At 65.2% G+C, this 57,671-nt stretch carries 38 protein-coding genes (1 of these 38 only partly in view); 11 read left to right on the forward strand and 27 right to left on the reverse strand.

Annotated elements, in window-relative coordinates; all coding sequences use genetic code 11:
- Positions 1-837 precede the first annotated feature (837 nt).
- On the forward strand, positions 838-1,545 hold the full coding sequence (locus Thiosp_RS24255) for a hypothetical protein (protein WP_201067378.1): 708 nt from the start codon (positions 838-840) through the stop codon (positions 1,543-1,545).
- Between the two features lie 110 nt (positions 1,546-1,655).
- On the opposite strand, the gene Thiosp_RS24260 is transcribed toward Thiosp_RS24255, so the two are convergent.
- From Thiosp_RS24260 to Thiosp_RS24350, 19 genes are all read right to left on the reverse strand, one after another.
- On the reverse strand, positions 1,656-2,495 hold the full coding sequence (locus tag Thiosp_RS24260; RefSeq protein ID WP_323696757.1) for a DUF4351 domain-containing protein: 840 nt from the start codon (positions 2,493-2,495) through the stop codon (positions 1,656-1,658).
- Entirely contained in the window at positions 2,477-4,252 is a 1,776-nt protein-coding gene (locus Thiosp_RS24265; protein ID WP_323696758.1) for a tetratricopeptide repeat-containing sulfotransferase family protein, read from the reverse strand. Before Thiosp_RS24265 ends, Thiosp_RS24260 begins: the two co-directional genes overlap by 19 nt.
- Before the next feature lie 5 nt (positions 4,253-4,257).
- A complete protein-coding gene (locus Thiosp_RS24270; RefSeq protein ID WP_201066640.1) occupies positions 4,258-5,193 on the reverse strand; it encodes a UDP-glucuronic acid decarboxylase family protein in 936 nt (311 codons plus the stop codon).
- Between the two features lie 97 nt (positions 5,194-5,290).
- On the reverse strand, positions 5,291-5,494 hold the full coding sequence (locus Thiosp_RS24275; RefSeq protein WP_201066638.1) for a hypothetical protein: 204 nt from the start codon (positions 5,492-5,494) through the stop codon (positions 5,291-5,293).
- A gap of 45 nt (positions 5,495-5,539) precedes the next feature.
- Positions 5,540-6,754, reverse strand: coding sequence for a class I SAM-dependent methyltransferase (locus Thiosp_RS24280; RefSeq protein ID WP_201066636.1), 1,215 nt, complete (start codon positions 6,752-6,754; stop codon positions 5,540-5,542).
- Positions 6,754-10,779, reverse strand: coding sequence for a tetratricopeptide repeat protein (locus Thiosp_RS24285; RefSeq protein ID WP_201066634.1), 4,026 nt, complete (start codon positions 10,777-10,779; stop codon positions 6,754-6,756). Before Thiosp_RS24285 ends, Thiosp_RS24280 begins: the two co-directional genes overlap by 1 nt.
- Positions 10,776-14,972, reverse strand: a complete 4,197-nt coding sequence (locus Thiosp_RS24290; RefSeq protein ID WP_201066632.1) for an FkbM family methyltransferase — start codon at positions 14,970-14,972, stop codon at positions 10,776-10,778. Before Thiosp_RS24290 ends, Thiosp_RS24285 begins: the two co-directional genes overlap by 4 nt.
- Before the next feature lie 19 nt (positions 14,973-14,991).
- Complete coding sequence (locus Thiosp_RS24295) at positions 14,992-16,530, reverse strand: class I SAM-dependent methyltransferase (protein ID WP_201066630.1); 1,539 nt, start codon at positions 16,528-16,530, stop codon at positions 14,992-14,994.
- On the reverse strand, positions 16,527-17,324 hold the full coding sequence (locus tag Thiosp_RS24300; protein WP_201066628.1) for a SapC family protein: 798 nt from the start codon (positions 17,322-17,324) through the stop codon (positions 16,527-16,529). The genes Thiosp_RS24295 and Thiosp_RS24300 overlap by 4 nt, the downstream gene beginning before the upstream one ends.
- Positions 17,325-19,172, reverse strand: a complete 1,848-nt coding sequence (locus Thiosp_RS24305; protein WP_201066626.1) for a tetratricopeptide repeat-containing sulfotransferase family protein — start codon at positions 19,170-19,172, stop codon at positions 17,325-17,327.
- Positions 19,173-19,182: 10 nt separating this feature from the next.
- On the reverse strand, positions 19,183-20,718 hold the full coding sequence (locus Thiosp_RS24310; protein WP_201066624.1) for a class I SAM-dependent methyltransferase: 1,536 nt from the start codon (positions 20,716-20,718) through the stop codon (positions 19,183-19,185).
- A 63-nt stretch (positions 20,719-20,781) separates the two neighbouring features.
- Positions 20,782-20,997: a hypothetical protein gene (locus Thiosp_RS24315; RefSeq protein ID WP_201066622.1), complete on the reverse strand. Its 216-nt coding sequence runs from the start codon at positions 20,995-20,997 to the stop codon at positions 20,782-20,784.
- Between the two features lie 86 nt (positions 20,998-21,083).
- A complete protein-coding gene (locus Thiosp_RS24320) occupies positions 21,084-21,611 on the reverse strand; it encodes a hypothetical protein (RefSeq protein ID WP_201066620.1) in 528 nt (175 codons plus the stop codon).
- A gap of 31 nt (positions 21,612-21,642) precedes the next feature.
- Positions 21,643-27,717: an FkbM family methyltransferase gene (locus Thiosp_RS24325; RefSeq protein WP_201066618.1), complete on the reverse strand. Its 6,075-nt coding sequence runs from the start codon at positions 27,715-27,717 to the stop codon at positions 21,643-21,645.
- A gap of 30 nt (positions 27,718-27,747) precedes the next feature.
- Complete coding sequence (locus Thiosp_RS24330; RefSeq protein ID WP_201066616.1) at positions 27,748-28,494, reverse strand: SapC family protein; 747 nt, start codon at positions 28,492-28,494, stop codon at positions 27,748-27,750.
- On the reverse strand, positions 28,491-30,719 hold the full coding sequence (locus Thiosp_RS24335; RefSeq protein ID WP_201066614.1) for a tetratricopeptide repeat-containing sulfotransferase family protein: 2,229 nt from the start codon (positions 30,717-30,719) through the stop codon (positions 28,491-28,493). The genes Thiosp_RS24330 and Thiosp_RS24335 overlap by 4 nt, the downstream gene beginning before the upstream one ends.
- Positions 30,716-31,966: a hypothetical protein gene (locus Thiosp_RS24340; protein WP_201066611.1), complete on the reverse strand. Its 1,251-nt coding sequence runs from the start codon at positions 31,964-31,966 to the stop codon at positions 30,716-30,718. The genes Thiosp_RS24335 and Thiosp_RS24340 overlap by 4 nt, the downstream gene beginning before the upstream one ends.
- Before the next feature lie 101 nt (positions 31,967-32,067).
- Positions 32,068-34,290 carry a beta strand repeat-containing protein gene (locus Thiosp_RS24345; protein WP_201066609.1) on the reverse strand — a complete coding sequence of 741 codons (2,223 nt, stop codon included), beginning with the start codon at positions 34,288-34,290 and terminating at the stop codon, positions 32,068-32,070.
- Between the two features lie 248 nt (positions 34,291-34,538).
- Entirely contained in the window at positions 34,539-35,543 is a 1,005-nt protein-coding gene (locus Thiosp_RS24350; protein ID WP_201066607.1) for a helix-turn-helix transcriptional regulator, read from the reverse strand.
- 380 nt (positions 35,544-35,923) lie between these two features.
- Between Thiosp_RS24350 and Thiosp_RS24355 the strand changes: the two genes are divergently transcribed.
- From Thiosp_RS24355 to Thiosp_RS24380, 6 genes are all read left to right on the forward strand, one after another.
- Positions 35,924-37,318, forward strand: coding sequence for a tyrosine-type recombinase/integrase (locus tag Thiosp_RS24355; protein WP_201066605.1), 1,395 nt, complete (start codon positions 35,924-35,926; stop codon positions 37,316-37,318).
- Positions 37,319-37,346: 28 nt separating this feature from the next.
- Positions 37,347-37,574 (forward strand): helix-turn-helix transcriptional regulator, encoded by a 228-nt coding sequence (locus Thiosp_RS24360; protein ID WP_201066603.1) that lies wholly within the window; start codon positions 37,347-37,349, stop codon positions 37,572-37,574.
- Positions 37,575-37,889: 315 nt separating this feature from the next.
- On the forward strand, positions 37,890-38,111 hold the full coding sequence (locus Thiosp_RS24365) for a hypothetical protein (RefSeq protein WP_201066601.1): 222 nt from the start codon (positions 37,890-37,892) through the stop codon (positions 38,109-38,111).
- The gene (locus tag Thiosp_RS24370) at positions 38,108-39,001 is read left to right on the forward strand and encodes a toprim domain-containing protein (RefSeq protein WP_207188051.1); all 894 of its coding nucleotides are present in this window, start codon (positions 38,108-38,110) and stop codon (positions 38,999-39,001) included. The genes Thiosp_RS24365 and Thiosp_RS24370 overlap by 4 nt, the downstream gene beginning before the upstream one ends.
- Positions 38,998-41,064: a DNA primase family protein gene (locus tag Thiosp_RS24375; protein ID WP_201066600.1), complete on the forward strand. Its 2,067-nt coding sequence runs from the start codon at positions 38,998-39,000 to the stop codon at positions 41,062-41,064. Before Thiosp_RS24370 ends, Thiosp_RS24375 begins: the two co-directional genes overlap by 4 nt.
- Before the next feature lie 44 nt (positions 41,065-41,108).
- Positions 41,109-41,522 (forward strand): hypothetical protein, encoded by a 414-nt coding sequence (locus tag Thiosp_RS24380; protein WP_201066598.1) that lies wholly within the window; start codon positions 41,109-41,111, stop codon positions 41,520-41,522.
- 202 nt (positions 41,523-41,724) lie between these two features.
- On the opposite strand, the gene Thiosp_RS24385 is transcribed toward Thiosp_RS24380, so the two are convergent.
- A complete protein-coding gene (locus Thiosp_RS24385; RefSeq protein WP_201066596.1) occupies positions 41,725-41,901 on the reverse strand; it encodes a hypothetical protein in 177 nt (58 codons plus the stop codon).
- Positions 41,902-42,223: 322 nt separating this feature from the next.
- On the opposite strand from Thiosp_RS24385, the gene Thiosp_RS24390 reads away from it, so the two are divergent.
- The 4 genes from Thiosp_RS24390 to Thiosp_RS24405 all read left to right on the forward strand — a co-directional run bounded on the left by Thiosp_RS24390 (position 42,224) and on the right by Thiosp_RS24405 (position 45,315).
- A complete protein-coding gene (locus Thiosp_RS24390) occupies positions 42,224-42,958 on the forward strand; it encodes a hypothetical protein (RefSeq protein WP_201066594.1) in 735 nt (244 codons plus the stop codon).
- On the forward strand, positions 42,958-43,152 hold the full coding sequence (locus tag Thiosp_RS24395; RefSeq protein WP_201066592.1) for a hypothetical protein: 195 nt from the start codon (positions 42,958-42,960) through the stop codon (positions 43,150-43,152). The genes Thiosp_RS24390 and Thiosp_RS24395 overlap by 1 nt, the downstream gene beginning before the upstream one ends.
- Positions 43,153-43,632: 480 nt before the next feature.
- Positions 43,633-44,898, forward strand: a complete 1,266-nt coding sequence (locus Thiosp_RS24400) for a tyrosine-type recombinase/integrase (protein ID WP_201066590.1) — start codon at positions 43,633-43,635, stop codon at positions 44,896-44,898.
- A 93-nt stretch (positions 44,899-44,991) separates the two neighbouring features.
- On the forward strand, positions 44,992-45,315 hold the full coding sequence (locus Thiosp_RS24405) for a hypothetical protein (protein WP_201066588.1): 324 nt from the start codon (positions 44,992-44,994) through the stop codon (positions 45,313-45,315).
- Between the two features lies 1 nt (position 45,316).
- Here Thiosp_RS24405 and Thiosp_RS24410 read toward each other — a convergent pair whose 3' ends face one another.
- From Thiosp_RS24410 to Thiosp_RS24440, 7 genes are all read right to left on the reverse strand, one after another.
- On the reverse strand, positions 45,317-46,210 hold the full coding sequence (locus tag Thiosp_RS24410; RefSeq protein ID WP_201066586.1) for a DUF4351 domain-containing protein: 894 nt from the start codon (positions 46,208-46,210) through the stop codon (positions 45,317-45,319).
- A 94-nt stretch (positions 46,211-46,304) separates the two neighbouring features.
- A complete protein-coding gene (locus Thiosp_RS24415) occupies positions 46,305-48,098 on the reverse strand; it encodes a tetratricopeptide repeat-containing sulfotransferase family protein (RefSeq protein ID WP_201066585.1) in 1,794 nt (597 codons plus the stop codon).
- A gap of 10 nt (positions 48,099-48,108) precedes the next feature.
- Complete coding sequence (locus tag Thiosp_RS24420; RefSeq protein WP_201066583.1) at positions 48,109-49,644, reverse strand: class I SAM-dependent methyltransferase; 1,536 nt, start codon at positions 49,642-49,644, stop codon at positions 48,109-48,111.
- Between the two features lie 273 nt (positions 49,645-49,917).
- Positions 49,918-54,552, reverse strand: coding sequence for an FkbM family methyltransferase (locus tag Thiosp_RS24425; protein WP_201066581.1), 4,635 nt, complete (start codon positions 54,550-54,552; stop codon positions 49,918-49,920).
- A gap of 24 nt (positions 54,553-54,576) precedes the next feature.
- Positions 54,577-55,326, reverse strand: coding sequence for a SapC family protein (locus Thiosp_RS24430; RefSeq protein WP_201066579.1), 750 nt, complete (start codon positions 55,324-55,326; stop codon positions 54,577-54,579).
- Positions 55,323-57,554 carry a tetratricopeptide repeat-containing sulfotransferase family protein gene (locus Thiosp_RS24435; protein WP_201066577.1) on the reverse strand — a complete coding sequence of 744 codons (2,232 nt, stop codon included), beginning with the start codon at positions 57,552-57,554 and terminating at the stop codon, positions 55,323-55,325. The genes Thiosp_RS24430 and Thiosp_RS24435 overlap by 4 nt, the downstream gene beginning before the upstream one ends.
- Positions 57,551-57,671 carry the 3' end of a hypothetical protein gene (locus Thiosp_RS24440; RefSeq protein WP_201066575.1) on the reverse strand. The gene runs 1,127 nt beyond the window's last position, so only the last 121 of its 1,248 coding nucleotides appear in the window; its start codon lies off the right edge, out of view; the stop codon is at positions 57,551-57,553. The genes Thiosp_RS24435 and Thiosp_RS24440 overlap by 4 nt, the downstream gene beginning before the upstream one ends.

The following is a 57,671-nucleotide window of genomic DNA, read 5'->3' on the forward strand; positions in this document are numbered from 1 at the left end:
AGGCGTGAAAGCGCCTCACCCGTGCCACAGACGAGGGCCGTCCAGGCTGGCAGTGATGTCAGCGTCGGTGTCACGCGGCAAGTGCCGTGGAGGCGTCGGTGTACCGTGCGGTGAGCCAGGGAGGCGAAGCCGGGCGGGCAGGCGGGAGCGTAAGCGTCTAAAAGCACCGTTTAGGTGCAATGTGGAGCCAATTCGAGCCGACTAGGGTAGTGACCTGCAATGATCCAAAGGACCCAAGACGTAAGCAAGCCGTTCGGGACATTGGGCTGCTGAAAACCCCGGGACCTGGGGTGATGGAAGCTTGGGAACGACGAGGATCTAGGCGCGATTGGAGAGATGACAGGATGAGATAACTGGGCAACTGGCTGCGGGGGCCGGGATGGTGGTGCCATCTCGGTGCGGGTTTAACGAACCCGAAAAATCCCCAACGCTGGGAGAGCGTGCCCCAAGTAGGCAAAAAACCGCCCGCCGAAAGCGGGTTGGGAGCGGGTTTGATACCCGCGCACGGTGTGGCAGCCGTGGCCGAAAGGGGGAGAGCGCGCGTAGGCTGTGGCGACGGAAGTCGCCGGCGTTCAGGCCAGGGGGTCTGGACGTTGTGGTGTAGGGGGCGTTATTGCGGGTGGCACCGCAATGGCGTCAGTGCGCGCGGGGTGGCTCCCGCGCTGGTCTAACATTTTAATTCCGCGCTCGCCTGGCGAGCGTGACCGTGATTGGCGTCGCATTTTTGCGATGCAACTCCAACCTCGGCATGCCTTGCATGTCGAGGTTTTTTTTGTCCTGGAATGCCTCTCGGAGCTTGGGCCTTCGTCCCAGGCCATCACGCAGAGGAGAATTCTTATGACTTGTACATTTGTTTCTGGTTTGACCACTCCCATCGCCGATGTGGCGGTGCAGACGCGCGCGGGCTATGCGCTGCCCTACCCCACAGCACTGATGCTGGCCGGGCGCCCGAGCTTGGAGGCGGTGTCTTTCGGCGCGGCTGAGGACCCGTATCTGGCGCTCTTTGGTGGGGCTGTGGTGGCGATGCAACCGCCATCGGGCGGCACCTGCGCCTGGTGGCCGGTGGCGGATGCCGCCGGGGCGGCATTATCCTTGGAGCGGATGAATCCGCAGGATATTGTCTGGGCCCTCGACCGAGCACGAGCCCTCGCGGTGGCGCTGAACTGCGGCGTTGGCCTGTGCGGTCTGGCCGGCGATCAAGACCCGCGCGCGTTTCTCGAGCGGCTGCAGGCCCGCGATGGTTCTGCATCGACCATGCATTGGGCCGCCGCCTATGCCGCGGCCAAGCGCAGGCTGCCGGACTTGGTCGCGCGGGTGGAGTGGTTCGAGGAGGTCGATCCGCACACCGGTGCGGTGGTGCAGCTGCCCGCTCGGCGCCTTAACGGGCGTTGGGAGGTGACGGTTTGCGTGCAGGCCGGAAGGCTCTTGCAGCGGTCTTCGGTGGCGCTTGCGGGCGCGACAGCGACGGCGGTCGGGTGGTACCACGCCTGGTTGGATGCCCTCGGACGTGGCTGTGCGGAGCTTGCCGCACACGATCAAGGCTGATGCCTTAAACCCCAGCCCCGAGACCTTTGGTCTTGGGGCTTTTTTCTGCCCGGGTTGGTGCGCTACCGCCGCCTGGGCATCTCACTGCGCTGATTGGCGAGGATCGCGCCTCAGTGAAAAATCGTCTCGGGGGTCTCGGCGCTGAGGATGCGCTCGGACCAGGCCTCGAGCTGCTCGGGCTCGGCGGATTCGATACGCGGGCGGTAGGTCTCGGCCGAATCAGTGCCGAATTTCCGCGCGAACTGGCGCATCAAGATGGTGGCCTCGCCCTGCTGCAAACCCTGCTGCACTCCCTGCTGCAAACCCTGTTCAATAAAACGATCAGCAAACGCGCTCATGGTCTCGATCTCCTCGGCATAGTGTTGCTGGTAGCGCTGGCGTTCATTCTCATCAAGAGCGGCATAGATGTCGACGAAGTCGAGGTATTTGATCTGCCGCTCGCGGTCGGGTTCCAGCGTGCGCAGGCCGCGCACGGCTTGGGCGTAGACTTCAACCTTCTCCTCGGGCGCATACTGCATGTTGGGCAGGTTCAGGCGCGCGACCAGGTTGGGGCTGTCGAAGTAATCGCGCGCCTTGAGCCCGAACAGCGCACAGGCCAGATAGCTGAACTGCAGATAGGCGCGCGTGTCGCTGCCGAGGCTGAGCGTTTCGCGGAAGCCACCGGGGTGCAGGAAGATGACCACCGGCACCACGCGCTCGGTCTGGTAGAGCTCGGACAGGTCCAGGCAGTAATGGGCCAGGCGATGGATGGAGAAGCGCCCAGGCTCGGTTTCCTCCTCGAAGACAAACAGCAGTGCCTGGCGGCGGCCATCGGGCCATTCGAGCAACAGCGGCACGTCCAACTCCCGAAAGCGCTCGCCGAGGCGCTCTTTGAGCTGCTCCTCGCGCAGCGGCAGAGTGTAGCCGATTCGCTGGATAAGATGGGAGCGCCTTACCCGGTGCTTGCGCAAGCCAACACCCCCACCAACCCCTGCAACAGCCCCTCATACCGCCGCCAGCGCTCAATCGCCTGGGTGTGAATCGGCTGGTTGACCTGCGCGGCGCTGGCGGTCTTGACCGCGCGGGTGCTGTGCTCGGGGTGCAGGCAATCGGGGTGGAATGCAAGTCCGCAGTGATCGAGCAGGGCGCGGATCTGCGGCTCGGGATCGCTGACCAAGGCTTCGTAGCGGACGCTATGGATCGGGATGGGCAGGACTTGCTGCCAGTGGGCCATCAGGGTCTGGTAGTCGCGGTAGTGCGCGCCCAAGGTGATCAGGTCATCGGCGTAGGCATGGCCGGTGGCGAAGTTGTGGCTGTAGATCGACCAGCAGGTGGCCATGGGGTCGCGCTGGCAATGCAGGACGGTGGCCTGGGGAAAGAGCAGCGCGATCAGCCACAGGTGTTCGAAATTATGCGGCATCTTGTCGGTGGCGCGCTGCTCGGGCTGGGTGGCGGGCAGGGCTTGCCGGTAGCGCGCGGCCAGGCGCTGGGCTTCGCCACTGGTGAGGGCCTTGGGATGGTGGCGATGACCGGGCGGCCTAGGCTGGCCGCTCCAGCGCTGGGCGAGGCGACCGAGGGTGGGACGTTCGCCGCCGGGCTGGATCTGGGGGTGACTGGCCAGGATCTGCTCGGTCAGGGTGGTGCCGGAACGGGGCATGCCGAGGATGAAGATCGGTCGGGCGTCGGGCTGGCCCCAGTCGCGGCGGGTGGTGAAGAACTCGGCGGTGAAGGTCTGGCACAGCCATTGGACGCGGGCGCGGGCTTGCTCGACATCATAGCGATGGCGCAGGTGTTCGGCGCGGGCGGCGTGGCCGGCTTGGTAGTGGGCGAAGGCGCGCTCGGGTTGCTGCTGGCGGTCGTGCAGATGGCCGAGGGCGAAGTGCAGATCTTTGCGCCGCACCACGTCCAGATGGGGTTGGTTGAGCGCCGCTTGCAGGGTGGCGAGGGCGGCGGGCTCGGGTGGCAGGCGTCCTTCCTGGGCGAGGTTGATCAGGGCCTCGACGCTGTCGGGCTGGCAGGCCAGGGCGCGCTGGTAGCTTGCGCAGGCTGAGTCGATCTGGCCCTGGGCTTTGAGGAGACCGCCGCGGGTGTTGTGCAGGGCGGCGTCCTCGGGGAACCGGGCGAGGGCCTGGTCGCAGGCGCTGAGGGCGTCATCCAGGCGACCGAGGCGTTTGAGCACCAGGATGCGGTTGGTGAGGCTGAGCCGGTCGCGCGGTTGCAGGCTGAGGGCCTGGTCATAGGCAGCCAGGGCGTCGCGCTGGCGGTTCAGCGCGCTGAGCATCGCGCCCCGGCCACGATGGGCTTCCAGCGCATTGGGGTTGAGGCGCAGGGCGTTGTCGAAGGCGGCCAGAGCCACATCGCGGCGACCGAGGTCGCTCAGCACATTGCCGCGATTGGTGTGGGCTTCGGCGTAGTCGGGTTTGAGGGTTAGCGCGTGGTCGTAGGCCGCCAGGGCTTGGTCGAGCTGACCACGGCGTTTGAGGACAATGCCGTGGTGCATCCAGTAGGCGGGGTTGCTCGGGTCAATGGCCAGGGCTTGGCGCAGGCTGGTGTCGGCTTGGTCGAGCGTTCCTTGCTGAAGGTGGATCAGGCTGAGCTGGTGCCAGGCCTCGGCGTGTTGGGGGACGGCGGCGAGGATGGCTTGGTAGAGCTGGGCGGCGGCGGGGAGATTGCCGGCACGGTGGTGTGCGGTGGCGGCAGCGAGGGCGTCAGCAAACATCAGCGTCATGTGCCTCAGGCATCCAGCGCGCGAAAGTAGGCAATCGTCTCCCGCAACCCCTCCTCCAACCCCACCCGTGGCTCCCAGCTCAACACCCGCCGGGCGCGGGTGATATCCGGCTGGCGGCGAATCGGATCATCCGCTGGTAGCGGTCGGAACTCCAATCGGCTGTTTGAGCCAGTCAGGCGCAGAATGGTCTCGGCCAGTTCCCGCACGCTGCATTCGCTGGGATTGCCGAGGTTGATCGGGCCAGTGTCCTCGTCCTGGCGCATTAGCCGCACCAGGCCTTCGATCAGGTCATCGACGTAGCAGAAGGAGCGGGTCTGGCTGCCGTCGCCGTACAGGGTGATGGGCTCGCCTTTGAGCGCCTGGACGATGAAGTTGCTCACCACCCGGCCATCGTTGGGGTGCATGCGCGGGCCATAGGTGTTGAAGATGCGCGCCACCCGCACCTCGACACCGACCTGGCGGGCGTAGTCGAAGCACAGGGTCTCGGCGCAACGCTTGCCTTCGTCATAGCAGGCGCGCGCGCCGATGGGGTTGACGTGGCCCCAGTAGTCTTCAGTTTGCGGATGCTGCCGCGGGTCGCCATAGACCTCGCTGGTGGAGGCTTGCAACAGCCGCGCGCGCTTGCGTTTGGCCAGTCCGAGCATGTTGATCGCGCCCAGCACCGAGGTCTTGGTGGTGGCCACCGGGTCACTCTGGTAATGCACTGGGCTGGCCGGGCAGGCGAGGTTATAGATGCGCTCGACCTCGACATAGAGCGGCAGCCAGACATCGTGGCGCAGCAGCTCAAAGCGCGGATGGCCGAGCAGATGGCGGATGTTGTCCTTGCTGCCGGTGTAGAAGTTATCGACGCAGAGCACGTCGTGCCCGTCGGCCAGCAGTCGCTCGCACAGGTGCGAGCCGAGAAAGCCAGCGCCGCCGGTGACCAGGGTGGTGGGGCGCATTAGCCGCCGGGCGGATGATGGCGCAGGTAGACGATCAGCCCACCGCCGATCAGATTCACCAGCAGCAACAGGAGCAACAGCAAGCCGACGGTCGTGCTCATGATTCCTCCTCCCCGTCGCGCACATAGGACAGTACCCAGACCGCGACGAATTCGATATTGAAAAACCCCAGAATCGACAAGACCAACTGCACCCAGGCGACGGGCTGCGCGATCAAGCCGGTATAGCCGAAGACGGCAAACTGCGCCAGGGCGATGGCATGCAGCGCCGCGGCGATATGTTTGAGTTGCGCTTTGTTCATGTCCCTAATCTTAACAGCGCCATGGGCGCATCGCTGGCGTTTGGGTCAGCCGTAAGGATGCCCCCCATCCGCATAATCCACCAACCGCCCGACATGCTCAATCAGCACCTGTCCAACGCCAATCCCCTCGCGTGCCATCTCCGCCAGCACATCGCGCGCGCGCCACTGCATGGGCACGATCACCACATCGACGGGTTGTTCTTTCAGCGCATCGCGAAAGACGATCCGCTGCCCGCAGCCGGGCACATGGGTGCCGACCTTGCCAAGGTCTGAATCCACCACCAGCGGGAAGCGCTCGGCATCGACGCCATAGAAGTGCATGAAGGCCGCCGCCTTGCCGGTGCCGCCCCAGATGGCGATACGCTGACCGCTGGCCGCTAGCGCGTCGAGCTGCTCGCGGATGGTCGCGATCTGTTCTTGGCTGGCGGCGGCAAAGGCGCTGGCCTCGCGCACTTTGGCGACCAACTCCGGCGCCACCCGTAGCTTGACCAGGGCATAGATCACCTCCCGATCATAGCCATGCGCCAGTTCGACCACCTCTCCCGCCCTTTCCATCAGGGTTCGGAAGGAGCGGGTGGTGAACTGCGACGGGTGCTCGTAGAAAAAGTCCGCCAGCCGCCCGGTCTCGAATACCCGGTCGATGCAGGGCATCTCGGCGAACAGCCATAAGGGTTTGTCCAAGCCGGCCGCGCCCCAGGCCAGTTGCTCGACCAGGCACACCGGATCGGTCATGTGCTCCAGCACATGGCGCAACACCACGGCATCGGGGGCAAAGGCCGGCATGTCCGCGAGCGGCTCGAAAAAGCGCGCATGAAACTCCAGCCCCTGGCCGGTCTCGCCGCTGGCGTTCGGATCGAAGCCCAGAAAGCGCCCCTGCCCGCCCCGCGCCTCGGCCAGGCCGCGCACAAAGTGCCCTTCGCCGCAGCCGATATCCACCACCGTTGGATGCTCCGGCAGGCGTTCCAGCAGCAGATGCCGCACCGCCGTCAGATGGCCCTGCCAGATCAGGCCGGTGTTGAACATGCGGTTAGGATGATCCGCGTAGGGCACGGCCTCGTAGGTGAAGGAGCGGTTCCACACATGGGTGCAGCGCGGGCATTGCACAAAGTCCAGCGGATAGCGCGGCATCGCCTGGGCGTCTTCGGTGCTGCGCGGCCAGCCCAGGGTGGCGAGCGGTTGCGCACCGCCGGCGAAGAAGGGCGCGGCCACCGCGTGGTAGCAGACGGGGCACAGGGATGGCGACAGCAGTTGCGTCCCCATCAGCCGGCGGACCTCGTCATCGTCTCGTCCCACATGCCCCGCAGCGCCGCCTCGAAATGGCGGGCGAAGCGCGGTGCGTCGAACAGCGGCGAGGCGGCCACCTGCTCGCGCAGGCGCGCCCGTAAGGCTGCTAGGGCATCCAGATCCGCGGCGAAGGCCACCGCCTTGGCCACGTAATCGGCATCGTCCGCCGCGATCCACTCGGGCAGGCCGGCGTTGTGCGCGATGCTCTCACCGACATGCGACAGGAACCGATCCCCGCGTTTGGTCAGCACCGGCACCCCCATCCACAGCGCCTCGCAGGAGGTGGTGCCGCCGGGATAGGGGAAGGGATCAAGCGCGATATCCACCTGCGCATAGGCCGCCAGCAGCTCGGCTCTGGGGGCCGGCCCCTCCAGGCGCAAACGCTCGGGGCCGATGCCATGCGCCGCGAAGCGCGCGCGCGCCTGCGCCACCGCGCTCGGATCGGCCAACTGCTTGGTCTTCAGGAACAAGCGCGCATTCGGCAGCGCATGCAGAATCCGCGCCCAGACCGCAACCACCCGCTCGGTCATTTTCGCCAGGTTGTTGAAGTTGCCGAATGTCACCGTCCCGGCGCCCCGCGCCGGGAGCGCCGCGACCGCCGGCGCCTCCTGTGGCGCCGAAAAGCACAAATAGCTCTCCGGCAGGCGCCAGACACGCTCGGAGAAATGATCCTCTTCCCCAGCCGGCGTCACATAGGGATCACCGAGCAGATAATCCATTTCGCTCACCCCGGTGGTCCCGAAATACCCCAGCCAGGTGACTTGTACCGGGGCCGCGCGTTGGGCGAAAACACCCAGGCGATGATGAGCCGTATGCCCCGAGAGGTCGATCAGGATATCGACTTCATCGGCACGGATGGCCTCGGCCGCCTCCGCATCCGCCCAACCGACCAGCGATCGCCAGCCATCGAAGCGCTCCCGCAGCCGCGCGGTCACCGCGTCTTCACGAACGTCGGTGGAGTAGGCCAGCGTCTCAAGGCGCGAGCGATCCTGCCACGCTAACAAGGCCTCGAGAAAAAACGCCACCGGGTGTTGGCATAAATCCCCGGAGACATACCCAACACGCAACCGACGACCCGCGCTCCGCCGGAGTTGCAGCGCGGGCAGCACGCGCGTTAGGCACTGATTGAAACGCCCCGCCTCGGCCAACAGCGTGGCGGGCGTCACCGCTTCGAAATAGTGCCTTAGTAACAGCCGATTGGAGTGCGCATCCGCATAGTCAGGCTTCACGGCCAAGGCTTGATCATAGGCTTCGAGCGCTTCCGTCAAGCGCCCAAGATCCCGCAGTATGTTGGCCTTGTTCATCGGCGCCTCCGGCGCGCCAGGCTGCATCCGCATCACCTGCTCATAAGCGCCAAGCGCCTCCTCCAACCGCCCCATTTCCTGCAGCACCACCCCCCGACCGCCAAGCACTTCCGCGGCATCCGGTTTTAAGGCCAGCGCGCGTTCGCAACCCTGCAGCGCCTCCGCCAACCGCCCCAGCTTACGCAACGCCATGGCACGATTCTGATGGGCCGCCACGTAACCGGGATTGAGCGCCAACACCTGATCATAGGCGCCCAGTGCCTGCTCCAGCAGACCGAGATCCTGCAACGCATTGGCGCGGTTATAGTGCGCCTCGAGATAGCCCGGATTTAGCGCCAGCGCCCGGTCACAGGCTTGCAGCGCATCCCGTGGCCGCCCGAGTTTCCACAACACCGCGCCCCGGTTACTGTGGGCCTCGTCATAGCTCGGCCGCAGCGCTTGCTCATAGGCGCCAAGCGCCTCCTCCATGCGCCCAAGGTCCTGCAACGCATTCCCCCGGTTGCAATGCGCTTCCACATAACCTGGCTCTCGCGCCAGCGCTTGGTTGCAAGCTGCAAGCGCCTCCTCGAACCGCCCGAGTTCCCGCAATGCCGCCGCCCGATTATTGTGCGCGGGGGTCAGATCCGCCCGAACCGCCAACACCTCGTCATAGCCGCGCACAGCCTCCTCCAAGGCCCCGCGCTGCTGCGCTTGCAAGGCGGCATTAAACAGCCCCGCAAGACCCGCTGTAACACCCGCGACGGATTTGTTCGCGGCCCGCGCGCGTTTGTGATGTTTCTTCTTCTGGCGCTGCGCACGCCAGCGCTCGCTGAAGCGCGCCGTCGCCGCCGGCGACGAACCAGGCGACGATGAACCCAGCGGCGGTTCTGGCGGGTTGGTCACGCTCTCCGCCGCCGTCTCGCCGGTGAAGCCCGCCAACCCCTGCAACCCCATCAGCGGCTCCAGGCAATCACCGTAGCGCCGCCAGCGTTCCTTGCTGGTTTTGTAAATCGGCTGGCGCGCCTGCCAGTTGCTCGCCGTGCCCACCCGCCGTTCGGTCTGCTCATGCGCGAGCACCCGCGCATCCCAGGGCAGCTCCAAAAAAGCCAGCAGGCGCCGCGCCCAGCCCTCGGGATCATCCACCAGCCCCTCATAGGGCACCGCCAGCAACCGCCGCGCCGGCAGCACCGCGTGCCAATGCGTCATCAACCGATGATAGAGCCGGTAATGCCAGGCCAAATCCTCCAGATCGCTGGCATACAGATGGGTCTGATCGAAATTCTGACAGTAAATCGACAAACAGGTATCGCGCGGATCACGCGTCACATGCACAAAGCGCGCGTGCGGAAACACCGCCGCGATCAGCCCCAGATGCCAGACATTACCCGGCATCTTATCGATCACATAGCGCGCGTTTGGGCGCGCACGCGCCCGAAAAGCCAATTCCTGCAAGTAGCCCTCGGCCAGTTGGCGCAGCAAGGCATCGCTGTAGGCGCCATCCTGAAAGGCCGCCGGATGCGCATTGGCCGCTTCGCGCCAATACCCCAGCTCCCCGGCCCCCAGCACCTCGGGATGGGAGGCCAGCATCTGCTCGGTCAGCGAGGTGCCCGAGCGCGGCATCCCGATGATGAACACCGCGCGGCGCGAATCACTGGCGCCGGGGCGCACCGCGTTAAGCTGCTCGGGCCGATGCAAACGGATCAGGCGTTCGGCCAGCCGCGCCTCGGCCTCCCGGTTATAGGGCGGCAACTGCGCGCGCTTGCGCGCGTTGGCGCTCTGGTAGTAGGCGAAGGCTTGTTGGTAGTCGCCCACATCATTGCAGAACTTGCCCATCGCAAAGCGCAGCTCAATCTCGCTGACAACGGCCAGCTCCCCGCCTAGCAGCTCCTCGGCCCGGCGCAGCCACTCACCGTCCTCGGGGGTCATGCGCCGCAGCTTCACCAGCCCGGCCCAGGCCTCGACCTTGTTCGGATCGCGGCGCAGCGCTTCGCGATAATGCCGCTCAGCCTCGGCAAAGCGCCCGCGCTCCACCTGCGCCAGCGCCAGTGCGCTCCAGTTCTCAGCATCCTCGGGCGCCAGGCTCAGCGCACGCTGCCACGCCCCCAGCGCCTCGTCCTCGAACCCAAGGTGGTTGTGCGCGAAGGCAAGCCCCCGCCAGGCCGCGGCATACCCGGGCGCGGCCGTCACCAACTCCCGGTACAACCGCTGCGCCTCCCGATGCCCACCCAACTGCAACAGGGCGGCGGCCAGATTCGCCTTGGCCTCGGGCATGTCCGCCTGCAATGCGAGCGCCTGACGGGCAAAATGGGCGGCTTCCCGCGCCTGGCTTTGGCGCAACAGCACCGCGCTCAGATTGGCATGCGCCATCGCCAACCCGGGCGCCAGCGCCACCGCGCGTCGGCCATGGCGTTCGGCCTCCTCCAAGCGCCCGAGCTGGCGCAGCGTATTGCACAGGTTACTGTGCGCCTCGCCGTCCTCGGGCGCGCAGCGCACCGCCTGCTCCTTGGCCTCAAGCGCCGACTCGTGCTCTCCCAGGGCGGCCAGCGCCAGGCCCAGCAGCTTCCACACAAAACACTGCCCCGGCTGGGCCTTGAGCAGCGCGCGCGCCAAGGGGACAACCCGCGCATACTCGCGCCGGCGATAGGCGGCGATCAGCGCGTCCAGCGGACGCGCTTCAGTGTTTTGCCCCCCCGGGAGAGACTTGTCGGCTGCGCTCATGGGTGGGTCTCCGGGGCGGATTCCGCGCGGTGGTTGTCAGGCAGGGATTTTCGGGTCTCGGGATAAGCCACCACATTCAAACTGATCCGTTCCCCATAGGGGGCCAGATCGCTGGTGTCCTTGAACAGCCCAAAGCGTTCCACCCGCTCCACCCGCGCGAAGCCGGCCTGGCGCAGAAAGCTCGCCAGGATGTCGAAGTTCAACCCGATGTAGTGGAAATCATGCTCATCCACCTGCCCGCCAAAGAGCATGCGCATCAGATGAAAGCGCTCTTGCAACGGCCGCTTGGGATCGCTCACCGCGCGGCCGAGCAGATCCATGTCCGGCACGCTGATCAGCAGCCGTCCATCGGCGCGCAGCAGCCGGCGCAGGCCCTGCAGCGTCGGCAAAAACGCTTTCTGCGGCACATGCTCAAGCACATGGCTGGCGTAGATCTCCAGGCAACTCCCATCGCCATAGCGCGACAGGTCGCGAATATCGGCCACCTCGTCCACCGCCGGTCCGGGGGCGATATTCACCACCCGCCAGCCGGGCTTGCGCTCGCGCCCGCCCAGGCACAGGCGCAGGGGCGCCGATGCGCGCAGCAGCCCGGCCCACACCGGCGCATTCCCCCCACCGGCGCCCAGCAGCCGCTGCATCACCGCCGGCGGCACCGGCGCCTGCCCGGCCGCGAGCAGCAGCAGCGCCAGACGCCGGTCCATCGCCAGGTCGCGATCAGGGTTCGCACCCAGCAGGCCGAGCACCGCACCGTTGCGATGCAGGTAGGCCGACAGGGCGCGCTGGTGCTCGAAGCTCTCGCAGATCACCGCTTGCAGCCAGCTCGCCACGGTGCCGCGCGGGGTGCGGTGGTCATCCGCCAGTCGCGGCGGCAACAGCGGGCGATCCGTGCGCGCCTTGAGGTCTTGTTGCAGCGCCTCGACCAGCGCCCGGTTGCGTTGCACCGCCGCGGCGCGCGCGCCGACGGCGAGCAACACCCGGATGTGCAGCAAGCGGGTCGCCAGATGGGTATCGCCGGCGGCGTCCAGGCGCTGCAGGGCCGCCAGGCTCGCCCGCAGCCAGGCCCAGCGCGCCGTCAGGGGCTGCGTCGGGTCCGCCGCGCTCAGATAGGCATCAAGCGCCTGTTCATAGTCCGCCCAATGCGGGTCATCGCCGCGCGCGGCCTGTTGCCAGGCGCTCAGGGCTTGCCCGTCGGGGGCCAGGGCGGCCAAATAGGGCAACCCGGCCAGCGCCTGCGGCCAGTGGTGCGCCGGCGGCGGCGGCGTCTGGGAGGCGTCCTTGGCACTGAGCAGCCAACCGGTCGCGCGCAGTGGCTCGGCCCGAGTGGGGCGGCAGGCGAAGAGGTTCATCTGAAACGCATCGAGCGCCTCATCCGCCGCCACCGGCACTAGGGCGTTCACCCCCGGGATTAGCCGGTAGAGATCCAACCCGAAACCGCGCAGCGCGGCGATCAGCTCGCTGTCGATGGTATCGCCCCGGCGGATGTCGCACAGCACCAGCGGGTCGTGCTCAGCGAAAAAGCGCACGCCGCCCTGCAAAATGCACAGTTCCTCGCCTTCGGCGTCGAGCTTAACCAGGTCTGCCTTAAAGCCCTCGGGCCACTCGGCGGAGTCCAGCAGCGCATCTAGGGTGGTCAGGCGGATGGTCTCGGTCTGGGTGGAGGGCGCGTTGGCGGCAGCACTCAAGCTGTTTTGTTCGCTGTTGTCGCTGATGGTGAGCGTCGCCTCGCCTTCATGATCCGACAGGCCGACGCGCAGCAGGGTCAGCACATCCGCGAAGCCATTCTCGACAATGCTGCGATCTAGCATTTCAGCCGGTGCGCTGGCGGGCTCGCAGGCAATCACCCGGCCCTGCCCGTGCAGCCGTTGAGCCAGGCTCAAGGCATAGACGCCGTGATTGGCGCCGATGTCGAGCACACCCATGCCGGGTTGGACCAACGCGCGCAGAAACGCCAACTCGGCCTCGAACCACTCTTCCTGCTCCAGCAGTACGAAGGTGGTCATGCGCTTGACATCAGGGGGTACGCAGACCTTCACCTCATCAGCGATGGTCAGGGTCCAGTGGGTGTCGCTCAGGGTGCTGGGGCTCGGTTCGGCGGTGGGCATGGGCGGGGTAGGCAACAGACGCGCCAGCGCGCCTTCGGCCAGGGCTTGCTCGGCGGCTTGGATGGGGGACGGTTGGTTCGGATCGCGTTGCGATGGCACCTCAAAAACACGCGGCTCCTCGCCGGCGCAGTGAATGCGCCACATCTCGCGCAGCGCCCACTCCAAGGTGCGCGCAAAGCCAACCTCGTCGCGCAGCGCGCTGGCTTCCAGTCTGGGGCGCAGGGTGGCGCGATAGCGGCGCAGGCGCTCGGGGTCTTGCGCCAGTTCAACGGCGATGCGCACATACTCATCGGCGTCCTGGGCGATCAGCTCGGGCAGCTCCAGCCGCGTCAGAATGCTCGCGCCCACCCGCGCGGCATGGCGGTCGCCGCATTCGCTGACCACCGGCACGCCCATCCACAGCGCTTCCACCGTGGTGGTGGTGCCGTTGTAGGGGAAGGTGTCAAGCGCGATATCCACATGGTGATAGCATGCCAAATGCGCGGCCACCCCTGGCGTGCCGGGCCATATCCGCAGGCGCTGCGGCGCCACACCCTGCGCGGCCAGGGCCTCCAGCAGCCGCGACCACACTTCCGGATCGACCACCTTGCCGCTTTTCAGCACCAACAGCGCCTTTGGTACGGCGCCTAAAATGCGCACCCACAGCCCCAGGGTTGCAGGGGTGATCTTGGCCAGGTTGTTGAATGAGCCGAAGGTCAGTGCCCGCCCGCCGCACAGCGGTGGCTGGCAGACCGCCAGCGCGGCCACCGCCGACGGGGGGCGGTAGCACAAAAAGCCATCTGGCAGCCGGATCAGGCGCTCGCTATGGTAGGCATCGGTCGCCGGCGGATCAGTGATGGCATCCACCAGCCGATAGGTCATGGTTGTTAGGCCAGTCGTATTGGGGTAACCGAGCCAGGTCACTTGCAGGGGTGCCGGACGGCGGGCGAACACCCCCAAGCGATGCCCGGCACTGTGTCCAGCCAGGTCGATCAGCACATCAATGCCATCGTCGCGGATGCGCGCGGCCAGGGCTGCGTCGTCCAAACGCCGTACCTCCACCCAAGTGGTGCAATAGGCGCGCAGCGCGATGTTCAGCGCATCAGCGCGAAAATGGGTGTCATAGACATGGAGTGTCAGGCGCTCCGAGCACAGGTGCGGCAGCACGCCCTGCATAAACCAGCCCACCGCATGCTCGCGCAGATCGGCCGACACCAGCCCCAAGCGCAGTGGGCGCTGCGCCTGTGCCAGCCCCGGCGCCGACCAGGCGGCCGCGGCACGCGCCTCAGGGTCCCCGCGCTCCAAGGTCGCTCGATAGGTCCGGTGTTCGTCAAACAGGGTCGCGCTGTCGATATCGGCGCGGTAGTTCAGTGTTAGCAGCAAATTGCTGTGTGCCTTGACCAGGCCGGCATCCAAGCGCAACGCCTGGCGCATGGCGGCCTCGGCGGCAGCGATCTGGCCCTGGTTTTTGAGCACATTGCCCAGGTTGTTATGCGCCTCGGCCAAGTCCGGTTGCAAGGCAATGGCCCGGTGCAAACTGGCCGCCGCCGCACTCAGTTGACCCGCCCACATGCGGTTCACCCCCAAGCGCATGTGCGCGTTGGCATCCCCGGGCCGCGCGGCAATAATCTTCTCCAGCAGCGCATCGCATTCGGGCAGCCGCCGCTGCTCAAACAGCAGGTTGCACAGCGCCACCTCGGTGTCCAGATCGCTCAGCGGGTCAGCGGGGAGCAGCGCGAGTGCCTCGCGCAACAGCGCCTCGGCCTGTTCCACCGCCCCGCGCGCGCGGTACACTGCCGCCAGGTTGTGCAGCAGGGCCCGATGTCCCGGCGTGCGCACCAGCGCTTCGCCGAGCAGCGCCTCGGCTTGCGCCAAGCGGCCTTGTTTCAACAGCGCCGCGCCCAGGTTACTGGCCGCATCGGCCGCGCTCGGGTCCAGTTGCAGCGCGCGCCGGGCGGCCACCTCGACCGCCGGCCAGTCGCCGCGCCGGCTGGCCGCCACCGCTTGCTGCAAAGCGTCGGCCAGCGCCTTGGGCTGACCTGATAGCCGATCAGCCGCCCGATGGGCCTTGGCCGCGCCGCGTCGCTTGCCGCGACCGATGCGACGGCTCATGCGCCAGCCACCACCCGTGTCAATCCAGCACGCCGAGGCGCTGCAACAGTGGCAGGGTCTCGCCAAGGAAAGGGTCAAGCTGGCGCATCAGCTCCGCCTCGGTCGCAGCGCCGGGTGCGAGCGCCTGCCCGTCGCGCCGCAACTGGCGCCCAAGCGCCTCCAGCCGCGCCGCCACCGCACGGGCCAGCGCCGGCAGTTCACGCGCGCCCTCCGCCCAATAGGCCGCTAGCGCCAGCATCTGCGGCGCCTCCAGCGCCACCCCGGCGCCGCTGCCGGGCAGCGCCAGATGCCGATACGCCGGCGCTCCCGCGCTCGCGGCATCAACCACCGCGCGGTTAAATGCCCGCGCCGGGCTCGCATCGGCCGATGCCGCACCAGCCACCACCACGCCAGCGTCGATGAGCAGCGACAGGGCTTGCGCCAGGCGCGTCTCGGCGATCCCGGGCAGCGCGGCACTCAGCTCGGCCAAGCTGAAGGCCGCGCCGCGCTCCAGCGCCACGAGCAAGGGCTGATAAACCTCGGGCTTGCCCTGCACGGTGACGAAACCGGTCTTGAACGCCAAGCTCACCCGCCCCGGCACGCGCACCAGGCTGAAGCGCTGCGCGCGCAGGCGCGCACGCTGCTCGCCCGACCACAGCGGCACGCGTCCGCGCACAAAGACATCGCGGCGAAACATCTGATTGGTGAGCAGATCCCGATACAGCTCGCGCAGCGGCACATCCTCGGCCGCCCCCAGCATTTCACGCTGCGCCGGCGGGATCAGGCCAATTTCGTTGTCGCCGAGCATGGCGCTGCCGAGAAATTCAAGCTTGGCCGCGCGCGCCTCGGCCATCACCTCGGTGCAGTAAAAGGGCGTCCAGGCGGCATTGAAGTATTCATGGAACAGATAGTCATCCTGCCCTTGCGCGCGCTGCGCCTGAATCTTCTCCAGGCGCGCCGGCAGCCCCGGCTGGGCCGTGAACAACACGGCTTGCGCCGCGCCTAGGCGCTTTGCCGCCTCCAGCGCACCCGCGAAGGCCGCCGCCCCCACCCCCTGGCGAGCAGCGAACTCGCGCATCAGCCGCTGCAACGGATGGCTCGCCAGCCAACCGGGCAAGGTGTTGTAACTGAGCATGGCGAGGCCGCCAGGGCGCAGGCTGCGCTCGATCAGCGCAAACAGCGCGGCGCGCACCGGCGCTTCGATCCAGGCAATAATGCCGTGTGCCAGCACATAGTCCACCGCGCCCCAGGGTAAGACCGGTAGCGCGCTGAGCGCGAGAAAATCCCCCTCGAGAAAGCGCGCATTGGTCAATCCGGCACGCGCCGCCAGGGCCTCGGCATGGGCGATATGGGCCGGGTTGAAGTCCACCCCGATATACTGCCGCGTCGGATCGGCCGCCGCCATCAGGCACAGCCCAAAGCCCTGGCCGCAGCCGAGCTCCAACACCGTGCCCCCGGCCGCGGGCGGGTTCGCGCCCTGGCTCAGCGCCAACCAGTCCAGGCGCGCCGCTACCCCTTCGGGATAAAAGCCGTAGGTGTAGGGCACCTCGGTGACATAGCCATGTGGCCAGTCGCTCATGGATTCACCTCCGCGTCGTCGGAATCGGGGTCGTCGAACTGCAACTGTGCCTCATCGGGGCGCAGGACAAAATCGGTGGTCTCGCTCACGCCACGCTGCGCGGCTTGCTTGCGCCCTTGCGCCTTGCGCTTGGCCAGCCCCTCCAGGCGCACCAGCCGCGCGCGCGAGGCCTCCTGCAGATACAACAGCCCCAGGGCGCCGGCGGCGTGCAGTTGCAGCAACACCTCGGCCTCCAGTGCCGCCAGCCGCGCCGGGCTGGCGCTGAGCAGCGGCCCGGGCAGGGCCTTGGGCGCGCCCTCCCAGGGTGCCAGCACACCGCTGGCCGCCACCGCCGCCAGCACCGGGGCGTCGCGCGCGGGGTTGGGCGCCAGCGTGCGCAGCCGCTCCATGCGCTGGGTCACCACCGCGCTCGGCTGGCCCTGGGCATCGAACAGCGGCTCGCCCTGGTCGCGCGAGAACCAGTCGCTGTCGGGGTCGATTAGCACCGGGGCGGTGGCGCCCTCCCTGGCGGGACCGAGCACCAGCGGATGGGCGCGGATCAGCGCCGGCATGTAACCGCCCATCCAGCGCCCGCGCGGGCCGAGTTGGGCGTTGTCGGTGGCGGTGGGGGAGAGCAGCGCGCACAGGTGCAGTCCTTCCTCGCGCGCGATGAACACCAGCGGCAGGTCGAGTGCCGCGCGCGCGGCCTCGGCCACGCCAAGCTCCACCAGCGGGCGTTCCTCCAGGTGGCGCAGCGGCCCGGGCGCCAGACGCAGGTCGCCGTGTTGGCTAGGCGAGAGGGGTACCAAGGCCATTTATGCGGTCTCCGCAGCGGTGGGCGCCTCGGCGCCGGGGTAGTAGCGCACCCACCGCGGGTCGAAGGCGTCGATCAGGGGTTGGAGCGCTTGTTCGTAGCGGCGCCATTTCTGGGCCGAGGTGCGGTAGATCTTGCGCCGCACCTGGGCCACACTGGCGGTGCGCACCGAGCGCTCGAGCTGGTGGAAGTCCATCACCCCGTCGTCCCAGTCGAGCCCGACATAGTCGAGCAACTGCCGGGTCACGCCGATCTGATCGGCCACCAGGTCTTCGTACCAGAACTCGAAGAAGTTCAAGCCGATGGCGCGCCAGTGCGCCATCACCCGGTGGTAGTCGTTGATCTGGCGCGCGAGCTTTTCCAGATCGAACGCAAAGCCCATGCCGCCGAAGCGGGCGCCGAAGTTTTGCTGATAGTTCGACAGCGCATTGTCACGCGGGTCACGCTGCACATGGATGATAGGGGCGTGCGGAAACAGCAGTCGGATCAGCCCCAGGTGCTGGAAGTTGTGCGGCATCTTGTCCACCACCCAGGCCGCGCCCAGGCAAGGCGCGGGCAGGTTGCGCAGATACCCGCGCGCCATGGCGGCGAGTTGCTCGCGGCTGAGACGTGTCACCGCAGCCGGGTAGCGACCCGCCTCGGGATAGCGCCGCGGCAGCAGGCGGATCATCATCGCCACGGTCGGCTGCTCGCCGCCAGCGCAAACTTGCTGGTGGCTGCCGAGGATCTGCTCGGTCAGGGTGGTGCCGGAGCGCGGCATACCGAGGATGAAAATCGGCCTAGTGCTGGGGTGGCCCCAGGCGCGGCGGGCGGTGAAGAAGTCTGTCGTGCAGGTCTGGCACAGGCGGGTGAGGCGGACGCGGGCTTGGTCGGTGTCGTAGCGGTGGCGCAGGTGCTCGGCGCGGGCGGCATGGCCGGCTTGGTAGTGGTGGAAGGCGGCGTCGGTCTCGTGGCGTTGGTCGTGCAGGGTGGCCAGCGCGAAGTGCAGGTCTTTGCGCCGCACCACATCGAGCCTGGGTTGATGGAGGGCGGCTTGCAGCGGGGCGAGTGCGGGAACCTCAGGTGGCAGGCGGCGTTCCTGGATCAGGTTGATCAGGGCTTCGATGTTGTTGGGCTGAAGGGTCAGCGCGCGCTGGTAGTCGGCGCAGGCGGCGTCGATGCGGCCTTGGGCTTTGAGGATGCCGCCGCGGGTGATGGAGAGAGCGGCCTCCTGGGGGAAGCGGGCTAGGGCGGCGTCGCTGGCGGCGAGTGCTTCGTCGAGGCGGTCGAGGCGTTTGAGCAGGATGATGCGCTGGGCGTGGCTGGCAGAATCCTCGGGGCGCAGGGCGAGGACTTGGTCAATGGCGGCCAGGGCATCCTGAAGCCGGCCGAGCTGGCTCAGGCTGTGCGCGCGGCCGCGGTTGGCTTCCGCGAAGTTGGGCTTAAGCTGTGCGGCCTGGTCGAAGGCGGCAAGCGCCTCGCGCGGGCGGCCAAGGTCGCTCAGCACATTGCCGCGGTTGTTGTGGGCTTCCGGGTAGTCGGATTGGAGCGTCAGGGCTTGGTCGTAGGCGGCCAGCGCTTGATTCAGTTGGCCACGCCGTTTGAGGATGATGCCATGGTGCATCCAGTAGGCGGCAATATCGGGGGTGAAGGACAGGGCTTGGCGTAGGCTGGCGTCGGCCTGATCGAGGTCGCCTTGTTGCAGCCGGATTAGGCCGAGTTGGTGCCAGGATTCTGCGTGTTGGGGAACGACGGCGAGGATGGCTTGGTAGAGTTGGGCAGCGACGGGCAGGTTGCCGGCGCGTTGGTGGGCGGTGGCCAGTGCAAGCGCTTCAGACAGGCTTAGATGTTGTTCATCCGGCCTCGACATTGGCTCACCCTCAAGCGATCTGCAACGCCTCCATCACCGCCAACCCCTTCGCCGCGAAGCTTTCGGCCTCGGCGGTTAGATGCGCGAGGTTGTCTTCTTCGCGCTGCAACGCCTGGCCATCCTTGAGCACCCGCTGGTTCTGGGCTTTTAGGATGTCCCAGACGAACCGCGCCCAATCGGCCGGTGTCTGACGCCCCTGCTGGCGCGCGAGCAAAAAGAGCTGGTGGAAACGTTCGACGTTGATCCCGCCACCCGTGATGGGACTCGCCAGAAACCGGATCGCGTCGCTGCCGCGGGCTTGCTGCATCAGATGGCGATTGAGCGCCTTCGTGCGCGGGCGGCATTCGGCCGCGATGGCCTCCTCTTGAGCCAGGTGCAGATGCCCGCCGCCTGCGAGGATGCGCACGGCTTCCCAGAGTTGGGCGAAGGCGTTTGGGCGGCCCGCGAGACGTTGTTCGACCTCCACGAAGGTACGCGGTTGATAGTCCGCTAACACCTCAAGCAGTAGCGAGTAGAGATGCTCGTCCAAGTTTGCCTTCCCCAAAGCGCCGGTGGTCTTGCGCGGCACGTCGGCGGAGGGAGTTGTCAGTATCAGCCGCAGAGCACGGATCTGTTCGAGCTGTTCGAGGGGATTGAGCCGCCGTGACCCCTTGATCCAGTAGTCACGGCGGAATTGTTGGTTGACCATCAGGTCGCGTACGCCAGCCTGGAACAGGGGATCGGATAGCTCGGCAAGCAGCCCGCGTTGCTCGGCAGTAAGGTGTATCGTCTCAATAGCGTCGAGTGGATGGGCGCTGCCGGCATAGTCGAGCTTGGCCGGTTGCAGCCACTCGGCCATGGTGCCCAAGGACGTCGGCGCCCAGTCGCGGTTGAAGTATTCGTGCGCCAGATAGGCGCGGTTGTGGCCTTTGATTTTCTCAAAGCGTGACAGGATGCCAGGATTCTCACGCGTATAGGCGGGGTTGGTGGCGAGCAGCCGTTCGACGAAGCCGATCGCGGCATCGATGCGTCCGACCCGGCCCTGCCCGGGCGCACCGAGCACATCGGTGTGGGCCTTGAGCAGATCGCGCAGCGGCACGAAAGCGGCCCAGCCGGGAAAGGTGTTGTAGCTGATGTAGAGCACCCCGCCAGGGTTCAGATGGCGGCGCGCGAAATCCGCAATCACCCGGCGGTTCTCGTCGCTGATCCAGCTCCAGATGCCGTGCAGGCCGATGAAGTCGAAGCCAGGAAGCTCGGGGCGCTGCGCGAAGTCGGCGAAGGCGTCGTCGAACACCTGCGCCTCGCTGCCGGCGAGCCGGGTCAGTTCCCGGGCGAAAGCCGCTTGGCTCGGGTTGAAGTCGGTCCCCCACCAGCGCACGGGGCTGGCGGCGGCGTGCAGGTTCAGGCCCAGACCCTGGCCAAAGCCGAGCTCGCAGGCGGTAGTGATGGGGGGAACCGCCAGGCCGGCATTCAGCAGGGCTAGCGCGATCCGAGTAGGGTTCAGCTCGTTGTAGTAGCCGTGGGTGTAGCCGAGGTCGGCGACATAGCCGGCGGTCCAGTCGGTCATGGGGGCTCCTGACGGTAACCAGCTTCACTGCGTGGGCGACATGTAAACACGTATCGTGATGCGCTAGTGCGTGGTGGCAGCCTGCTGCGCCTTGATCTGCTCGTCAAGCCGCTTGAGAGTCTGGTTCAGGCCATTAACGATGGCGCCAGCCTGGTTGGCGGGCAGAATCAGGGTGCCGACCTCCTGGGTGGTGTTGTTGGCGCCGCTCTGCACCAGGGTAATGCGCAGGTTGTTGTTGCTCAAGCTCACTTGAGTGAAGCCGTCGGCGAAAATGTGCATGGAAAATCTCCTGGTGATGAAAAAATCTGTGGTGACGCCCGGCGCCAGACAGCACGGGGCGGAGGTCTGTCAGGATGGCTTAGCTTTTACAGCCCCAAGCGTTCGAGGGTTGCCACCGCTAGCTTCAGCACGCCATGGAACACAGCCGCGACGGCGAAACCGAGCATGCCCAGCACGGGCGCGAACCAGAGCGCCACCCCAACCTTGCCGGGATACTGCGCGCGCAGTACCTCGATCAGCTCCAGCAGGCCCAGCAAGGCGAGCAGTAACGGCAACCCCCACAAAAACCAACCGGAATACAGGAGCGAGCGCGGGCGCCGCCGCGGCAGCGCGAAGGTGTCGCTCTCATCGAACCAAGCCGCCGCCAGCGCGCGGGTGATGGTCTCCCGGGTGTAGCCCTGGCGGTAGAGCTTCGGCAGCACGCTCGCGCCCGCATCAGACTCGCGACTCGGCGGACGCAGCACACAGTCACCGATGGTTCTGGCGGCCCGGTCGATGAAGGCGTCGCGCTCGCCATTGGTCTCGACCAGCAGGGCTTCTCGAACAACGTCGTGCTGATAGCGGTAAGCGGCGAACTCAGGGATGTCGGCGCAAGGAAACGCGTGAATGGCCACGCGGGGCGATTTCGACTGCGCGGCAGACTGCTCAGACAGGACCAGCCCCCCTTACATCGCCATCCGGTCGAGTCGCCCCACTCTGATCGGTAAAGAGCGCGCGCGGCTCGATTAGAATGCGCTGCTCACCGACATCCAGCCGGTACCCCAGCACATCAAGCAAATCCGCAAAGCGATTTTCGAGCGCGCGAAGTTCCTCCTCGGACAACGCATCGAAACAACCGCCGACGCGTCCTTCCCGCATGAAACGAAACCCACTGTCCTGCAAGTGATCCTGGTGGCGGGCGAACAGTCCATCGCGTTGGCTTTGCAGCTCCATTTCTTCAAGTGCTTTCAAACGCTCAAAACTCGATGCCGCCACCGCCTCCGCGACGGTTTGCGCAGAGACATTAAGATTGAAAAATGTGGCCACTCGCTGAGCCTGAACGGCCGGCTGTTCGACCATATCCTCATAGCGCATCAACAGGGTTGGAAAACCATCACGCGCGGCCAGCCAGGATTCCACATTGCTTCGGTACGAACCGAATCGTCGCCAATCGTTCAGCCCCTCGTGAGCAATAAACTCCCGCACCAGTTCCTGCTGGCCCGCCCTCTCGACCTTGCGCATATAGTGTAAGCTCGACACCAAGACATCAAAGGGATTGCGAACAACATAGATCGCCGCTTGGGTCATGTCGATTCCCGGCATCCTTGGTTCACATGCCCAATGGGTTTTCAAATAAGCAACCGGCTGGTCTGGCAAGCGGATGGAAATACCACGATGGACACCAGGAATCAAGGTTTCAATGGTTTCTGAACCTTGGATCGATCCATGCAGCAAATGCGCCAACCAGAAACGCACCCAGGTGTTACCCGACTTCGGATAGGACGCTACCCACCGGCACCGGCGCGCCGGCCGCGCGATAGCCACTGGTGCCCCACTAATGGCACCGTCCAAGCTCGCCTGCGCCTCCTGCCAATAAGCGCTCCAATCCCGAATAGATTCTGCGAGCGCATCCTCCATGCGCGCGATCTGTTCGGCTGTCAGCAAACGCTGCCAGTCGCCATCGCGGTAATCCGACAAGTGCTCGGTCTGAAACCCAGTTTCCACGTCATAGAGGCGTTGCTTTGCGCCCGTATTGACCACAGCCGTGCTGCCGTCACCGCCTTCATGGCGCGCTTCTAGTGTGGCGATACGTTCAGCCACCCGGGAGCGGTCCAGCGCAGCCACCATATCGGCGATATCAAGTGCATGCTCATCCAAGCCGAGAAAACGGGCAATTGACCGCGCAATGGCTTGAGGCTGCTGATCCAACCAAGGGTAGGGATAAAATAAGCAGCGCTCGCGAGGGAAACGCTCATAATGCCGCTCGATTCGCGATTGCAAAACAATGGCGGCGAGCGACTTCTCGAAGCTCTCGTTCATGAAGCGCATCCACGACACCAGACTATCGCGCGGATCGCGCCGCCCGACGATGGCATAAAATCCGGCATGGTTCGGGTTCACGCAACCATGTGACTTCAGCAGCCAGTATCGATTCGGATCGTCGTCGCGCAGACCCTCTGTCGCTGCCCGTAGCACCTCTTCCAGCTCAAATACGTTGACCTGCGGCAGAACCTCCACACCACTCGCCTGCAACAGCTTGCGCGTCAGATTGTAGGCCCACATGGAGCCAACGCGCGGCCGTCCCGTGACCCACACCACTCGTCTCGCCGTTGGCGCCCAGTGCTTGGGAACTGCGAAGGGGCGGACTGGATTGACAAAAACCGGTTTTTTTCCCTCCTCCGGATATGCCACCACATTCAAGCTAATCGGCTCGCCATAGGGCGCGTAATCGCTGGTGTCCTGGAACAACCCAAAGGTCTCGACCCGCTCTATCCTGGCAAAACCGGCCTGCCCCAATAAGCTCGCGAGAATATCGAAGTTGAGCCCGATATAGTGATAGTCATGCTGGTCAACCTGACCACCAAAGAGCATGCGCATCAGGTGAAATCGCTCTTTGAGCGGCCGCTTAGGATCACTTACAGCCCGGCCAAGCAGATCCATGTCCGGGACGCTGATCATCAACCGCCCGTCCGGGCGCAACAGCCGCCGCAGTCCCTTGAGCGTCGGAAGAAACTGCTGCTGCGGCACATGCTCAAGCACATGGCTCGCGTAGATCTCCGTGCAACTCGCGTCGGGGTAGCGCGACAGGTCGCGGATGTCCGCCACGTCGTCGATTCCCGGACCAGGGGCGATATTGACGATGCGCCAGCCCGGCTTGGGCCGTCGCCCGCCCAGACATAGACGCATCCCTTCGCTGGCGGACCTCACCACCTCGGGCTGACCGGACTCCGCTAAGCACCGCCACCAGTGAATATTCCGATGCATCACTGTCGCGGATGACGCACTCAGTGGGCTGCTGGCGGTCAGTTGAACGCGTTGACCGCTAGCCAAGAGCAGCAGCACACGGCGCCGATCCATCGCCAGGCTGCGATTGGCGTTCTTGGCAAAAGCCACCAGGACGCGCATGTCACGATGAAAGTAGGCCGAATGAGCCCGGCGCACTTCCAGGCTCTCGCGCACGGCCGCCGGCAACCAAGCGCCTAAGCCCGCTTGCGGCTGACGCTGATCATACGCTGCCAACGGCGGCAGGAACGGTCGATCCAGGCTGACCTTCAACGTGGTATCAAGCCCCTGAGCCAGCGCGGCATTGACCTTGACCGCCGCCGCGCGCGCACCACAAGCGGCCAGCACTCGGATGCGCAGCATGGCACTCGCCAGATGCTCGTCGCCGGTATCGTGCAGCTGCTCGAGCAGCGCGCGGCTCTGTTGCAACCAGGCCCAACGGGTTGCGAGCGGTTGACCGACCTCGTTCGCGCTCAAGTAGGCATTCAGCGCCTGATCATAGGCTGGCCAGTGCGGGTCACCAGCGCGCTCGCGGCGCTGCCAGATGTTCAGCGTCTGACCATCGGGGCGCAAAGCCGCGACATATGGCAGCGGGGCCAAGCCCTCGGCCCAGGTCTGACATGGTGCGGGCACCGGCGCGTCTGCCGTGGCCGCAACCAGCAGGTGGCCGGCGGCGGCGAGTTCTGCGGCGCGCGCCAGCGAGGCGGCGAACAAATTGAGCTGGTAAGCGTCCAGCGGCTCATCCTGGCTGACCACCACCAGGGCGTTCAGGCCGGGGACCAGCCGATACAGGTCCAAACCCAGGGCGCGCAGGGCCGCGATCAGGTCCGTATCAATCGCCGTGCCGCGACGGATGTCGCACAGCACCAGCGGATCCTGCGCGGCGAAAAAGCGTTGTCCGCCTTGGAGAATGCGGATCTCCTCGCCCTCGGCGTCGAGTTTGAGCAGGTCGGCACGGAAACCCTCGGGCCAGTCGGGGGAGTCCAGCAGCGCATCCAGGGTGGTCAAACGGACGGTTTCGGTCGCCTCGCCTTGCCCGCTCAGGCTACTGAGCTCACTGTTAGCGCCAATGTGCAGCGTCGCCTCGCCTTCATGATCCGACAACCCAACGCGCAGCAGCGTCAGCACATCCTCGAAGCCATTCTCGCCAATGCTGCGCTCCAGCATCCCCGCTGGCGCGCTCGCGGGTTCGCAGGCAATTACCCGGCCTTGGCCTTGGAGGCGTTTCGCCAGGCTCAGCGCATAGACGCCATGATTGGCGCCGATGTCGAGCACGCCCATGCCGGGTTGCACCAACTCGCGCAAAAAAGGCAGCTCCGCCTCAAACCAGTCCTCCTGCTCCAGCAGCACGAAGGTGGTCAGGCGCTTGACATCGGGCGGCACGCAGACCTTCACCCCGTCGGCAATGGTCAAGGTCCAGTGCGTTTCTGGCGTCTGGCTGTCGCTTGGCTCGGACCGTTGTGGAGTCGGTGCCGGCGGTACCGGCCGCAACCGCTCCACCGCTCCCGCGGCCAGCGCCTGCGCGGCGGCTTCGGACGGGGTCGGTTGGTCCGGGTCGCGTTGCGAGGGCACCTCGAATACCCGCGGCTCCTCGCCCGCGCAGTGAATCCGCCACATCTGCCGCAGTGCCCCCTCAAGCGTGCGAACAAAGCCGACCTCATCGCGCAGCGCACTGGCTTCCAGTCTGGGGCGCAAGGTGGCGCGATAACGGCGCAGGCGCTCGGGGTCTTTGGCCAGTTCGACGGCGATGCGCACATAGTCATCCGCGTCCTTTGCAATCAGCTCCGGCAGCTCCAGCCGGGTCAGAAGGCTGGCGCCCACCCGCGCGGCATGGCGGTCACCGCATTCGCTGATCACCGGCACGCCCATCCAGAGTGCCTCTACCGTGGTGGTGGTGCCGTTGTAGGGGAAGGTATCGAGCGCGATGTCCGCTTGGTGATACCAGGGAAAATGCTCCGCTTGCAGGCGCGTTCGCGGCAAACCCTCAATCCGTTCGGCCGCAATGCCGGCGCCTGTCAGCTGCTCAATCACCGCGTCCCAGACCCGCACATCGGCTGCCAATCCGCTCTTGAGCAGCAGCCGCGACGCCGGCACCGCCTGCAAAATGCGCACCCAGCGCTCCAGCACCCCCGGGCCGATCTTGGCCAGGTTGTTAAACGAGACAAAGGTCACCCAAGACCGCTCGGCCATCGGTGGCGCGCACACCGCGAGCTTGCGCACCGCCTCGGGCGGGCGATAGCACAAAAACCCGTCCGGCAAGCGAATCAGTCGCTCGGTATGGAAGGCATCAGCGTCGGGCGGATCGGTCACGGCATCAACCAGGCGGTAATCCATCGCCTTCAGCCCCGTGGTATTGGGGTAGCCGATCCAGGTCACCTGCACGGGCGCGGCGCGCCGTGCGAACACTCCCATGCGATTGCTGCCGCTGTGCCCGGACAAATCCACCAGCACATCGATGCCGTCCTCGCGGATGCGCCGCGCCAGGGCCTGGTCATCCCATGCCGCGCACGCCACCCAGTGATCCACCTGTGCGCGGCACCAATGGGTCATCGTGTCGCTGCGCTCGCCATTGGCGTAGGCGAACAACTCCATGGCCTCGCGCGCGTGATGCACCAGCCAGGCGCTGAAGAAAAACGCCACCGAGTGAACAGCAAAATCCGCAGAGACCAGGCCCACGCGCAGCCGCCGCTGCGGATCACGATCATGCGCCTCACCCCAGGGCGCCACCGTCCCTGGCTGCGCATAGGTGCAATGCGCCTCGAACACCGCTTGCCGCTCGAGCCCTTCACGATAATTCAAGCAAAACAGCCGGTTGGAATCGCTCGAATAAATCCCCGGATCCAATCGTCGGGCTTGCTCGTACTGCGCCGCCGCTTCGGCTGAGCGGCCCATCACCTGCAAGGTGTTGCCCAGATTGTTGTGCGCGATCGCCATATCTGGGCTCAGCGCCAGGGTCCGACGAAAGGCGGCCTCCGCCGCGCGCAGATGACCGGCGCGATGCAAGGCGTTGCCGCGGTTGTAATGCGCCTCCGCCAAATTGGGATCAATCGCCAGCGCGGCATCGTAGGCCCGCAGCGCTTCGCGCGTGCGCCCTTGTTGAAACAGCAAACTGCCGCGGTTGCTGTGCGCGCCGGCCGCCCGTGGATCAATCCGCAAGGCTTCCTCGCTGGCCTGCAGGGCGTGCTCAAAGCGACCGAGTACGCGCAAGGTCACACTGCGGTCGATATGGGCGGCGACATAGTGCGCGCGCAGGCCAATCGCCCGGTCGAACGCCTGCAACGCCGCCTCATACTTTTTCTGTTGGTGCAGCAGGGTTCCCAGATTGCGGTGCGCTTCCGGGTAGCCTGGCGCCAGCGCGATCGCACCGCGATAACAACGTTCGGCCTCGCCCGGCTCACCAAGGTCTGTATGCGCGCGCCCTAGGCTGTTCAATACTGCCGCGTCCTGCGGCGCGAGTGCCTGCGCCCGCCGCAGCGCCTCCAGCCCTGGGCGCACCGCACCGAGGCGCACCTGCGCGCTACCCAGCACTTTCCAGGCAAAGGCGTCGTGCTCATCGCGCGCCACCAGCTGCTGCGCCGCATCGCGCGCAGCCGCGTCCTCCCCGCGCTCAAACAGCGCCGTCAGCCGCTGGTGCGCAGCCGCCTGCGCGGAGGCCGCTGGCGGCTGCCCCCGCGTGTGCTTTCCCGCGCTCGCCGCCTTTGGTCCGCTGCGTCTTCCGTGCTGCTTTTTCTTGCTCACCGGCTCACCATCACCACCGACCAAGTACCCTCAGTCAAACACCAACATGCCTGCGTCAGGATCGTCCAGCACAAAGGACTCGCGTGCGGCTGTCCGCTCTTGGCGCTCGCCGAGGCGACGCTTGAGCTTGGTCAGATTCTCCATGCGCCGCAGACAGGGCGCCGAGAGCAGCTGCGCGTAGGCCAGTGGCAAGCCTCCCGCCCGCCGCAACGCCAGCACACTGGCGTCATCCAGCGCCTCCAACCGCGGCGCGCTCACCCGCAACAGTCCCTCTCCTAACTCGGGCCAGGACTCCAGCACCCCGCTGGCATCGATGGCATCCAGCACGGGTCGATCACGCACCGGCGTGGGCAGCTGCGCTTTCATCAGCGCCACCAGTCGCTCGAGCTCGCCGCCAAAGCCGCCCTCCGGGGTAAACAACGGCTCGCCCTCGGTGGGCGAGAGCCAATCGGAGCTTTCATCCACCACGACTAGGGCTTGCTCGCCGTTCATCCGCAGCGAGAACGGATGGCAGCGCACCACGGTGGGGACATAGCCGCCCAACCAGCCGCCTTGCGGGCCGATATGCACATTCTCGCCAGCGCTTCGGCCGAGAATGGCCACCAGCCGCAGCCCACCCTGCGCGTCGCGGCTAAACGCCAAGGGCAAGTCAATGGCGGCGCGCGCGGCTTCTGCCACAGAGAGCGGCACCAAGGGCTGGTCGGCGAGAAAAAACAACGGCCCCACGCGCCGGCGCAGCTGGCCGTGCCGGTCCGGGGTCAAGGGCACCTGATTCATTCCACCTCCAGTGTCTCAAGCAAGGGGCCAAGATAGGCCTCGTAGCGCCGCCATTTCGCGGTGCTGCTCTGGTACATGGGTTGGCGCACCTGGCTGACGCTGGCCGTGCGCACCGCCCGTTTGGTTTGATGAAATTCCGCCACCTGCGCATCCCAGCCCACGCCGACAAATTCCAGCAACCGCTGGCTCCAGGTCAGCTGATCGGCGACCAGATCCTCGTAGCGGAATTCAAACAGCTCGATCGGCAAGACTGCGCGCCAGTGCCGCATGATGCGTTGGTAGTCATTGATCTGGCGGGCGATCTTGACCAGGTCAAACGCATACCCCATGCCGGCGTGCTTGGCCTTGAAGTTCTGCTGATAGTTCGACAGCGCCGTGTCTCGCGGGTCGCGTTGCACATGAATAATCTTTGCTCCCGGGAAGATCAGCGCAATCAAGCCCAGATGCATGAAGTTGTGCGGCATCTTATCGACCACATAGGCGTGCTCGGTGTCATGCTGCACCAGGCCTTTGAGGTAGAACCGCACCGCCTCTTCACGCAGGTGGGGCGTGAACGCCGCCAGACAGGCCGGATAGGGATGGCCGTTTTTGATCACGGCCGGCATCAACTGCGCCAGGCGCGGGATAAGATTCAGCTCGCCGGCGCCGAAAATCGCCGGATGGGAACTGAGGATTTGCTCCGTCAGGGTGGTGCCCGAGCGCGGCATGCCGACCACGAACACCGGGGTGCGGTCGCTGTGGCGAATCGGTGCCTGGCGGGCAAAAAACGCCGGCGTGAAGGTGCGTATCAGACCATCGACGCGGCGGCTGAAGGCATCGGGGTCGTAGTTCAGCAGTTTGTCGCTGAGGTGATTGCCGAGGTGCAGATAATGGAAAGCACGCGCGTAATCACCGGCTTTGTCGAGCACTTCGTGCAGCGCAAAGGCCATGGTGATCCGGGGCTCATCGGGCAGCAGGGCGTTATCGGCGACCCGCACCATGGCCTCGATCGCTTGCGGGTCCTTTGGCAGTTGCCGGGCATTGACCATTTGCGCGAATGCCAGCGGGTTGTGGCGCGCCGCCTCCTCGAACAGTGCGCCGGCCTCCTGCAGCTGCCCCGTCCACAGCAGCATCTGCCCCAGCTGGGTTTTCAGGCCGCCATCGCCCGGGTAGATTTCCAGCAGCTCGCGCAGCAGCGTCTCGGCCTCCTGATACTGCCCGCGTTCGGCCAGGAGCGTGGCCCGAGCCATGCGCAGGCGCGCGTGCTCGCCATGGGTCGCGGTGGCCTGCTCCAGCACCTCGGCGGCTTCGTCATGGCGGCCAAGCTCGGTGAGGGCATGGACCTTGAAGCCGATCAGCACTTCCGGCTCCGGGGCGTCCAGGCGTTCGAGCTGTGCCAGTACCCGCAACACCATCATGTGCTGATCGCGCTCGCGCAGCAGCTGCAGCAGCTCGCCGCGCAGTAACAGTTGCTCGCGCCATTGTTGTTCCTCGGGGCTGGCGGCTTGGCCCACTGCCGCGAGCGTGGCGGGCTTGGGCGTTTCCTCCGGCGGCAACAAGGCATCGCGCAACACCCCGATCGCCTCGCCGGGGCGTTTGTCCTGCGCCAGCACCCGCGCCAGGCGCAGGCGCAAACCAACATCCCCGGGTTGTTGATCGAGTTCGGCCTGCAGCTCCGCGGCCAGTTCCGCGGTGCGCTCCAGCGCCATCAGCACGCGCGCGCGCCCTTGCTGGGCTTCGGCCAGGTCGGCCTTGAGCACGAGCGCCTCGTTGTAATGCTCCAGCCCTTCTTCCAGCTGCTGCAAGCGCACCAATAGCCCGGCCAGGTTGTTGTGCCATTCCGCGCGTCCCGGTTCGCGACGCACGGCTTCGCGATAATGGGCCGCGGATTCTTCCAATGCCCCGGCCACCAGTTCCACGGCGGCCAGGCGCCCGTATTCCACCGCCGTGGCCTCGGGCAGGGCGACGGCCTCGCGCAGCCATTGTTCGGCCTGCACCCGTTGACCACTGACCAGCGCGGCGAGCGCGGCATCCGCCAGCCACAGCGCATCCCCCGCGGCTGGCGGCGGCAAACCGGCCAGGTCGGCCGCCGTCGCTGGCTGCAGGCGCCAGCGCGCCAGTGCCAGCAAGGTGGCCTCGGCTGGCGTGAGGTCCTCCTGCCCCTCCAGGGCGGCCACCACACGCGCATCTTCGAACTGGCGCTGCCAGGCGCGCAACACCGCGAGGTCAGGCTTTGCGTCCGTCATGGTGACAGCTCCGTGTGGCCAGCCCCCTGGCTCTGTCGCGCCGGCGACTGCTCGCGGTAGCGGGCCAGCTGGGCCAATGCCCATGCACACAGGGCCTCACAGCTGGCGCGCACCGGCGTCGTCGGCAGGGCGGCGGTCTCGCCCTGGCGCGCCTGCCACCAGGCGGTATTCTCTGCCAGCAGCTGCTCCTCGCTGGCCGCCAGCCAGCGCTGGCGGTCCGCCTGGCTGAGATCGGGCATCAGTTGGGCCAGCAGCAGGGTGAGCACCCGCCGCAGCGCCAATGGGGCGGCAGGCGGGGGAATCAGCAGTTTGCTCACGCGCACCTCGTCGTCCCCCACCGCCACTTGCGGCAGATACGGGCGCAGCGCTTGCAGGGCCGGCGGCAATTGCGCCTGGGCACCCGCGCGCCGCCGCTCCACGCGCAGCGCGCGACCATCGGGCAGACGCAGCGCAAGCGGCACCGAGGCCAGCGATGGCCAACTCAGATCGAGCGTGGCGTCGCGCAACCAACCGTCGAGCGCATCCAGCGACCCAAAGCGCACGCGCATCGGTTCGTTATCAACGCCTCGGGCGAACACCCGCAGCGAGGGTGGCACGGCGCGCGCGTTCATGGATAAGGGCTCGCCGGTCGCGTCCGCCATGAAGGTCTCGAGCAGCGGCACCAGGCACCACGCCATCTCCTGGGCATCGCCCTGGTCCGCCGCGGGTGCCACGGGCGCTAAGCGGCGGCTGAGCAGGCTGGCGCAACAAAGCGCCGGTTCTTCCTCGGGCGCCAATAAGCTCGGGTACTGCTGCCACGGCGCCTCCGGGCCAGCCACGGCCGCCAGAGCCTGTCGCAGCGGGGAGTCACTCGCCAGCGCCAGTAACGGGTGCAGGGCCCGCCAGTGGGTCGGCGCCGCCGTTGCATTGAGCAGCGCGAGCTGCGCCTGCAGCACCGTTGCTTGCGCGGGTGCGGCGGCCTCCACATCCGGGGCTATCTTCAGCTGTACGCCGTCCAACACCACCATGCCCGGCTGAACGTGGGGCAATGCCTCCAGGGGCCAGCGCAGGTAGCTGCGTTTGTCCTGATGCTCGGCCCGGCTGTAGGCGATGAGTCCCTGTTGGGTTTCACGCCATTGCAGATCGGCGCTGAACCAGGCCCCCGCTTGTTCCAGCACCGCCAGCAGGGCTTCGAGCGCCGCGCGGACCGGCGCGCTTGCTTGGATTCGAGCCGACTCCGCTGCGGCGGATTGCGCTGTATCAGCCACTATTCCGTCTCACTCGTGTGCAAAAAAAAGCCCCGCTGATGGTCTCAGCGGGGCAGGATTGGATGGGTGCCCACCCGAGCGGGTGGGCTGCCCCAAGGGCTTTAGACCAGCACGACGTCGGTGATGGCCATGCCATCCGCCGTGGCAATAAGGCTGATGTCGTTGTTGGTCAGACCGTTAACGGCAACAGTTTTGCCGGTACCAGCTACCCCCCCAGCCTGGGACAGATTGCCGGTTCCGATGTCCGCAACCCAGAAGGTGCCGGCCGCCCCCAATCCGAAGGCAACAAAGCTATTTGAGGCAATAGCTGACGCATCTGCTGTGGCTGTTGCGGTAATCGTCTCGGCATTCAGCGCTGCCAGAAAGGCGGTTAGGTTGCCGAAGGTGCCAAACAGCCATTTTGCTGAACCAATGGCACCGGAAGTTTGCAGAGCTGTGAGGCTAGCAACCGCCGCCATGCCTGACGTGAAAGCATTGATCGTTGTCGACCCAACCGTCGCATTCCCAAACAGCGCGCTGGCATCCAGCCAAATCAGGTCGGTACCGCTGTCATTAAAGTCGCTGATGGTATCGCCGTACTGCGTGTCCGATGTGTAGCTGAAGACATCGTCCAGATCCGATGCCGTGATGGTGTTTGCACCAACCCCGCTATTGACCTGGAAGCCACCCGTGGTGCCGATGCGCGGCGTCACGATGGTCAGATCAATCGTGGTCTCAGCCGGAACGCCGTTGACAACGATCGTGCCAAGCGCACCAGCGTTATCATCATCATAGGTCACGCCGTCGAAGAAATCGGCGAACTGCTCACTGGTGACCGTCAGGTCGTTATTGTCGGTATCAACCGTCTTGAGGCTGCCAGAGAAGGTAAAGTCAGTGGCATCGACCGCGCCACCAGCGACGGTAAGGGTGTTCTCACCGCCTCCGAAGTTCAGCGAGAGCTCATTTCCAGACGCGGCTGTGTCAACGGTGACATCATCGTCGCCATCGCCCATCACGAACTGCGACTTGTCGGCGGCGGCGTCAATGTTCAGCGTGTTATTGCCTTCACCTAAGGCGACAGCGAATTCATCGCCCGCGCTATTGACTGTGACGGTATCGTCGCCTTCACCTGTCTCGATGATTTGCTCATTGCCGGTGTTACCTTGGGATACGAGCGTCACGTCTCCCGTGGTACTGGAGCGGATAGAGCCGGCATCTGTGACGGTACCTAGATCGACATCTTCCGTACCAGTCACTAACAAATCCGCATCGTCGGTTTGGATGGTCCCCCCAACGGTGATGCTGCCATTTGTTACATCGAAGGTGACAGCGTCAAAGTCTTCGGGGCCGCTTGAGAAATCGACATCGTTCAGGGTGATGTCATTCAGCGCACCGAAGGTTACCGAGAAATTCACATCGTCGGCTTGAATGTCCAACGTGCCGGTCTGGCTGTCACCAGTCAGGAAGGTCTGACCGTCGCCGGTGAGAATGGTCGACGCGGCGCCGAAATCACCGTCCAACTCGATCGAAGTCACTTGATCGACATCGCTGACATCAAGGTTGTTTGCAGTGTTAACCGTGAGCTCAACGTCGCCGGTGACGTCATTGATCAGCTCATTCCCGCTCAGGACTGTCGCAGCGAATTCCAGCGCAAAGTCACCTGTGCCGGTCAGCGTCAAGCTATCATTGATCGCGTTAAGCCCAACTTCGACGCTTGGATCCTCGACACCTTCGGCCCCAGCCAGCTCAATCGTGAGGTCGTCGACACCGTTGGCGATGTCAATCATGCCCCCAGCCGTCTTGACTGTCGCCATCGTCCCTTTCTCGCCAGCCAGCTCCGCCAAGTCGACATCCTGGTCTTCGGCACTCCAGACGGTGACACCGCCCTGCGCGATATCGGTGACTTCAATATCCCCGGTGGCGTTACGACCATCGACGGTTGACATCATGGTCTCGTTGTCTTCGAAATCCACCGTGAAACTCGTCACCTTGGTGCCGGCGACAAAAGTTCCGGCATTGGCGTTTTGGATTTCTACTGAACCCGCGCCACTCAAAGTCGCAGTCGGATCGTAACGATTCACCGTTACGGTCTGATCGCCGGTGGTGTGCACCATATTTTCGGCATCGAGAACGAAACTACCGACACGTGTGACTTCAAAGGTCGAGTTCTCAATGTCGCGCACTTGCGGGGTCGCATTGATACTCGTCGTTGTCGTGACAGTCAGAGTATCTTGATCCGTCGTGGTCTGGTCGATCATGGTATCAGTGCTTTGATAAGTAGCCTGGGTACCGGTGATCGTGTCGTTATCTGGCGTGCCGATGAAGGTATCGACACCTGTAGTCAACGTGAAGATTTACAAACAAAATAATGCCATTAATTACAGAACCTTACATGCCGACCAACGTAAAAAATACCGTTTTCCGAGCATTTCCGACCAAGTTCCGACCAAATGGCGGTTTAACCAGCCGCGGCAACCGAACATTTCACATTCGAATTCAAGGTGTTGGAGATCCCTGCGAAGCCCACTGATCCTGCGGGCTTCCTACCAGTCTCCGACCAGCCCACTGACCAGAAGCACCTAAGCGATTGATTCTAGGATTCTGCCGCGCCTTCGCGTCCGCGACTGCTTGCCTTCTCCAGCCCCCGCTCGCGATGGCAAATTAACTGCCAAAACACCCGCGCCAGATCGTGCGCCGCAGCACCTGCTAATGAACATTGCATCTGCGGTTCGTCGGTGATTTGCTCCAAAGCTGCCAAGCACGCATCAAACACCTCTGCCACCCCATCCACCGCGACGCCGGAGTCTCGGGTGGCTGCGACAGCTTCCATGAGCAATGAACGCGTACGGCGATCGAAGTCTCTCACGGAAGAATCCGGCTGTGGTTGACTGACTCGTTCCAGCGGCGGGTCCCTCTCGGGCGCGACGGGCGTCTCGCGCCCTCCCCCCTCCTCAGCGCCGATGCCTTCCTCGCGCAGCAATTGCGCCACTTGCTCGGCGCGTCCGCGGTCAAACTCTGAATTAGTGGCTCGCCAATACAATGACTCTGCCGGCGGCATCGCGGGGTCTCGTCCGCCGCATTCAACCCCGCCCATCAGCCAGCCCAAGCGCACCCGAGCGCCCCGGGCCAACTGGCACAGCATCGGTCGGGCCGGCTCACTCGGACCGCGTATCCAGCGGCGAAGATTGGACTCCGAGGTGCCGACCGCTTCCGCCAGTCGAGCGATCTCCCCGCGCTCACGCACCAGCCCAGCCAGGCGCGCGCGAAATGCCTCTGCACTCGCAGCTTGTTCCCGAGCCTCGTCACTGGCCCAGCGGTAAGGGAAATGCCAGCCCTCGCCGCTAGCGAGCCAGTCGGCGGCGACCTCGGCGGCATCCGCCAACAACATCATGCGCACCCGGTTCGGTTCGTTCGGCCCCGCAAGCCACTGCCGCAGGGTCGCAGTACTCATGTCGGCCCGGCGGGCAAGGGCGGCAATGCTGCCGACACGTTGCCCGATCCAGCGCAGACGAAGACGAAAGCCGCGTGAATCGACGGCTTCGGACGGGCTGGGTCGCACAAAACACAGCAGCGGATCAGGGGGAGCAGGATTAGACATGGTAAAAAATGCTCTTTTTGCGTTAAAAGTAGTTGTAAAACGATCAAAGTGCGCTACACTTGCTCCATAACGACATCTTCACATCCGCTTTTTCGCTACATGAGGGAATAAACAGGATAAAAAACAAACGACTAGGTTTTTTTTGCATAACTGATTCGTTTCTCATCAACTTCCTGGACGATGAGATGCAAAACCGATTAGCACTCGAGGCTTCTCGTTGAGAGACTATTTATTTGGTCTGCATTCGGCGAATTAGCGATTCTTTCCGGCGTTTCGGCGATTTTTGGCCATTTACAGAGGACATCATTACGATGCCAAGACTATATCTATCAGAGACTAGCGTATCTCAGACCAATTGCCTCCCTGGGCGCTCAAAAATCGTGATCCATGATACAGAGCTCACGGGACTCGGGGCGGAAAAGAGCCGAACGGGCGCTGTTACTTATTTCTTTCGCACGCGGATCGCTGGGCAGCAGCGGCAAATCGCCTTGGGTCACGGACCGGAGTTGAGTGTCGAGCAGGCGCGCACCCAGTGCCGGCGGTTGCTCGCTCGCGTGCAGGCGGGTGAAGACATCGGCCTAGAGCGGGCGCGGCAACGCACGCCGGCGTTCGCCGACTTTGTCCAGCAGCAGTATTTGCCCTTTGCCAAGACAAATAAGCGCTCGTGGCAAACCGATGAGACCCTGCTGCGGGTCCATCTGGTGCCAGCCTTTGGCGATCAGTTGCTGCACCAAATTACTCGCGAGGCGATTGCCGAGCTGATCGCCCAGCGCCTGGATGCCGGGGCGGCCCCGGGCTCAGCGAACCGGTTGATCATTTTGATGCGGTATCTGTTCAACCTGGCAGCGCGCTGGAAGGTGCCGGGCGTGACGGAGAATCCCGCTCGGCTGGTGCCGCTGCTCATCGAGAACAACCAGCGCGAACGCTTCCTCAGCGCCGAGGAGGTCCGGCGTTTGTTCGCGGCGCTGGCGGAAAGTGAGTCCCTGATGCTGGGTTTCATTGTGCGCATGTTGGTGTTTACCGGCGCGCGCAAGAACGAGGTGCTGCAGGCGCGTTGGGAGGAGTTCGATCTTGCCCGGCGTGTCTGGCGCATTCCGTTGCCGAAATCCGGTAAAGCCAGGCATGTGCCGCTGTCTGACGCTGCGCTGCAGGTGCTGAGTGAGGTGCCGCGCTACGCGCATGTGCCTTGGGTGTTTGCGAACCCAAAGACGGAGAGGCCTTATGTGCACATCTATAGCGCATGGAATACCGCTCGGCGGCGCGCTGGGCTGGAAGATGTGCGGATTCACGATCTGCGCCACAGTTTCGCGTCGTTCCTGATCAATAGCGGGCGTTCGATTTATGAGGTGCAGAAGCTGCTCGGGCATACGCAGATCAAGACCACTCAGCGCTATTCGCATCTGAGCCAGGAGACCTTGTTGGATGCGGTCAATTCTACAGCTGCGGCCATTAGCGGGCCCTCGCTGAGCGTGACCAGGATTAATGCTCCAGAGGCATTGTTCATCCACTGGCGTGTCGGTGCATCGGCACGGCACGCCTGGGGTTTAGCTTGCTTTTCATTGGCTTGTACGGATCACTGTCCGCACGCAATGGGAGGGGAATGCCACCGACTCAGCCATGACGGCAATGCTGATGCGCACCGCCCGCGCGGGGGGCTGGGTGAGGGAAAGCGGGGCTGGCGGTTGTTTCAGGCGATACACGACACCGATGGCGTTTCTACGATTATCAATGCTTTAAAAAGGCCGCTACCGCTGAAAACTGTCGTGACACGATGATTTAGGCACCAAACGACCAGGAGGAGCTATGAACCGATGCATCTCGCCACTGATAAGCGAACGCAAGATGGCCGCGCTGCTGGGAATATCCCACCGCACCTTGCAGGCGAAGCGGCTGGGCGGTAGCGGACCGCCCCATTACCGCCTGCCTAACAGCCACACGGTGAGGTATGACCCGACTGTGGTTCAAGCCTGGCTGGAGGCTTGTGCGGTGCCGTCCGATGCGATTGTGGAGGACGGCAACCGCAAAGGCTGAACGAGCGCTTGCCGCGGATCGCGACCAGACACAAAAAAGCCGGCCCAAGAGGCCGGCCAAGCACTTTTTCTCAAACCGCCGCCCGGTGTTGACGCACCGGACGGCAGCGATACAGGAGGCCCGACCGACCGGCTAGAGCGATTTGCCCTTTTAACGATTCAGCCGACCGACGGTTTTCCTGCACCCCATCCAGACAGGACGAAAACGCCTGATCCGAACCGGACTAGGGATGCAAGATTATAGCAGACAGCGCTGCGCTAGCGCACGCCTGCTTCGCGGTCGGTTATTGCCTCGATCAGCAATGGACCAACGACCATGCAACAGCAAAAAATATTCTTCGAGATCGGAGTTACTTTTCACCCGGGGCTCGATGACCTGGCGCGCGCGGAACAGACCCTCGCCAATGCCTTTGCGGCCAACTCGGCGCTCGGTCCCGATGAGCCGATCTTCCCCTTCCTTGATGCGAATAAGCGCGCGCTGGCGAGCGGCATGCTCGACCAGCTGTTCACCGCCCTCCGGGCCGGAGGTTACGCGTGACTGCCACCTCCGATTTCGCTCGCGCTATCGCCGACGAAGGACTGGGCGATCCGATGATCATCCCCGACGGACGTTTGCACCGCTACCGTGGCCCCGGAGATAAGCCAGGCGCCAAAAATTGCTGGTACGTCTTCCACGAAAGCGGGACCACCCCTGCCGGCGCGTTCGGTAGTTGGCGCCTGGGGTTCACCCAGACGTGGTCCAGCAAGGGCAAGGACCGCATGACGCCTGCTGATCGCGCGAACGTCCGCCGCCTCGTCGAGTCTGCCAAACGTCAGCGGGAGCAAGAACAAGCAGCCCGGCACGCCCGAGCTGCGCAGACCGTCCGTATGGTATGGCCGGCATGCTCCCCGGCACCGGCTGACCATCCCTATCTGCTGGCCAAGGGAATCACACCACATTGCGCGCGACTCGACGGTCTTGGGTCGCTGGTCATCCCTGTTGGGGACTGGGCGACCATAACCTCGATGCAGTTTATCCGGCCCGACGGGGGCAAGCGGTTCCTGTCCGGGGGGAGGATATACGGCTGCTTTTGCTTGCTGCCCGGCACGAAACCCGCGCCCATCCTTATTTGCGAAGGATTCGCCACCGGCGCCACCCTGGTGGAGCAAACCGGATCGACCTGCGTCGTGGCCTTCAACGCCGGGAACTTGCTACCCGTCGCCAAGGCCGTCCGCGCCCAGCATCCCAAGGCCGACATCATCGTCTGTGGCGATAACGACGCCTGGACCGAGGGCAATCCTGGCGCAACCAAGGCCCGCGCGGCTGCATTAGAGATTGGCGCTCAACTGCTGCTGCCCGACTTCACCGGCCTGGACCTGAGCGAGAAACCTACAGACTTTAACGATCTGGCCAGGCTGCGAAATGCCAGCGCACGGAGAGCCGCATGATGACATCTATCGGCAACAAGCCAGAAGCCCAGCACGAGCCAGAGCACCTGCCTGAACTCGACCCGTCAGAGAGCAAGCCGAAAAATGGCGCGCACCATCCAATCGCCGCAGCGGCTTCCGGCGCCGATAGCCTGATCGACCTGGAGATAGCCACCGACCCGAAGGCGGAGCAGATCGCTGCAGACAGGCGGGCCATCCTTGAAGCCATAGAGCGGCTCGGCGACGACCCCGGAGCAGTGCTGGAGGAAGATGTGATACCCCCGTGGAACCGCCTGTACAGCGCCAACCAGGCTGAATTCGAGCGACTCAGGCACGCGGCCAAAAAAGGCGGAGCGCGCGTTGTGGAGATCGACAAAATCGTCCAAGCCCGGAACAAGAGGGTTCTTTCTCGACAGAAAAAAGGTTCAGCAAAAAAGTCCCAAAGTCCATCCGGTTCATCCGCTACGCGGGTTCAAGCCATCCGCGAACCATCCGCGAGCCATCCGAAACCATCCGGGGATCATCCGGCAACTGGCTTAATCGAGCCTGGAGCTATGGTCGAGGATACAGAGCAAGGTCCGCGCAGGATCATCGAGTCGGAAGCCGCTGGCATCCTCGCGCATTACCTGCGGGACCGGCTAACGTGGGACGCGGAAGCTCAATCCTGGTGGCTATGGGACGAGACCCATTGGGCGCCGCAACCAACGCCAGCCAAGGCCGACAGACTCACGGCTGAGGCTATCCACATCGGGACAGACACAGTCGGCTATCGCCCGGCTTACCTCAATGGCGTGGTGCAGATAGCCCAACGTCGAGGGCTACTTGATCCTCGCCCGGTCCCTGCTGGACTCATCCCATTCAAGAATGGGTTACTAGACCCAGCGACCGGCGCCCTGACGCCACCGACACCAGACTGCGCGATGACATGGATCATCCCGCACGAGTACACCCTCAACGCGGACTGCCCAACAATCCGCGCCTGGCTGCTGCGCTCAGTCGAAGGTGACGCAGAAACCGTCGAGCTGCTGCGCGCATGGATGGCTGCTTTATTGCGCGGCATACCAATACAGAAATTCCTCCTACTGATCGGGCGCGGTGGATCGGGGAAAGGCACCTTCCAACGCTTGATTGCCGCACTTGTGGGGATAGCCAATGTCGCCATCAGCACCTTGCGCGACCTAGAGGAAAACCGCTTCGAGACAGCCAAGCTCTACGGCAAGCGCCTGTGCATGGTGAATGAAGCAGGCAAGCATGGTGGCGCACTGAACATGCTCAAGGCCATCACTGGCGGCGACCATATTCCGCTTGAGCGCAAGCACCAGCAGCAAACCGGCTCATTCGTTTTTGACGGCCTTGTCCTCATGGCCACCAACGAAGACCTACGCTCCACCGACACCACAAGCGGACTGGAGCGCCGCCGGGTCACCGTTCGCTTTCCCGTCACCGCCACACCCGAGGAAAAAGCCGACTGGGACTCGCGTGGCGGCGAGTCGGCGGTTCTGCATCCTGAGATTCCGGGCTTGGTTAATTGGTTATTGGCGATGCCGGAAAGTGAGATTCGAGCGCGCTTTGAACGACCGCCTCAGCGCGTTATTGCGGACAACCTTCTCGGCCTGCAGGCCGGCAACAGCGTTGCGGACTGGCTATTGTCCGAAACCGTGCCGGACGCGTCCGCCATCGCCCAAACTGGAACCAAGCATGAGCGCCGCGACCCCAGCGACGGACGGGTTTACTACGAGCACGCGGATGAGTGGCTATTCGCATCGTATCTGTCTTGGTGCATCGAACAATCCCGACGTCCTGTGGCGCTACAAGGCTTCAAGTCGACCGTGGTCGATATCGGCGAAACATTGGGTCACAAGCTGAGTGCCATTCGCCACCCCCAAACGCGTGCGCAATCGATCAGAGGGCTGAGATTACGGGAATCGCCCGCCGAAACCGGATGGATACCGGAAGAACCATCCGAAACCGGATGGTCATCGGATGGCCAAAGGACAGATAACCCTTTGTTTTGTATCAACCGGACGGACTTTTCCCAAAACTTAGCCATAGATTCCCAGGAAAAAAAGAAGGTGTCCGTATGAGTGCCGCAGCCATCCTAGATCGAGCCCGTTCGGCCGGTGTGTTCTTGACCGCCGAACACGACGGGAGGCTGACCGCCGATGGTCCTGCCGCTGCGGTGGACTCCCTTCTGTCAGCCATCCGCGCCCACAAGGCCGAGCTGCTGACGCTGCTGGCCGCCAACGATCCCGCCCCCCCCTGGCAGCACGATGCTGACCTCACCGAAGCCGTCGAAGAGCGCGCAGGCATCGTTGAATTCGACGGCGGTCTGAGCCCGGGGGATGCCGAGGCCATCGCCAAGGGCGCCGCCGCTGACTACTACAACCACTTGATGCGCCAGGATGAAAGCGTCTGCGGCTGCCGAACCAACTTGGGCGCCCTGGTCGCCCGGTTTTGCCCCGAAGGCCAGCGCCTGCGTGATGCCTATTCCAGCGCTGCCTCACAAGCCGAAGCCCACCGGACAAGGAGGATGGCGCCATGACCCTCGCCGCCGCCTTCCGCGCCGCCAGCGCGCGGTCGGCGCCGCCTGTCGTCAGCGGCGGGGCTTGGACTCTCGACGCAACCCTGAGAGCCACCAGCACCAGGAGGCAGCCGCCCATCCGTGACCTAAGCGATGAATCCTCTACTGCCCACGGAATTCGCTGGCCTACCTGGGCATCCATCGACAGAACCCGCTCCGCCCGCTAGTTCTTGAAACCACCAGGCGCGCCCTGGCAAGAACCGCTCGGATGCCGGCGGGCGGCTATAATGGCCGCGGCAATCAGTGCTAAGGTGCCGGCGAAGCCCGCGATCCAGGCGCCTTGCCAGCGCTCAACACCCACGGGATGGCTGGCACCGCCGCCAGCCGATTTTTTGGACAACCTCCAATGTCACCAAGGCGCAGTTCTACGCCGCTCTGAAGCCTTAGCCCGCGCGTCACCATAACGTCTGCGTCAATGCAGCCTGCTCGACCCTGCAGTCAACCGCGCCGGCGTCAATGTTCCCCCTTGCCCGCCGCGCCAAGATGCCAAACCGGCCTGCAACCCGCTGTTAGCCGCCAACTTCTCCCGCTGGAGCCGAAAAAAGGCGTTCATTTTGTCAATAACGTGCTTTTCTCGGCCGTCAACCCGGCAAAAGTCCGCTGTCGTGACAACAAACTGCCGCGTTATCCCTTCACAACCACGGATAACCGGAAATATCACGATGCCTCACCCTCACCCCCCCCTCAGCAGTGCCGAAAGGCAGTGCGCCGCCGCCCAAGCCCAGCTCGACACCACCCTGCGCGATGGTCAGGACACCACCGCCGCCCGAGCGGCCTTGGCTGCCGCCGAGGCGCATCTGGCGCGCGTGCGGGGCGATACCCGCTCCCCGGCGGCACCCTCCGCCCACGGCCCTGCGGTTGCCGAACGGCTTCACCAGCTGCAGGCGGAGCTGACAAGCCGGTTGGCCGATCTGGCAGTGCCCGCCCCCGCGGTCCCCACACTGCCCGTCGCGTTGTCCGAGATGCTCCTGCATGCCGAGCACAACCACCAGCGCCAGCAGGCCGCGCGCGCCGACTGGCAGCGCGAGCAGGATCAACTGCTGGCGCGCCAGGCACACTTGGCCGAGCAAGAGCAGGTACTGGCCGGCAGCACCGACAGCGATGCCGTTCGCGCGACACTCGCACTGGATCGCGGGGATCTGCAGCGGCTGCTGGCGGCCCATACCAGCGCCCGACCGGCTGACCCGGAGCGCCCGCTGGCGGAGGCCGAGCGCGCCTGGACGGCGGCTGTCTGCGCCCTGGAGGTCGACATCCTCCAGGCCCAGGGCGAGCGCCTGCAGGCCGCCCTGCTCGCCGTTGGTCAGCGCCTGCGCGCCTTGGCGGGCCTGTGCATGGATCGCCGCTTGAAGCTCGATCCCAAGCTCTGCGCCGCCGCCCGGCTCGGCGGGAGGCTGTGATGCGCGACCAGCCTGATCGCGGCGGACGCTCGGTGAATCTGGCCAAGCGCGCCCAACGGCTGTGGCGCCGTCACGGGGAGGCGTGGCTTGCCGAGCTGGAACGCCAGGCCCATCTGGGCGATGTGGCGGCGTTGCAGACGTTGCTGGCCCTGGCGCAGCTCCCCGTCCACGGGAACTCCCGGCCGTCCGATTGACAGGAGCAAAAAATTTCTCGCGACCCTGCCCTTGGGGACCTAAAAAACCAAAAGAACCGGGCCAAGGCAGTTCATTTTGTTTTTTTGGTTCGCCACGGACTGGTTTCTCCAAAACCATCCTCGGCAGCCGGGCGCCGCCCCCCTGCCTGGCACCTCCGCAGCCGTCTTTTTCAGCCGCACACTGGCGCAAAACGCGGGCATGGCTAAACCCCGAGCACATAGCGGCAACACAGGGCATTGATAGAACGAACGTAACACATGGATTTGCACCAACGGCCAATTGATTGGACATCCATTGGCTCTTCGCTAACCCCGCTAGCCGCCCTGACACCAAATTTGCAAGCGCTTGTTTCAAAAGCGTTCACTGAGAAAAAAAGCCAAAAATACCACTCGCTGACCGCCCCAAACCATCCTATGCTGTGCGTGGCGCTGGAGCATGCCTTCGGTGCCACAGTTACCATTGCATTAGGAGGCGGCGCAATGCCGAGCACATTAACGGACCGTCGTATTCGCGAGATGCGACCACCCGCGAGCGGCAAGCAACTTTATTGGGACGCGCACAAGGATGCGCCGCGCGGGTTTGGCGTGCGCGTCACCGCTGCTGGCACCAAGAGCTTTGTGCTTCGCTATCGCACCAAGGCCGGGCAGGAGCGCATTCAGACCATCGGCGAGTTCAGGGCGACCTGGTCGCTGGCCGCCGCGCGCCAGGAGGCCAGTCGCCTGCGCGCGCTGGTCGACCAAGGGCAAGACCCCATGGCCGAGCGCCAACACAACCGCGCCGAGATCACCCTCACCGACTTAGTCGAGCGATTTTGCAAGTGCCGCGATGGCCGACTGCAAAGCGCGCCAGAGGTGCGCCGCTGTCTGGCGCGCGACCTGCTGCCGGCGCTTGGCAAGCGCCGCATCGGCGCCATTACCCGCGCCGATCTCATTGCGTTGGTCGAGGCCCGCGCGCGCGAGGCGCCGGCGGCGGCTGGTCATCTGCTTGGCTATATCAAGCAGGTGTTCGCCTTCGCTGAGGATCGCGAGCTGCTCGCGCTCTCCCCGGCGGCGAGCCTTAAACCCAGCCGCATCGACAAGGCGCTCAAGACCCGCCAGCGCGGGCGGGTGCTCGATGACGCGGAAATCCGGGGAGTCTGCCACACCCAGTCGGGGATGCGCCCGCTCAGTCGGGTTGCACTGAAGCTAATTTTGCTCACCGGCCAGCGACCAGGGGAGGTATTGGGCCTGCGCTGGTCGGAGATTGACGGCACAACATGGACCATCCCTGCCAGCCGGCGGCGCAAGACCGAGACCGCGCATTCGGTCCATCTGACTGACACGGCCCTGGCGCTGCTCGCCCTGGCGCGCGCGCAGGCCGAGCGGCTACAAGCGCGCCGCCAGTGGGCGGCCGATGATCGGGTGTTCGCGCAGCGCGCGGGGGGCGAGCCGGCGACGGTTGCCGGGCTCGATAAGGCGGTCACCCGCGCCGCCCTGGCCATGGGCAACAAGCCCAACGCCGATTGGGGGCACTGGACGCCGCACGATCTGCGCCGGACCTGCCGCACCCGTCTGGCGGCCTTGGGCATCCCTGAGGAAATCGCCGAGCGCGTCATTGGCCATGGCAAGACGGGGATCGTGGGGGTTTACAACCAATACCATTACCGCGCTGAGACGCGTGCGGCCTTGGAACGCTGGGAGCAGGCTTTGCTGGCTCTGGTTGGGGAGCCTGCATGCTCCGCACAGCCTGCTGCCGAGGCCGCCTAGCGTCGATGCGACAGCAGTTGTCTAACGGCTGTTTTACGCTGTGTTTAACTGCGGTTCTACGGCTGTTTTACCGGCATTTAACAGAGGTCTAACATGGGCCAGACCATGTATTGCGTGCGCGCCACGGCGGGCTTCAAGGATCGGGTGGCGGCCTTGTGCCAGCCCGGGGAGACCCAGGCGCAGCTGTTGGAGCGGCTGATCAGCGCGGCCGAGGCGCCGTCGCCGGTGGTGCCCCTGCCCGGCTGGGGTTGGCCTGGCTCGGGCGGAAGCCGCGTCAGCCATGGGCTGGTGCCGCCGGCGGTGTGCCTGCGCGTGCGCTTCCTCGCCCGCGCGAATCCGCCGCCGTCGTGCGCGGCGCTGGCTGCTGCGGTGGGGCTGCCGGAGCGGACGGTGCGGGAGATTCTCGGGGCCGATTGAGTCAGTGAAAAATCGTCTCGGGGGTCTCGGCGGTGAGGATGCGATCGAGCCAGGTTTCCAGTTGCTCAAGCTCAGCCGCTTCTATGCGTGCGCGGTGCGCCTGCGCGGCTTGTGAACCGAATTTCCGATCAAGCTGGCGCAGCAGCGTCCGGGCCTCGCCCTGCTGCAAACCCTGCTGCACTCCCTGCTGCACTCCCTGTTCAATAAAACGATCGGCAAACGCGGTCATGGTCTCGATCTCCTCGGCATACTGTTGCTGGTAGCGCTGGCGTTCATTCTCATCAAGAGCGGCATAGATGTCGACGAAGTCGAGGTATTTGATCTGCCGCTCGCGGTCGGGTTCCAGCGTGCGCAGGCCGCGCACGGCTTGGGCGTAGACTTCAACCTTCTCCTCGGGCGCATACTGCATGTTGGGCAAGTTCAAGCGCGCGACCAGGTTGGGGCTGTCGAAGTAATCGCGCGCCTTGAGCCCGAACAGCGCACAGGCCAGATAGCTGAACTGTAAATAGGCGCGCGTGTCGCTGCCTAGGCTGAGCGTTTCGCGGAAGCCACCGGGGTGCAGGAAGATGACCACCGGCACTACCCGCTCGGTCTGGTAGAGCTCGGACAGGTCCAGGCAGTAATGGGCCAGGCGATGGATGGAGAAGCGCCCAGGCTCGGTTTCCTCCTCGAAGACAAACAGCAGCGCCTGGCGGCGGCCATCGGGCCATTCGAGCAACAGCGGCACGTCCAACTCCCGAAAGCGCTCGCCGAGGCGCTCTTTGAGCTGCTCCTCGCGCAGCGGCAGGATGCGCACCTGATCATCAAGCCGTGCCGCTTCGCTGGCGGCGGCAAACTCGATGGCCTGGCGTGGATAGTCGAGGATGAGGTTTTTGAAGTTCTGGTCGTGGCTCATCAGGGGCTCCCTGACTGCGCGCCGGTGTCGGGTGTTTGGGTGTCGGCGCTCATCGGGCGAGTGTAGCCGATTCCCTCGATAAGATGGGAGCGCCTTACCCGGTGCTTGCGCAAGCCAACACCCCCACCAACCCCTGCAACAGCCCCTCATACCGCCGCCAGCGCTCAATCGCCTGGGTGTGAATCGGCTGGTTGACCTGCGCGGCGCTGGCGGTCTTGACCGCGCGGGTGCTGTGCTCGGGGTGCAGGCAATCGGGGTGGAATGCAAGTCCGCAGTGATCGAGCAGGGCGAGGATCTGCGGCTCGGGGTCGCTGACCAGGGCTTCGTAGCGGATGCTGTGGATGGGGATGGGCAGGACTTGCCGCCAGTGGGCCATCAGGGTCTGGTAATCGCGGTAGTGCGCGCCCAGGGTGATCAGGTCATCGGCGTAAGCGTGGCCGGTGGCGAAGTTGTGGCGGTAGATCGACCAGCAGGTCGCCATGGGGTCGCGCTGGCAGTGCAGGACGGTGGCTTGAGGGAACAGCAGCGCGATCAGCCACAGGTGTTCAAAATTGTGCGGCATCTTGTCGGTAGCGCGCTGGTCGGGCTCGGTGACGGGCAGGGCTTGCCGGTAGCGTGCGGCCAGGCGCTGGGCTTCGCCGCGGGTGAGGGCCTCGGGATGGTGGCGATGACCGGGTGGCCGGGGCTGGCCGCTCCAGCGCTGGGCGAGGTGCCCGAGGGTGGGCAGCTCGCCGCCGGCCCGGATCTGCGGGTGACGGGCGAGGATCTGCTCGGTCAGGGTGGTGCCGGAGCGCGGCATGCCGAGGATGAAGATCGGCCGAGCGTCGGGCTGACCCCAGTCGCGGCGGGTGGCGAAGTAATCGGCGGTGAAGGTCTGGCACAGCCATTGGACGCGAGCGCGGGCTTGGTCGATATCGTAGTGGTGGCGCAGGTGCTCGACGCGGGCGGCGTGGCCGGCCTGGTAGTGGGCGAAGGCGGCCTCGGGCTGGTCGCGGCGGTCGTGCAGATGGCCGAGGGCGAAGTGGAGATCCTTGCGTCGCACCACGTTCAGAGGCGGTTGGTTCAGCGCCGCTTGCAGGGTGGCGATGGCGGCGGGCTCGGGTGGCAGGCGGCCTTCCTGGGCGAGGTTGATCAGCGCTTCGACGCTGTCGGGCTGGCAGGCCAGGGCGCGCTGGTAGCTTAAGCAGGCTGAGTCGATCTGGCCTTGGGCTTTGAGCAGACCGCCGCGGGTGTTGTGCAGGGCGGCGTCCTCGGGGAACCGGGCGAGGGCCTGGTCGCAGGCGCTGAGCGCGTCATTCTGGCGACCGAGGCGTTTGAGCACCAGGATGCGGTTGGTGAGGCTGAGCCGGTCGTTCGGGTGCAGGCTGAGGGCCTGGTCATAGGCGGCCAGGGCGTCGCGCTGGCGGTTCAGCGCGCTGAGCATCGCGCCCCGGCCGCGATGGGCTTCCAGCGCCTTGGGGTTGAGGCGCAGGGCATGGTCGAAGGCGGCCAGGGCTTCGTCGCAGCGGCCGAGGTCGCTCAGCACATTGCCACGATTGGTGTGGGCTTCGGCGTAGTCGGGTTTGAGGGTCAGGGCTCGGTCGTAGGCCGCCAGGGCTTGGTCGAGCTGGCCACGGCGTTTGAGGACAATGCCGTGGTGCATCCAGTAGGCGGGGTTGCTGGGCGCGAGGGCCAGGGCTTGGCGCAGGCTGGTGTCGGCTTGGTCGAGCGTCCCTTGCTGGAAGTGGATCAGGCCGAGCTGGTGCCAAGCCTCGGCATGCTGGGGAGCGGCGGCGAGGATGGCTTGGTAGAGCTGGGCGGCGGCGGGGAGGTTGCCGGCGCGCTGGTGGGCGGCGGCGGCAGCGAGGGCGTCAGCCAGGCTGAGTGTTTGTTCGCCCTGCCCCGCCATCGGCTGCCCCTTAAGCGACCTGCAACGCCTCCATCACCGCCAACCGCTTCGCCGCGAAGCTCTCCGCCTCGCCGGTCAGATGCGCCAGGTTGTCCGCCTCGCTCTCCAGTGCCTTGCCCTCCTTGAGTACCCGCTGACCTTGCGCCTTGAGTTGCTCCCAGACGAAGGCGGCCCAGTCGGCGGGCATCTGGCGGCCTTGCTGACGGGCGAGCAGAAAGAGCTGATGGAAGCGATCCACATGGATCCCACCGCCGGTGACCGGGCTGGCCAGGAAACGAATGGCGTCGCTGCCGCGCGCCTGCTGCATCAGGTGGGCATTGAGCGCGTCGGTGTGCGTGCGGCGTTCGGAGGCAACGGCCTCGTCCTGGGCCAGGTGCAGATGCCCGCCGCCGGCGAGAATGCGCACCGTCTCCCAAAGCTGGGCGAAGGCGATCTTCTTCCCCACTAGTGCTTGTTCGATCTGCGCGAACGTGCGTGGTTGATGGTCGGTCAGTATCTCAAGCAGTGCGGTGTACAGTGCCTCGTTTAACGTGGCCTTGCCCAAGGTACCAGTGACCTTGATCGGCACATCCGCTCCCGAGGTGGTCAACACCAGACGCAGCGCGCGGATTTGCGCACGCTGCTCGAGCGCATTGAGCCGGCGAGGGCCTTTGACCCAGTAGTCGCGGCGAAACTGCTGGTTGACCATGAAGTTGCGCACACCGGCGCGAAACAGCGGGTCGGGGATCTCGGCGAGCAGTGTGCGTTGCTCTTCGGTCAGGTGAATGGCATCGATGGCATCGAGCGGATGGGCGCTGCCGGCATAGTCGAGCTTGGCCGGTTGCAGCCACTCGGCCATCGTGCCCAGCGACATCGGCGCCCAGTCGCGGTTGAAGTATTCGTGCGCCAGATAGGCGCGGTTGTGCTCCTTGAGCTTATTGAAGCGCGCGGCGATGGCGGGGTTTTCCCGCGCATAGGCGGGATTGGTCGCGAGCAGCCGCTCGACAAAACCGATGGCGCCATCAATGCGCCCGACCCGCCCCTGGCCGGGTGCGCCAAGGATATCGGTATGCGCCTTGAGCAGTTCGCGCAGCGGCACGAAGGCGGCCCAGCCGGGAAAGCAGTTGTAGCTGATGTAGAGCACGCCACCGGGGTTGAGATGCCGGCGCGCGAACTCGGCAATCACCCGGCGATTCTCGTCGCTGATCCAGCTCCAGATGCCGTGCAGGGCGATGAAGTCGAACCCGGGCAGATCGTGGCGCTGGGCGAAGTCGGCAAAGGCGTCGTCGAACACCCGCGCCTCGCTGCCGGCAATGCGGGTGAGCTCTTGGGCGAAAGCGGCCTGGCTCGGGTTGAAGTCGGTGCCCCACCAGCGCACCGGGCTGGCGGCGGCGTGCAGGTTCAGACTCAGGCCCTGGCCGAAGCCGAGCTCGCAGGCGGTGGTGATCCGGGGTAGCGCCAGACCGGCTTGCAGCAGAGCCAGGGCGATGCGGGTGGGGTTGAGTTCGTTGTAGTAACCGTGGGTGTAGCCCAGGTCGGCGACATAGCCGGCGGTCCAGTCGGTCATGGGTGATCTTTCGGTTCGCGGATGTTAGAAAAGTGAGGCCAGCTCGCCGTCGCTGACCGGCAGTCTCGGAAATCGCCGTCGTGCCGATTAGTGCGTGATCGCGTTCTGCTGTGCCTTACGCTGCGCGTCGAGCTGTTTCAGGAGTTGGCTCAGGCCATTGATAATCGAGATACTTGCGTCACCGGCAGAATCAGTGTACCGGCCTCGACCACGGAATAGTCCGGACCGGTTTGCACAAACTGAATGCGCGGGTTGCTGTGTAACCACCTTCGGCTATTCCCGCCCCTGGTAACTAACCGGCCCCACCTCCTCGTCACAAAAGGCGTCCGGTCGCCAACCCCCTCCAGCATCGATCCAGCGATCAAGCGCCTTCAGCGCGTAGGCTTGCTGTTCAGCGGTCAGTTGACGACGCCAATCGCGGTCCTGGCCCAAAGGCGCATGCCCGACATGGAGCAGCGACTCAGGGTCATAGTGTGAGTCGCCGGCTTTGATCAGCACCGCGCCTTTGCTGTCCAAGGCCTCGGCCCGCTGCTGGGTCGCGCTGAAGCTGGTCTCTCTCGCGATACGCTCAATCACCTCATCCGCGGCTTTAACGTCGAGAAATCGGGCAATCCGTCGAATCGACGCGACATCGCGGAGCATCAAATCATCGAAGGCGATGAACAACGCATGGCCGGTCGCTCGCCATCGCCTCATATCGTCAATGCTGCGAATGATCTGCCCAACAGCGTGTTCCAGCTTTGCGCCAAAAAAATCCACCATCGAAGCCACCGCATTCATTGGTGGCCGATAGGTCACAATGACCTTGGCGGCTCCCTGCCCAGCCAAATCAATGGCACCGCTCGTCGCGCCATGGAACTTCAGCACATGGTAACCAGCGACGGCCGCTTGCTCATTCAATCTCGCATCCACCCGTCGTCCTTCGCCGCAATAGCCGGCGGTGACCGCCGCCGCGCCTTTGGCCTGAGCCATCAGATGGCGCGTGACATTGTAGGACCAAGTCGACCCGCTGCGCTGCATGCCGGCACAAAACACCCAACGATAACCGTCGCTCGCCACCGGTCGCCCGATCCGCCGTGGTCCGCAAACGTCCCGCACCTCCTTGCCTACGCGCTGCCACCATGCCCGATTTCGATGCGCCGGCCCGACGGGGCCCGCGCGCAACGGGTGTGTCGAATCCAGTCGCATCGGGGCGCCGGTCAGCCAAGCTTGCAACGCGATGCGTCGATCCATTTCAAAGCTTCGGTTAGGATTCGCACCCAGCTGTCGGAACAACCCCGTATTGCACTGGAAATAGGACGAATGCGCGCGCAGACGCTCTCGGCTTTCGTGCATGGCCGCGCGTAACCAGGCCGCCATCGCACATTCTTTGCCCATGGCCCGCGGTTCACAATCGTCAAAGCGCGCGCTTGGCGGCAGAAAAGGTCGATCCAATTTCACCTGCAGCCGTTGTTGATCGAAGACTTTGATTAACTTCCCATTGAGCTTCGCCGCCGCCGCACGCTCGCCGCAGGCACTCAAGACCCGAATCCGCAGCAAGATTGTCGCCAGATGAGCATCCCCGGCCTCGGCCAACTGCTCCAACCGCGCCCGGCTGTGACGCAGCCACGCCCAACGTGCGCTCAAGGATTGGCCGGCATCCGCCGCGCTCAGACAGGCATCCAACGCGGCTTCATACTGAGCCCAATGCACATCACCCGCCCGATCCAGCCGCTGCCAGGCAGGGAGCGTGGCGCCGTCGGCCTTGATACTCGCAACAAACGGCAGCCCTTGGAGTGCCTCGGCCCAACGGCGTACCGGCGCCGGCGCTTCGGCGTTGACTTCAGCACTGGTCAACAGCCAGCCGCTCGCTTGCAGTTGCGCGGCTCGGCTCGGCTTGCAGGCAAACAGGTTGAGCTGATAGCCATCCAGCTCCTCATCGGGCAGGACGGGCGCCAGCGCCTGCAACCCCGGCACCAGCCGATAGCGGTCGTAGCCGAGCGCGGCGAAGGCTTCGAGCAGACCGGTGTTGGGTGCATTGCCGTGTTTCCACTCAAAGAGCACCAGCGGGTTTTGCTCGGCGAAGAAGTACGCCCCGCCTTGGAGGATGCGAATTTCCTCGCCCTCGGCGTCGAGCTTGAGGACATCGACCTGGAAGCCGGCGGGCCAGTTGGCGGAGTCCAGCAGCGCATCCAGGGTGGTCAGGCGTACGGTCTCGGTCTGACCGGGTGCGGCGCCGGCCTCGGCGTTCAGAGTGTTCAGCTCGCTGTTGGCGCCGATGGTGAGCGTCGCTTCGCCCTGGTGATCGGACAGGCCGACGCGCAGCAGGGTGAGCACATCCCCAAAGCCATTCGCGGCGATACTGCGCTTAAGCATGTCAGCGGGCGCGCTGGCCGGCTCGCAGGCGATCACCCGCCCCTGCCCGCGCAGCCGCTTGGCCAGACTCAGGGCATAGAGGCCATGATTGGCGCCGATGTCGAGCACGCCCATGCCCGGTTGCACCAGCTCGCGCAAAAACGGCAGCTCGGCCTCGAACCAGTCCTCCTGCTCCAGCAGCACATAGGCCGTCATACGCCGCACGTCGGGCGGCACGCACACCTTCACCTCGTCGGCGATGGTCAGGGTCCAGTGGGTGTCGGGCGAGGGCATCGGCGACTGGCTGGGCATCGCATCAGGCATCGGCGGGGTCGGCGCTAGGCGCTCCAGCGCCCCTTCAGCCAGCGCGCGCTCGGCGGCCTGAGTCGGCGTGGGCTGATTGGGATCGCGCTGCGAGGGCACCTCGAAAACCCGCGGCGCCTCGCCGGCGCAGTGAATGCGCCACATCTCGCGCAGCGCCCACTCGAAGGTGCGGGTGAAGCCGACCTCATCGCGCAGGGCGCTGGCTTCCAGTCTGGGGCGCAAGGTGGCGCGATACCGGCGCAGGCGCTCGGGGTCTTGCGCCAGTTCAACGACGATGCGCACATAGTCATCGGCGTCCTGGGCGATCAGCTCCGGCAGCTCCAGCCGGGTCAGGATGCTCGCGCCGACGCGCGCGGCATGGCGGTCGCCGCATTCGGTGACGACTGGCACGCCCATCCACAACGCCTCCACCGTGGTGGTGGTGCCGTTGTAGGGAAAGGTATCGAGGGCGATATCCGCCTGGTGATACCACGGAAAATGGTCGGCCTGACGCGGCGTTCGCGGTAATCCCTCAATTCGCTCAGCCGCCACCCCCGCGCGCGCCAATTGCTCGATGACCGTATCCCAAACGCGCACATCCGCCGCCAGACCGCTCTTTAACATTAGCCGCGAGCCGGGCACGGCGATGAGAATACGCGCCCAGCGCGCCAGAATCCCTGGCCCAAGTTTGGCAAGATTGTTAAAGGAAACAAAGGTCAGCGAAGACCGCTCGGTGCTCGGCGGCTGGCACGCCTGCAGATTCCGCACCGGCTCTGGTGGGCGATAGCACAGAAACCCGTCTGGCAACCGCAGCAGCCGCTCACTGTGAAAGGCATCGGCCTCCGGCGGGTCGGTCACCGCATCCACCAACCGATAATCCATCGCTGTCAGCCCGGTGGTGTTAGGATAGCCGAGCCAGGTCACTTGGACCGGCGCCGCCCGCTCGGCAAACACCGGCAGCCGGTTCTTGCCGCTGTGACCCGCCAAATCCACCAGTACATCAATTCGGTCGGCAGCAATCCGCGCCGCAAGCGCGTGGTCATCCAACGCCGCGCACGGCACCCAGTGCGCGACCCGCGCCCGGCACCAATGCGTCATCGCATCCGTGCGCTCGCCATTGGCATAGGCAAACAACTCCACTGCCTCGCGGCCATGGTGCTCCAGCCAAGCGCTGAGAAAGAAGGCCACCGAATGGATGGCAAAGTCCGCCGACACCAAGCCCACGCGCAACCGCCGCCGCGCCTCCTCGCCCGGCGCCGCCCGCCACACCGGCGCCTGCGCCGGCTGGGCGTAGGCGCGGTGCGCCGCGAACACGGTCTCGCGCGCGACATCGTCGCGATAATTAAACCCAAACAACCGGTTAGAGTCAGTGTAAAACGCCACCGGATTCAGGCGCCGCGCCTGTTCATGCGCGGCTTCGGCCTCATCCAGGCGCCCGAGCAACTGCAGCGTGTTACCCAGATTGTTATGCGCCATGGCCAAGCTTGCATCCAGGGCCAACGCGCGGCGAAAGGCCGCCTCCGCCGCGCGCAGTTGCCCCAGCCGATGCAAGGCATTGCCCCGGTTGTAGTGCGCCTCCACGAGATTCGGATCAAGCGCCAACGCGGCATCGTAAGCCTGCACCGCCTCGCGCGAGCGACTTTGATGAAAGAGCAAACTGCCACGATTGCAATGCGCCCGCGCTGAGCGCGGATCCAGGCGCAAGGCCGTCTCGCACGCCTGCAGCGCCTCGTCAAAACGCCCCAACGCCCGCAAGGCCAATCCGCGGTCGATATGGGCCGCGACATACCCCGGGCGCCGCGCGATGGCCTGTTCGAACGCCGCCAATGCCGCCTGCGGCGCGTCTTGCGATAGCAGCAGATTGCCCAAATTGCGCTGCGCCTCGGGGTAGCCCGGCACCAGCGCCAACGCCCGGCGGTAATACTGCTCGGCCTGCGCCGGGTCGCCCAAGTCCGCATGCGCCCGTCCCAGGCTGTTCAAGACCGAGGCATCCTTGGGCGCCAGCGCCAGCGCGCGGCGCAGCGCCGCCACGCCTGCCTGCGTCTCGCCCAAGCGCACCTCAATGGTGCCCAGCACCTTCCAGGCAAAGGCGTCCTGTTCATTCGCCGCCACCAGCGCCTGCGCCGCCGCCCGTCCAGCCACATCCTCACCGCGATCAAAGAGCGCCGTCAGCCGCTGGTGCGCGCCCGCCAGCGCCGCCGACGCGGCTCGGGTTCCCGCCGCGCGCGGCCGTGCCATCGCTTGTGTCTTCTTGCGCTTGCTCTTGCTCACTGCTCCACCCCGTCCGCGCGCGGATTAGTCGTCAAACACCAGCATCCCGGCGTTGGGGTCTTCCAGGACAAACGGCTCTCGTTCCCGCGCGCGCCCCTGCTGCTCGCCCAGGCGCGTCCCGAGCTTGGTCAGGTTCTCCATACGGCGCAAACACGGCGCCGAGATCAGTTGCGCATAGGCCAGCGCCAAGCCGCCCTGCTCGCGCAGGCGCAAAAACGCCTGATCCGTCAACCCATCCAGGCGCTGCGCACTGACCCGCAACAACCCCTCCCCCAGCTCTGGCCAGGGTTCCAGCACACCGCTGGCATCCAGTGCATCCAGCACCGGCCGATCGCGCACCGGCAATGGCAGTCGCGTCTTCATCAGTTGCACCAGTCGCTCCAGCTCGGGCGCGAAAGCGCCCTCGGGGGTAAACAGCGGCTCACCCTCGCTCGCTGACAACCAATCGGAGGTTTCATCCACCACCACCACCGCCTCCGCCCCGTTCATCTGCAACGAGAAAGGATGACAGCGCACCACCGTTGGCACATAACCGCCCAACCAACCGCCTTTCGGCCCGACATGCACATTCTCCCCGGCGCGGCGCCCGAGAATGGCCACCAGGCGCAACGTCCCCTGCGCATCGCGACTCAAGGCCAAGGGCAGGTCAACCGCCGCGCGCGCCGCCTCCGCGACCGCAAGCGGCGCCAAGGGTTGTTCAGCCAGGAAAAACAGCGGTCCCAGCCGCCGACGCAAATGCCCATGGCGCGCCTTCGTCAGTGCAACCTGATTCATTTCACCTCCAAGATCTCCAGCAAGGGCGCGAGCGATGCCTCATAGCGCCGCCATTTCGCGGTGCTGCTCTGGTACATGGGCTGGCGCACCTGGCTGACGCTGGCCGTGCGCACCGCCCGCTTGGTTTCGTGAAAGGACGCCACCTGCGCATCCCAGCCCACTCCGACAAACTCCAGCAGCCTTCGGCTCCAGATCTCCTGGTCGGCGACCAGATCCTCGTAGCGAAACTCAAAGATCCTCAGCGGCAAGACCGCGCGCCAATGGCGCATGATCCGCTGATAGTCATTGATCTGACGCCCGATCTTGACCAGATCGAAGGCATAGCCCATGCCGGCGTGCTTGGCCTTGAAATTCTGCTGATAGTTCGACAACGCGGTGTCGCGCGGATCGCGTTGCACATGGATGATCTTCGCACCGGGAAAGATCAAGGCAATCAGCCCCAGATGCATGAAGTTATGCGGCATCTTATCGACCACATACGGATGCTCACTGTCATGCTGCTTCAAACCCTTGAGGTAGAAGCGCACCGCCTCCTCGCGCAGATCCGGCGTGAAATCGCCCAGACACGTCGGATAGGGGCGCCCCTTCTTGATCACCGCCGGCAGCAACTGGGCCAGCCGCGGCATCAAGTCCAGCTCGCCGGCGCCAAAAATCGCCGGATGGGAACTGAGGATTTGCTCCGTCAGCGTGGTGCCCGAGCGCGGCATCCCCACCACGAACACGGGCGTGCGATCACTGGCGCGGATCGGCGCCTGGCGGGCAAAAAACGCCGGGCTGTAGGCCTCGATCAATCCATCCACGCGCCGGCTAAAGGCAGCGGGATCATAATTCAACACCTTGTCGCTCAGCCGGTTGGCCAGGTGCAGGTAGTGAAACGCCCGCGCGTAGTCACCCGCCTTATCCAGCACCTCATGCAGCGCAAAGGCCATGGTCACCCGCGCGTCATCGGGTAGCAGGGAGTTATCGGCCACCCGCTCCATGGCCTCGATTGCCTTAGGGTCTTGCGGCATCTGCCGCGCATTGACCATCTGCGCGAAGGCCAGCGGATTGTGGCGCGCCGCCTCCTCAAACAGCGCGCCGGCCTCCTTGAGCTGCCCGGTCCACAGCAGCACCTGCCCCAGCTGGGTTTTCAAGCCGCCATCGCCGGGGTAGATCTCCAGCAGTTCGCGCAGCAGCGTCTCGGCGTCCTGGTACTGCCCCCGCTCGGCCAACAGCGCGGCGCGCGCCATGCGCAGGCGCACATGGTCGCCATGGGTCGCGCTGGCCTGCTCCAGCACCTCGGCGGCCTGCTCGTGGCGGCCCAGCTCGCTCAGGGCATGGACCTTGAAGCCGATCAGCACTTCCGGCTCCGGCGCCTCCAGGCGCTCGAGTTGCGCGATCACCCGTAGCACCAACAGATGATGATCGCGCGCGCGCAGCAAGTGCAGCAGCTCGCGGCGCAATAGCAGTTGCTCGCGCCACTGTTGCTCGGCGGCGCTGGGCGTGGCGCCAGGCGCGGCCAGTGTGGCCGGCTTGGGCGACTCTTCCGGCGGTAACAACGCATCGCGCAGCACGCTCACCGCCTCACCCGGGCGCTTATCCTGCGTCAGCGCGCGCGCCAGGCGCAGGCGCAAGCCGACATCCTCGGGCTGGTCATCGAGCGCGCGTTGCAACTCCGCGGCCAGCTCGGCGGTGCGCTCCAGTGCCATCAACACTCGCGCACGCCCTTGCTGCGCCTCGGGCAGCGCGGCCTTCAGCGTCAAGGCCAGATCATAGTGCTCCAGCGCTTCCTCCAACTGCTGCAAGCGCACCAGCAGCCCAGCGAGGTTGTTGTGCCATTCCGCGCGCTCGGGCTCACGCCGCACCGCCTCGCGATAATGGGCTGCCGCCTCCTCCAGGGCGCCGGCCACCAGTTCCACGGCGCCCAGGCGGCCGTATTCCACCGCGGTGGCCTCGGGCAGCGCGATGGCCGCGCGCAACCACTGCTCGGCCTGCACCCGCTCGCCGCTCACCAGCGCAGCCAAGGCGGCATCCGAAAGCCACAGCGCATCGTCGCTCGCCGGCGCGGGCACCGCGGCTAAATCCGCTGCCGCCGCGGTCGGTTGCAGCCGCCAACGCGCCAGTGCCAGCACCGTCGCCTCCGCCGGCGAGAGGGCCTCGCGTCCCGCCAACGCCTCCACCACGCGCGCATCCTCAAGCTGGCGCTGCCAGGCGCGCAGCTCCTCCAGAGCCGGTTTCGTCGGGGTCATGGCGCCGCCTCCGCGCTCCCCGGCGCCTCCCGCGTTGCCAGGGGCGCGCGGTAGGCGTCCAACTGCGCCAGCGCCCGTGCGCACAGCGCATCACAGCCGTCCTTGAGCGCGCCGGCC

It is taken from the genome of Thiorhodovibrio litoralis (assembly GCF_033954455.1).
GTDB classification, from domain to species: Bacteria; Pseudomonadota; Gammaproteobacteria; order Chromatiales; family Chromatiaceae; genus Thiorhodovibrio; species Thiorhodovibrio litoralis.

Excerpts from the sequence above, each read along its gene's own strand:
- Thiosp_RS24255 (WP_201067378.1), top strand. The coding sequence starts at position 838 with ATGACTTGTACATTTGTTTCTGGTTTGACCACTCCCATCGCCGATGTG.
- Thiosp_RS24265 (WP_323696758.1), bottom strand. The coding sequence starts at position 4,252 with ATGACGCTGATGTTTGCTGACGCCCTCGCTGCCGCCACCGCACACCAC.
- Thiosp_RS24270 (WP_201066640.1), bottom strand. The coding sequence starts at position 5,193 with ATGCGCCCCACCACCCTGGTCACCGGCGGCGCTGGCTTTCTCGGCTCG.
- Thiosp_RS24275 (WP_201066638.1), bottom strand. The coding sequence starts at position 5,494 with ATGAACAAAGCGCAACTCAAACATATCGCCGCGGCGCTGCATGCCATC.
- Thiosp_RS24280 (WP_201066636.1), bottom strand. The coding sequence starts at position 6,754 with ATGGGGACGCAACTGCTGTCGCCATCCCTGTGCCCCGTCTGCTACCAC.
- Thiosp_RS24285 (WP_201066634.1), bottom strand. The coding sequence starts at position 10,779 with ATGAGCGCAGCCGACAAGTCTCTCCCGGGGGGGCAAAACACTGAAGCG.
- Thiosp_RS24290 (WP_201066632.1), bottom strand. The coding sequence starts at position 14,972 with ATGAGCCGTCGCATCGGTCGCGGCAAGCGACGCGGCGCGGCCAAGGCC.
- Thiosp_RS24295 (WP_201066630.1), bottom strand. The coding sequence starts at position 16,530 with ATGAGCGACTGGCCACATGGCTATGTCACCGAGGTGCCCTACACCTAC.
- Thiosp_RS24300 (WP_201066628.1), bottom strand. The coding sequence starts at position 17,324 with ATGGCCTTGGTACCCCTCTCGCCTAGCCAACACGGCGACCTGCGTCTG.
- Thiosp_RS24305 (WP_201066626.1), bottom strand. The coding sequence starts at position 19,172 with ATGTCGAGGCCGGATGAACAACATCTAAGCCTGTCTGAAGCGCTTGCA.
- Thiosp_RS24310 (WP_201066624.1), bottom strand. The coding sequence starts at position 20,718 with ATGACCGACTGGACCGCCGGCTATGTCGCCGACCTCGGCTACACCCAC.
- Thiosp_RS24315 (WP_201066622.1), bottom strand. The coding sequence starts at position 20,997 with ATGCACATTTTCGCCGACGGCTTCACTCAAGTGAGCTTGAGCAACAAC.
- Thiosp_RS24330 (WP_201066616.1), bottom strand. The coding sequence starts at position 28,494 with ATGAATCAGGTGCCCTTGACCCCGGACCGGCACGGCCAGCTGCGCCGG.
- Thiosp_RS24335 (WP_201066614.1), bottom strand. The coding sequence starts at position 30,719 with ATGACGGACGCAAAGCCTGACCTCGCGGTGTTGCGCGCCTGGCAGCGC.
- Thiosp_RS24350 (WP_201066607.1), bottom strand. The coding sequence starts at position 35,543 with ATGTCTAATCCTGCTCCCCCTGATCCGCTGCTGTGTTTTGTGCGACCC.
- Thiosp_RS24360 (WP_201066603.1), top strand. The coding sequence starts at position 37,347 with ATGAACCGATGCATCTCGCCACTGATAAGCGAACGCAAGATGGCCGCG.
- Thiosp_RS24365 (WP_201066601.1), top strand. The coding sequence starts at position 37,890 with ATGCAACAGCAAAAAATATTCTTCGAGATCGGAGTTACTTTTCACCCG.
- Thiosp_RS24375 (WP_201066600.1), top strand. The coding sequence starts at position 38,998 with ATGATGACATCTATCGGCAACAAGCCAGAAGCCCAGCACGAGCCAGAG.
- Thiosp_RS24390 (WP_201066594.1), top strand. The coding sequence starts at position 42,224 with ATGCCTCACCCTCACCCCCCCCTCAGCAGTGCCGAAAGGCAGTGCGCC.
- Thiosp_RS24395 (WP_201066592.1), top strand. The coding sequence starts at position 42,958 with ATGCGCGACCAGCCTGATCGCGGCGGACGCTCGGTGAATCTGGCCAAG.
- Thiosp_RS24400 (WP_201066590.1), top strand. The coding sequence starts at position 43,633 with ATGCCGAGCACATTAACGGACCGTCGTATTCGCGAGATGCGACCACCC.
- Thiosp_RS24405 (WP_201066588.1), top strand. The coding sequence starts at position 44,992 with ATGGGCCAGACCATGTATTGCGTGCGCGCCACGGCGGGCTTCAAGGAT.
- Thiosp_RS24410 (WP_201066586.1), bottom strand. The coding sequence starts at position 46,210 with ATGAGCCACGACCAGAACTTCAAAAACCTCATCCTCGACTATCCACGC.
- Thiosp_RS24415 (WP_201066585.1), bottom strand. The coding sequence starts at position 48,098 with ATGGCGGGGCAGGGCGAACAAACACTCAGCCTGGCTGACGCCCTCGCT.
- Thiosp_RS24420 (WP_201066583.1), bottom strand. The coding sequence starts at position 49,644 with ATGACCGACTGGACCGCCGGCTATGTCGCCGACCTGGGCTACACCCAC.
- Thiosp_RS24430 (WP_201066579.1), bottom strand. The coding sequence starts at position 55,326 with ATGAATCAGGTTGCACTGACGAAGGCGCGCCATGGGCATTTGCGTCGG.
- Thiosp_RS24435 (WP_201066577.1), bottom strand. The coding sequence starts at position 57,554 with ATGACCCCGACGAAACCGGCTCTGGAGGAGCTGCGCGCCTGGCAGCGC.